At 73.9% G+C, this 57,671-nt stretch carries 43 protein-coding genes (1 of these 43 cut by a window edge); 25 read left to right on the plus strand and 18 right to left on the minus strand.

Features of this window, described 5'->3' with window-relative positions; translation table 11 throughout:
- Positions 1-150: 150 nt before the first annotated feature.
- From ACFY0K_RS35575 to ACFY0K_RS35585, 3 genes are all read right to left on the minus strand, one after another.
- Positions 151-567: an ester cyclase gene (locus ACFY0K_RS35575; protein ID WP_390643291.1), complete on the minus strand. Its 417-nt coding sequence runs from the start codon at positions 565-567 to the stop codon at positions 151-153.
- 140 nt (positions 568-707) lie between these two features.
- Positions 708-1,616 (minus strand): dihydrodipicolinate synthase family protein, encoded by a 909-nt coding sequence (locus tag ACFY0K_RS35580; RefSeq protein WP_390643292.1) that lies wholly within the window; start codon positions 1,614-1,616, stop codon positions 708-710.
- Between the two features lie 209 nt (positions 1,617-1,825).
- Positions 1,826-2,584 (minus strand): PaaX family transcriptional regulator C-terminal domain-containing protein, encoded by a 759-nt coding sequence (locus ACFY0K_RS35585; RefSeq protein ID WP_390643293.1) that lies wholly within the window; start codon positions 2,582-2,584, stop codon positions 1,826-1,828.
- A gap of 62 nt (positions 2,585-2,646) precedes the next feature.
- On the opposite strand from ACFY0K_RS35585, the gene ACFY0K_RS35590 reads away from it, so the two are divergent.
- Complete coding sequence (locus ACFY0K_RS35590; RefSeq protein ID WP_390643294.1) at positions 2,647-4,317, plus strand: DNA alkylation response protein; 1,671 nt, start codon at positions 2,647-2,649, stop codon at positions 4,315-4,317.
- Positions 4,318-4,446: 129 nt separating this feature from the next.
- Positions 4,447-6,432, plus strand: a complete 1,986-nt coding sequence (locus ACFY0K_RS35595; protein ID WP_390643295.1) for a HEAT repeat domain-containing protein — start codon at positions 4,447-4,449, stop codon at positions 6,430-6,432.
- Positions 6,433-6,483: 51 nt separating this feature from the next.
- Here ACFY0K_RS35595 and ACFY0K_RS35600 read toward each other — a convergent pair whose 3' ends face one another.
- Positions 6,484-7,104, minus strand: a complete 621-nt coding sequence (locus ACFY0K_RS35600; RefSeq protein ID WP_390643296.1) for a hypothetical protein — start codon at positions 7,102-7,104, stop codon at positions 6,484-6,486.
- A 332-nt stretch (positions 7,105-7,436) separates the two neighbouring features.
- On the opposite strand from ACFY0K_RS35600, the gene ACFY0K_RS35605 reads away from it, so the two are divergent.
- The 4 genes from ACFY0K_RS35605 (at position 7,437) to ACFY0K_RS35620 (ending at position 11,399) form a co-directional block, all read left to right on the plus strand.
- Positions 7,437-8,522: a WD40/YVTN/BNR-like repeat-containing protein gene (locus tag ACFY0K_RS35605; RefSeq protein WP_390643297.1), complete on the plus strand. Its 1,086-nt coding sequence runs from the start codon at positions 7,437-7,439 to the stop codon at positions 8,520-8,522.
- A gap of 126 nt (positions 8,523-8,648) precedes the next feature.
- On the plus strand, positions 8,649-9,326 hold the full coding sequence (locus tag ACFY0K_RS35610; RefSeq protein ID WP_352358799.1) for a uracil-DNA glycosylase: 678 nt from the start codon (positions 8,649-8,651) through the stop codon (positions 9,324-9,326).
- Positions 9,323-10,333, plus strand: coding sequence for an N-acetylglucosamine kinase (locus ACFY0K_RS35615; protein WP_390643298.1), 1,011 nt, complete (start codon positions 9,323-9,325; stop codon positions 10,331-10,333). The genes ACFY0K_RS35610 and ACFY0K_RS35615 overlap by 4 nt, the downstream gene beginning before the upstream one ends.
- 142 nt (positions 10,334-10,475) lie before the next feature.
- Positions 10,476-11,399, plus strand: coding sequence for a sirohydrochlorin chelatase (locus tag ACFY0K_RS35620; RefSeq protein WP_390643299.1), 924 nt, complete (start codon positions 10,476-10,478; stop codon positions 11,397-11,399).
- Positions 11,400-11,582: 183 nt separating this feature from the next.
- Here the strand turns inward: ACFY0K_RS35620 and ACFY0K_RS35625 are convergent, their stop codons facing one another.
- Positions 11,583-12,614 carry a lactonase family protein gene (locus tag ACFY0K_RS35625; protein WP_390643300.1) on the minus strand — a complete coding sequence of 344 codons (1,032 nt, stop codon included), beginning with the start codon at positions 12,612-12,614 and terminating at the stop codon, positions 11,583-11,585.
- Between the two features lie 122 nt (positions 12,615-12,736).
- The gene (locus tag ACFY0K_RS35630) at positions 12,737-14,224 is read right to left on the minus strand and encodes an FUSC family protein (protein WP_390643301.1); all 1,488 of its coding nucleotides are present in this window, start codon (positions 14,222-14,224) and stop codon (positions 12,737-12,739) included.
- A 214-nt stretch (positions 14,225-14,438) separates the two neighbouring features.
- Between ACFY0K_RS35630 and ACFY0K_RS35635 the strand changes: the two genes are divergently transcribed.
- From ACFY0K_RS35635 to ACFY0K_RS35645, 3 genes are all read left to right on the plus strand, one after another.
- A complete protein-coding gene (locus ACFY0K_RS35635) occupies positions 14,439-14,915 on the plus strand; it encodes an Lrp/AsnC family transcriptional regulator (protein ID WP_093497604.1) in 477 nt (158 codons plus the stop codon).
- A 15-nt stretch (positions 14,916-14,930) separates the two neighbouring features.
- Positions 14,931-15,608, plus strand: coding sequence for an HAD family hydrolase (locus tag ACFY0K_RS35640; protein ID WP_390643302.1), 678 nt, complete (start codon positions 14,931-14,933; stop codon positions 15,606-15,608).
- Between the two features lie 199 nt (positions 15,609-15,807).
- Positions 15,808-17,289: an MFS transporter gene (locus ACFY0K_RS35645; RefSeq protein WP_390643303.1), complete on the plus strand. Its 1,482-nt coding sequence runs from the start codon at positions 15,808-15,810 to the stop codon at positions 17,287-17,289.
- A 31-nt stretch (positions 17,290-17,320) separates the two neighbouring features.
- Here the strand turns inward: ACFY0K_RS35645 and ACFY0K_RS35650 are convergent, their stop codons facing one another.
- Complete coding sequence (locus tag ACFY0K_RS35650) at positions 17,321-18,112, minus strand: LysR family substrate-binding domain-containing protein (protein WP_390643304.1); 792 nt, start codon at positions 18,110-18,112, stop codon at positions 17,321-17,323.
- 107 nt (positions 18,113-18,219) lie between these two features.
- Between ACFY0K_RS35650 and ACFY0K_RS35655 the strand changes: the two genes are divergently transcribed.
- From ACFY0K_RS35655 to ACFY0K_RS35690, 8 genes are all read left to right on the plus strand, one after another.
- A complete protein-coding gene (locus ACFY0K_RS35655; protein ID WP_351956110.1) occupies positions 18,220-18,612 on the plus strand; it encodes a DUF5997 family protein in 393 nt (130 codons plus the stop codon).
- A gap of 384 nt (positions 18,613-18,996) precedes the next feature.
- Positions 18,997-19,851, plus strand: a complete 855-nt coding sequence (locus ACFY0K_RS35660) for a DUF4132 domain-containing protein (protein ID WP_390643305.1) — start codon at positions 18,997-18,999, stop codon at positions 19,849-19,851.
- Entirely contained in the window at positions 19,848-24,788 is a 4,941-nt protein-coding gene (locus ACFY0K_RS35665; protein ID WP_390643306.1) for a hypothetical protein, read from the plus strand. Before ACFY0K_RS35660 ends, ACFY0K_RS35665 begins: the two co-directional genes overlap by 4 nt.
- A 64-nt stretch (positions 24,789-24,852) precedes the next feature.
- Positions 24,853-26,016, plus strand: a complete 1,164-nt coding sequence (locus tag ACFY0K_RS35670; protein WP_390643307.1) for an AAA family ATPase — start codon at positions 24,853-24,855, stop codon at positions 26,014-26,016.
- A 4-nt stretch (positions 26,017-26,020) separates the two neighbouring features.
- Positions 26,021-29,476, plus strand: a complete 3,456-nt coding sequence (locus ACFY0K_RS35675; RefSeq protein ID WP_390643308.1) for a DUF5682 family protein — start codon at positions 26,021-26,023, stop codon at positions 29,474-29,476.
- Positions 29,473-31,278: a hypothetical protein gene (locus ACFY0K_RS35680; protein WP_390643309.1), complete on the plus strand. Its 1,806-nt coding sequence runs from the start codon at positions 29,473-29,475 to the stop codon at positions 31,276-31,278. The genes ACFY0K_RS35675 and ACFY0K_RS35680 overlap by 4 nt, the downstream gene beginning before the upstream one ends.
- Positions 31,279-31,442: 164 nt before the next feature.
- On the plus strand, positions 31,443-32,321 hold the full coding sequence (locus tag ACFY0K_RS35685; protein ID WP_390643310.1) for a LuxR C-terminal-related transcriptional regulator: 879 nt from the start codon (positions 31,443-31,445) through the stop codon (positions 32,319-32,321).
- Positions 32,308-33,048: a class I SAM-dependent DNA methyltransferase gene (locus ACFY0K_RS35690; protein WP_390643311.1), complete on the plus strand. Its 741-nt coding sequence runs from the start codon at positions 32,308-32,310 to the stop codon at positions 33,046-33,048. The genes ACFY0K_RS35685 and ACFY0K_RS35690 overlap by 14 nt, the downstream gene beginning before the upstream one ends.
- Positions 33,049-33,072: 24 nt before the next feature.
- On the opposite strand, the gene ACFY0K_RS35695 is transcribed toward ACFY0K_RS35690, so the two are convergent.
- From ACFY0K_RS35695 to ACFY0K_RS35715, 5 genes are read right to left on the minus strand one after another with little or no spacing between them, the layout of a single operon-like run.
- Positions 33,073-34,254 (minus strand): MFS transporter, encoded by a 1,182-nt coding sequence (locus ACFY0K_RS35695; protein WP_390643312.1) that lies wholly within the window; start codon positions 34,252-34,254, stop codon positions 33,073-33,075.
- Positions 34,254-34,760, minus strand: a complete 507-nt coding sequence (locus ACFY0K_RS35700; protein WP_390643370.1) for a GNAT family N-acetyltransferase — start codon at positions 34,758-34,760, stop codon at positions 34,254-34,256. Before ACFY0K_RS35700 ends, ACFY0K_RS35695 begins: the two co-directional genes overlap by 1 nt.
- A gap of 59 nt (positions 34,761-34,819) precedes the next feature.
- On the minus strand, positions 34,820-36,001 hold the full coding sequence (locus ACFY0K_RS35705) for a type III PLP-dependent enzyme (RefSeq protein WP_390643313.1): 1,182 nt from the start codon (positions 35,999-36,001) through the stop codon (positions 34,820-34,822).
- 8 nt (positions 36,002-36,009) lie between these two features.
- Positions 36,010-37,329: a DUF6271 family protein gene (locus tag ACFY0K_RS35710; protein ID WP_390643314.1), complete on the minus strand. Its 1,320-nt coding sequence runs from the start codon at positions 37,327-37,329 to the stop codon at positions 36,010-36,012.
- Entirely contained in the window at positions 37,311-38,429 is a 1,119-nt protein-coding gene (locus ACFY0K_RS35715) for a phytanoyl-CoA dioxygenase family protein (RefSeq protein ID WP_390643315.1), read from the minus strand. The genes ACFY0K_RS35710 and ACFY0K_RS35715 overlap by 19 nt, the downstream gene beginning before the upstream one ends.
- A gap of 280 nt (positions 38,430-38,709) precedes the next feature.
- Here ACFY0K_RS35715 and ACFY0K_RS35720 point away from each other — a divergent pair, with 280 nt between their 5' ends.
- Positions 38,710-40,221 carry a glycoside hydrolase family 3 protein gene (locus ACFY0K_RS35720; protein ID WP_390643316.1) on the plus strand — a complete coding sequence of 504 codons (1,512 nt, stop codon included), beginning with the start codon at positions 38,710-38,712 and terminating at the stop codon, positions 40,219-40,221.
- Positions 40,222-40,351: 130 nt separating this feature from the next.
- A complete protein-coding gene (locus ACFY0K_RS35725) occupies positions 40,352-41,836 on the plus strand; it encodes a glycoside hydrolase family 76 protein (protein WP_390643317.1) in 1,485 nt (494 codons plus the stop codon).
- A gap of 18 nt (positions 41,837-41,854) precedes the next feature.
- On the opposite strand, the gene ACFY0K_RS35730 is transcribed toward ACFY0K_RS35725, so the two are convergent.
- The gene (locus tag ACFY0K_RS35730) at positions 41,855-42,283 is read right to left on the minus strand and encodes a secondary thiamine-phosphate synthase enzyme YjbQ (RefSeq protein WP_390643318.1); all 429 of its coding nucleotides are present in this window, start codon (positions 42,281-42,283) and stop codon (positions 41,855-41,857) included.
- Between the two features lie 85 nt (positions 42,284-42,368).
- Here ACFY0K_RS35730 and ACFY0K_RS35735 point away from each other — a divergent pair, with 85 nt between their 5' ends.
- Positions 42,369-43,454, plus strand: coding sequence for an NAD(P)-binding domain-containing protein (locus ACFY0K_RS35735; protein ID WP_390643319.1), 1,086 nt, complete (start codon positions 42,369-42,371; stop codon positions 43,452-43,454).
- 12 nt (positions 43,455-43,466) lie between these two features.
- Here ACFY0K_RS35735 and mltG read toward each other — a convergent pair whose 3' ends face one another.
- Together mltG and ACFY0K_RS35745 are read right to left on the minus strand one after the other, a co-directional pair.
- Complete coding sequence (mltG, locus tag ACFY0K_RS35740; protein ID WP_390643321.1) at positions 43,467-44,375, minus strand: endolytic transglycosylase MltG; 909 nt, start codon at positions 44,373-44,375, stop codon at positions 43,467-43,469.
- Positions 44,376-44,531: 156 nt separating this feature from the next.
- Positions 44,532-46,448, minus strand: a complete 1,917-nt coding sequence (locus ACFY0K_RS35745; protein ID WP_390643322.1) for an ABC transporter ATP-binding protein — start codon at positions 46,446-46,448, stop codon at positions 44,532-44,534.
- Positions 46,449-46,543: 95 nt separating this feature from the next.
- On the opposite strand from ACFY0K_RS35745, the gene ACFY0K_RS35750 reads away from it, so the two are divergent.
- On the plus strand, positions 46,544-46,996 hold the full coding sequence (locus ACFY0K_RS35750; protein WP_351956092.1) for a MarR family transcriptional regulator: 453 nt from the start codon (positions 46,544-46,546) through the stop codon (positions 46,994-46,996).
- A 51-nt stretch (positions 46,997-47,047) separates the two neighbouring features.
- On the opposite strand, the gene ACFY0K_RS35755 is transcribed toward ACFY0K_RS35750, so the two are convergent.
- Both ACFY0K_RS35755 and ACFY0K_RS35760 read right to left on the minus strand, forming a co-directional pair.
- Positions 47,048-48,388, minus strand: a complete 1,341-nt coding sequence (locus ACFY0K_RS35755; protein WP_390643323.1) for a cation:dicarboxylate symporter family transporter — start codon at positions 48,386-48,388, stop codon at positions 47,048-47,050.
- 182 nt (positions 48,389-48,570) lie between these two features.
- Positions 48,571-50,172: a peptide-N4-asparagine amidase gene (locus tag ACFY0K_RS35760; protein ID WP_390643324.1), complete on the minus strand. Its 1,602-nt coding sequence runs from the start codon at positions 50,170-50,172 to the stop codon at positions 48,571-48,573.
- Positions 50,173-50,315: 143 nt separating this feature from the next.
- Between ACFY0K_RS35760 and ACFY0K_RS35765 the strand changes: the two genes are divergently transcribed.
- Together ACFY0K_RS35765 and ACFY0K_RS35770 are read left to right on the plus strand one after the other, a co-directional pair.
- Positions 50,316-51,830 carry a M1 family metallopeptidase gene (locus tag ACFY0K_RS35765; protein ID WP_390643325.1) on the plus strand — a complete coding sequence of 505 codons (1,515 nt, stop codon included), beginning with the start codon at positions 50,316-50,318 and terminating at the stop codon, positions 51,828-51,830.
- 213 nt (positions 51,831-52,043) lie between these two features.
- Positions 52,044-54,044 (plus strand): N-acetylmuramoyl-L-alanine amidase, encoded by a 2,001-nt coding sequence (locus ACFY0K_RS35770; RefSeq protein ID WP_390643326.1) that lies wholly within the window; start codon positions 52,044-52,046, stop codon positions 54,042-54,044.
- A 111-nt stretch (positions 54,045-54,155) separates the two neighbouring features.
- On the opposite strand, the gene ACFY0K_RS35775 is transcribed toward ACFY0K_RS35770, so the two are convergent.
- Positions 54,156-54,959, minus strand: coding sequence for a L,D-transpeptidase family protein (locus ACFY0K_RS35775; RefSeq protein WP_390643327.1), 804 nt, complete (start codon positions 54,957-54,959; stop codon positions 54,156-54,158).
- A gap of 195 nt (positions 54,960-55,154) precedes the next feature.
- Between ACFY0K_RS35775 and ACFY0K_RS35780 the strand changes: the two genes are divergently transcribed.
- Together ACFY0K_RS35780 and ACFY0K_RS35785 are read left to right on the plus strand one after the other, a co-directional pair.
- The gene (locus ACFY0K_RS35780; RefSeq protein WP_390643371.1) at positions 55,155-57,107 is read left to right on the plus strand and encodes an ABC transporter ATP-binding protein; all 1,953 of its coding nucleotides are present in this window, start codon (positions 55,155-55,157) and stop codon (positions 57,105-57,107) included.
- Positions 57,104-57,671, plus strand: partial view of an ABC transporter ATP-binding protein gene (locus ACFY0K_RS35785; RefSeq protein WP_390643328.1) — the beginning only. Its footprint extends 1,214 nt past the window's final position; the window shows 568 of its 1,782 coding nt (coding positions 1-568); the start codon lies at positions 57,104-57,106; its stop codon lies beyond the right edge, outside the window. The genes ACFY0K_RS35780 and ACFY0K_RS35785 overlap by 4 nt, the downstream gene beginning before the upstream one ends.

Genomic DNA, 57,671 nt, shown 5'->3' on the forward strand with positions numbered 1-57,671 from the left:
ACCCCCGCGGCGGCCCCCCCCCCCGCGGGGGGGGGGGGGGGCGCCGCCCCCCCCCCCCCCCGCCCCCCCCCGGCCGGGCCCGGGGGGCGGGGGGGGGGGGCCCCCCCCCCCCCCGGGGGGGGGGGGGCCCCCACCGGCCCCGCGCCCGTCTCACACCTCGACGAGGCCCAGCTGGCGCAGCATGCCGAGTTCGTCGCTGCTGCCCCACCGTTCGACGAGTCTGCCGTCGCGGTCGAAGCGGCTGATCTGCATGCCCCGGTAGCTGACCTTCCTGCCGGTCGCCGGATGCCCCATCAGCGGCCCCAGATGCGTCCCGGAGATGACGTAGGCGAAGGCCAGCTCGTCGTCGGTGGCGACCAGATGCTCCACCTGGAGGCTCAAGTCGGGGAAGGCCGTTCGCAGTTCGCCGAACATGGTCTTGTACCCGGCGGGCCCGGGCCCCTGTCCCGGAGCGGGATCGTGGTCGGTCGAGTCGGCCGCGACGATCCCGTCGAGGGCATCCAGGTCGCCGGCGACGACGGCCTCTCCGAAAGCGGTCTGCGCGGCGATGTTCGTCTGCTGAGCCATGGGCACTCCCGGAGCATCTGGGCCACTGGCCTGGGGTCGGCTGCGAAGCGCATGCACACGGTAGATCGACCGTACACCGCTCCCCCAGCACGGGCACGTCCGCGCGACGGGCCCGCCGGGCAACCGCTCTCCGCCCGGTCTCACGCGTCGAGCCGGAGCCGCCGCAGTACGTCGGCGACCTGCTCGTGGTCGTCGCCCGACAGGCCGCGCAGCGGGCGGGGCAGGCTGTCGGGCGGCGTGAGGCCGAGTTCGGCGGCCACTGCCGCGATGACCCGCAGCGATCCGTGCCGGGCGAAGAGCTCCCACAGCGGCCGGAGCCGCTCCGACTCCTCCTGCGCCCGGTCGGCCCGCCCCGCCTGGGCCGCCCTGGTGACGGCGAGGACCGGTCCGGGGAGGGTACCGGCGGTCACCGAGTACCAGGCGTCGCAGCCGGCGATCAGCCCGGCCGCTCCCGACGCGTCCCCGCTCACCCCCACGGTCACGTGCGGCGGCAGGATCTCCCGCAGCCGCGCCACCCGGGCCAGGGCCGCGGCCGGGTCGGCGGGGACCCCGGGAATCTTGACCGACGCCACGCGGGGCAGCCGGCCCACCCGCGCGTAGAGGTCGTCGGTGAAGGTGAACCGGGTGGTGCGCGGGTTGTCGTAGACCACCAGCGGCACGGAGAGGTGCGCGGTGACGTCCTCGTACAGGCCGAACACCTCGTCGCCGGTCAGCGGCTGGTACGACACCGGAGCGAGCAGCACACCCGCGGCCCCGGCGTGCTGCGCGTCCTCGGCCGCCGCCAGCACGTCCCGGGTGCGCAGCGCGCCGATGCCCACGACGACCGGGACGCCGTCGGCGTGTTCCACCGCGACACGGGCGGCGCGGGCCCGTTCCGGGAGGCCGAGGTAGGGGTACGACCCCGTGGAGCCCAGCGCGCCGATCGAGTCGACGCCGGCCGCGGCGAGGCGCCGGACCAGACGGGCGAACGCTTCCTCGTCGATGTCTCCGTCGGCGGCGATCGGGGTCAGCGGAAAGGCGCTCAGGCCGGTGAACACGGGCTTCTCCAAGGGTCGTTCGTGCTGTCGGGGGTTGGCGCGCAGCCAGGTCAGCACCTGGCCGGCGTGCTGGTCCGGCGGGAAGACCGGTTAGAAGACGTGCTCGATCACGCCGTCCCGGACGATCAGCGTGAGCCGCTTGTAGAGCGTGAGTCCGGCGGTTTCGAAGGTCGGCAGTCCGAGGGTAAGGTCAAGCGCCCCGCCGGAGCCTGCCGCCGGGATCAGTCGGCCGGGTTCCAGGTCGGCCCGCTCAGCTCCGCCCGGTATTCCGCGTACGCGGCGCGCAGTTCGTCGCCCGGCCAGTGGGCGGGCAGGAGTTCCGGGGGCAGGACGGGGTCGGTCAGCAGGTGGCGTACCGCTGCCGCGAAGACCGTGAAGCGGTCGGCCGGGAGGCGGGACGCGGACGCCCGGGCCAGGAGGGCGCGGGCGGTGGCCGACCAGGTGGTCAACGGCCAGAGGTCGGCGGCCAGCTCGGGGGCGGGGCGGTCGGGGCGGGCCGTGTAGGACTGGGTGGTCGCCGCGAGGTCGGCGGGAAACGGCCTCGCCAGGTTCGCCGGGCGGAGCCAGACGCCCTCGCGGAGTTCGGCCAGGCGCAGGGAGGTCAGGCGGGAGCGCAGGTCGGCGCGTGCGGCGGGGTCGCGGCCCGTGACCGTGACGACCAGCATCTCCCACTCGCCTCGCCACGCGCGCGTGCGGGGCCGTACCGCCTCGTCCTGGCGGCGCTGGCGGGCCAGCAGCCGGTCGCTGAGGCCGTAGACGGCGTCGCCGGTGCGGCGCAGGTCGCCGGCGGCCGTCATACGGCTGAGCGCGGCGCGGAGCGTGGAGCCGCCGATCCCGAAGGGCTCGACGAACCGGATCAGGTCCTTCACCGGCAGCTCCGGCGGATGCGCGCCCAGCAGCAGGCTCAGCACGACCGACCGGGCGGACAGGGGCGGCAGGCCGACGTCGGCGGGCTCGGCGGACACGTCCTTCATGCGCATGGTCACGTACTGTACGTGCGGCCGTTGTTGCACTATTGCTGCGGTCGCAGGATTACTGCAACATGGCAGCCATGGACTCGACCGCCGCACTTCCGCAGCCGCAGTACGCCACCCACGACGTCACCAACCAGCCGCCCCCACTCGCCCCGTACGACGCCGCCGACGACCCGGCCCTGATCGAGGGGCTGCGCCGGGAAGGGGCGGAGTGGGCCGAGGCGGGGATCCGGCGGCTCGGGGCGCGGGCCGGGAGCGCGGAGGCGCAGGAGTGGGGCGAGCTGGCCAACCGGCACGAGCCGGAGCTGCGCACCCACGACCGGTACGGCAACCGGATCGACGAGGTCGACTTCCACCCCAGCTGGCACCACCTGATGCGGGCGGCGGTGGAGGAGGGCCTGGCCGGGGCGGCCTGGGCGGACGACCGGGCGGGGGCCCATGTCGCGCGGACGGCGGGCGGACTGGTGTGGGGGCACACCGAGTCCGGCCACGGGTGCCCGACGTCCATGACGTACGCCGCCGTTCCGGCGCTGCGCGCCCAGCCCGAGCTGGCGAAGGTGTACGAACCGCTGCTGACCAGCCGGGAGTACGAGCCGGGGCTGCGCGTGCCGACGGAGAAGCCGGGGCTGCTCGCCGGGATGGGCATGACCGAGAAGCAGGGCGGCTCCGACGTACGGACGAACACGACGGCCGCCACGCCCACCGCCGAGCCGGGCGTCTACACCCTGCGCGGGCACAAGTGGTTCACCTCGGCGCCGATGTGCGACGTCTTCCTGGTGCTGGCCCAGGCACCGGGCGGCCTGTCCTGCTTCCTCGTGCCGCGCGTGCTCCCGGACGGCAGCCGCAACGCGTTCCGCATCCAGCGCCTGAAGGACAAGCTCGGCAACCGCTCCAACGCGTCCTGCGAGCCGGAGTTCGACGGGACCGTGGCCTGGCTGGTCGGGCCCGAGGGGCGGGGGGTGAAGACGATCATCGAGATGGTCAACTGCACCCGGCTCGACTGCGTGATGAGCTCGGCGACCCTGATGCGCAGGACGCTCGTCGAGGCCGGCCATCATGTGCGCCATCGCAGCGCGTTCGGGGCGCGGCTCGTCGACCAGCCGCTGATGCGCAATGTGCTGGCCGACCTGGCGGTGGAGTCGGAGGCCGCGACCACGCTGACCCTGCGGCTCGCCGGGGCGGCGGACCGCGCGGTGCGCGGGGACGAGCAGGAACGGGCCTTCCGGCGGATCGCGACCGCCGTCGGCAAGTACTGGGTCACCAAACGCGGCCCGGCCTTCACCGCGGAGGCCCTGGAGTGCCTGGGCGGCAACGGCTACGTCGAGGACTCCGGTATGCCCCGGCACTACCGCGAGGCGCCGCTGCTGTCGATCTGGGAGGGCTCGGGGAACGTCAACGCGCTCGACGTGCTGCGGGCGCTGTCCCGCGAACCGGGCGCCGCCGACGCCCTGTTCGGCGAACTCGCGCTCGCGCGCGGCGCGGACACCCGGCTGGACGCGACCGTGACCCGGCTGCAGAACGAATTGGCCGAGACCGATCAGGTGGGTGCACGCCGGCTGGTCGAGCGGATGGCGCTCGCGCTCCAGGCCTCGCTGCTGGTCCGGTACGCCCCGGCCGCCGTCGCGGACGCCTTCTGCGCCTCCCGGCTCGGCGGCGACTGGGGGCACGCCTTCGGCACCCTGCCCGCCGGCACCGGGTTCGACGCGATCCTGGAGCGGGCCCTTCCTGGCCGGAACTGATCCCCGTGCGATCCGCCGGCGGCCGCCGACCGTCGGCGGATCGCACACAGTTGCCGTCCGATTCCGCATCGTTGTCAGTGCGGTGGTGCAGACTCCGGAACAGGTGGTACTCGCCCGGGGAGGACAACGGTGTTCACGGGGATCGACGAGGTCGACTGGGCCTCGCTGCGACACGCGTACGGCAGCGCGACGGACGTGCCCGGCCTGCTGCGCGCACTGGCCTCGGCGGACGCGGCCGAACGGGAGGCCGCGCTCGACGGGATGTACGGCTCGGTGCACCACCAGGGGAACGTGTACGACTCGACGCTCGCCTGCGTCCCGTTCCTCTTCGTGCTCGCCTCCCGTCCGGAGGTGCGGGACCGGGGCGCGATAGTCGAACTGCTGGCCAGCATCGGCGCGGAGAGCGCCGGTCCCCGGGCCGGTGCCGCCGTCCGCGCCGGCGCCGAGGCGCTCGTCCCGCTGGCCGACGACCCGTGCCCCGGGGTGCGCCGCGCGGTGCCCGGGGCGCTGGTCCGCTTCCTCGACGAACCGGAGCGGGTGCTGGCGCTGTTACGGCGGCGGAGCACGGTCGAGCGCGACGAGCAGGTGCTGCTCGCCCTGACCGAGGCCCTCGGGCTGTTCGTCCGGTGCCGTCCCGAACGGGCGGCCGGGGCAGTCGAGTTGCTGGCCGCGCAGAGCGGGCCGCCGTACGCGCCGGCAACCCGGCTGGCCGCCCTCGGGCAGTTGGGCCTCGGCGCGCCGGAGCGGCTGCCCTCCGACCTGGTGCCGACCGCGGTCCGGCTGCTCAGGGAGCGGTCGGAGCGGCGGGCGGCCGGTCCGGACCGGGTGGACGCGGACACCCTGGTCGGCCGGATACGGCGGCTGCGGCCGTCGGACGAGGAGGGCGCGTATCTGCTGCGCACCCTGCACCGGGCGCTGGACGACCGGGTGGCGGACCGGATCGCGCTGCTCGTCGGCCAGTTGAGCAGTCCGGACCCGATGGACCGGTGCAACGCAGTGTGGATGTCGGCCGGTCTGTTCCGTGCCTGGCGGGCGGACTTCTCGGCGCCGGTCTCGCTGATAGGCGGGCAACTGGGCCGCGAGCAGGACCAGTTGCGGGACGCGGCGGTCTCGGTGCTGGTGGACCTGTTCGGGCTGGCCGCGCCGGCGGCCGACGAGCTGCACGCGCTGGTGACCGTGCGGCCCGACCTGTGGGTGCACACCTGGGAGCGCGGCAGGCCCTCGCTGGGCGGTCCGCTGAAGGCGCTGGCCAGAAGTGGCGATCCGCGCGCGGTGCCGGCCCTGTCCCAGCTGCTGGCGAGACCGGTGGTGCCCGGTGGGCTGGGCTTCGAGATCGTGCATCTGGGCCCGGCGGCCGCCCCGCTCGCACCCGCGCTGCGGCGCCGGCTCGGCCAGGTCGACCCGGACTCGCCCGAGGCAGCCGAAGTGGCCGCGCCGCTGCTGGCGGCGGTCACCGCCCTCAAGGACCCGGCGGCGGTGCCCGAGGTGCTGCGGCTGCTGCGCGGCGCACCGGACGGACTGGGGGCCACGGAGGCCCTCGTCGGACAGGCGGTGCGGGCGCTCGACGTCCTGGGTACGGCGGCCCGGGCGGCGGCGCCGGTCCTGCGCGGGCTCCTGGACACCCGGCACGCGGCCCTGGCGGCGGGGGCGCTGTGGTCGGCGGAGGGGGACGCGGCGGCAGTACTCCCCGTGCTGCTGCGGGAGTTGGCGCACGGCCGCAGCCGCAGCGCGCGTACGGCCGCCGAGCAGCTGGGCCGGCTGGGGGCGGCCGCCCGCGGCGCGCTGCCGGCGCTGCGCCGGCTCGCCGGGTCCGGCAGGATCTGGGAACGGGCGGCGGCGGCCGAGGCGTTGTGGCGGATCGACGGGGATCCGGAACCGGTACTCCCGGTGTTCCGGGCCGCCTGGTCGGAGAACCCCTACACCCGGGGCGCGATCGCCCGGTGTCTGGCCGAGATGGGCCCCGCGGGTGCCCCGCTGCGCGACCTGGTGGCGGCCGAACTCGCCTGCGCCCGGCGGCACACGGCGCGGCCGGGCGGGTACGGCAGCCACGACATCGCCCAGGACGAGCGGCTGCTCGCCGACTGCCGCCGGGCACTGGCCCGGCACTCCCCGTGAACCGGCGGCCGGGCCGCTCGGCCCGGCCGCGGGTACCGCCGGGCTCCGGCGTCAGCCGGTCATCCGGCCCCACTGCGGTCCGAGCCGGGCCCACTCCGCGTCCCAGCGGTCCATCCGCCGCCGCTCCAGCCGGCCGCGCGTCACCAGACCGGCGACGAACGGGACGGCGGCCGCGCTCAGCCCGACCAGGCCGCCGATCAGCGCGGAGCGCAAGTGGGCCTCGGAGGTGGTGGCGGGCCGGGTGACGAGGTGCCCCTGGAGGTCCGTCCAGACGGTGACCGGCGCGCCGACCCTGCTGCCGGCCGGGACCCGCGCCTGACCGGAGTGCGCGGAACCGTCGGCCACGGTCCAGCCCACACGCGCCCAGACCCGTTCGCCGTTCGACGAGTCGGAGGACTCGGAGGATCCCGAGGAGCCGGACTTCGCGCCCGCCGAGCCGGGGGCCTTGTCCAGGACATGGGCCACGACCGGGTGCCACTCGACACGCTCGCGGGCCAGGCCGTCCTCGACCGACCGGGCCGCCGCGAGGCCGGCGAACACCCCGGCCAGCAGGGTCAGAAGCCAGGCGCCGAGCAGCACCCAGGCCTCCATCGTGTCGGCACGGCGCTTCAGCGGGTTGCGCCGCCAGCGCCACAGCCAGACCTTCGGACCACGGAACGCCTTCAAAGGCATCCTCCTCACGCGCGCACGGACAGCCCGGACCGCCCTCCCATACGGGAGCGGCCGCCCTGTTGCTCACGGGCGAACTCCGAGTCGACGGTCGCACGACTGACCCCGCTCGCGCAGGCGTCTTTCGGAACGCGTTCCGCCGTCTTGTCCGGCCGGCCGACACGGCGGCTCCGACCTGCGCCGACGCCGGCTCTCGGGTGACTGTCAGTGGTGGGGTGCAGACTGGCCGATGTCCGAGTGCCGGCTGTGGCGGGAACTGTGCGCCCGAGTGCGCACAGGACTGCGGCCGGGACGGTGACAAGGACTGTGACAAGGACGTCATGGAGGTGATCGGCATGACCGAGGTACTGCTCGCCGTGGGGACCCGCAAGGGGCTCTTCCTCGGCAGGCGGCGAGGTGACGCCTGGGAGTTCGACGAGCGTCCCTGCTTCAACGCGCAGGCGATCTACTCGGTCGCCATCGACACCCGGGGCGCGCGGCCCCGGCTCCTGGCGGGCGGGGACAGCGCGCACTGGGGACCCTCCGTCTTCCACTCCGACGACCTGGGCCGCTCCTGGACCGAACCGGCCCGGCCCGCCGTGAAGTTCCCCAAGGACACCGGTGCCTCCCTGGAGCGGGTCTGGCAGCTCCACCCGGCCGCCGCCGAGCCGGACGTGGTCTACGCGGGCACCGAACCGGCCGCGCTGTACCGGTCCGAGGACCGTGGGGAGAGCTTCGAGCTGGTCCGGCCGCTGTGGGAGCACCCGACCCGCGACAAGTGGGTACCGGGCGGCGGCGGTGAGGGCCTGCACACCGTGGTCACCGACCGGCGCGACCCGAAGGCGGTGACGGTCGCCGTCTCGACGGCCGGCGTGTTCCGCACCGGCGACGGCGGCGCGAGCTGGACGCCGTCCAACTCCGGTGTCTCCGCGGTCTTCCTGCCGGACCCCGACCCGGAGTTCGGCCAGTGCGTGCACAAGGTCGCGCAGGACGCCGGGGATCCGGACCGGCTGTACCTGCAGAACCACTGGGGCGTGTACCGGAGCGACGACGCGGGGGCGCACTGGACCGACATCGGCGCGGGGCTGCCGTCCACGTTCGGTTTCGCGGCGGCCGCCCATCCGCACCGCGGGGACACGGCGTACGTCTTCCCGATCAACGCGGACGCCGACCGGGTGCCCGCCCGGCACCGCTGCCGGGTCTTCCGTACGGCCGACGCGGGCCGGACCTGGGAGCCGCTGTCGGCGGGGCTGCCGCAGGAGGACCACTACGGCACGGTGCTGCGCGACGCGCTCTGCACGGACGACGCGGATCCGGCCGGCGTGTACTTCGGCAACCGCAACGGCGAGGTGTTCGCCTCGGCCGACGACGGCGACAGCTGGCGCCAGTTGGCCTCCCACCTGCCGGACGTGCTGTGCGTGCGGGCGGCGGTCGTCGCCTGAGGCCGGGGCCCCGGAAAGACGGCGGTCTCTGTCATCCGGGGCGCCGGTCCGGTCGCCCCCGGTCGTCCCGCGACCACGACGGCCTCGGCTTGATCGCCGACCCGTGTACGGCAGTAGGGTGACGCCGTGGCACCACGACCCTTGCATGAAATCGTCGAACCGGGCTGGGCGAAGGCCCTGGAACCAGTGGCCGGGAGGATCGCCGCAATGGGCGACTTCCTGCGCGCGGAGATCGCCGCGGGACGCACCTACCTCCCGGCCGGCCCGAACGTCCTGCGGGCCTTCCAGCAGCCCTTCGACGACGTCCGCGTCCTGATCGTCGGCCAGGACCCGTACCCGACCCCGGGGCACGCGGTGGGGCTGTCGTTCTCGGTGGCACCCGAGGTACGCCCGCTGCCGGGCAGCCTGATCAACATCTACCGGGAGCTCACCACCGACCTGGGTCTGCCCCAGCCGTCCAACGGCGACCTCACCCCGTGGACCCAGCAGGGCGTGCTGCTGCTCAACAGGGCGCTCACCACGGCTCCGCGCACCCCGGCCGCGCACCGGGGCAAGGGCTGGGAGGAGGTCACGGAGCAGGCGATCCGGGCGCTGGCCGGCCGCGGCAAGCCGCTGGTGTCCGTCCTGTGGGGCCGCGACGCCCGCAATCTCCGCCCGCTGCTCGGGCAGTTGCCGGCGGTGGAGTCCGCGCATCCCTCGCCCATGTCGGCAGACCGCGGCTTCTTCGGCTCCCGTCCGTTCAGCCGCGCCAACGATCTGCTGATCCAGCAGGGGGGACAGCCGGTGGACTGGCGTCTGCCGTGAGCGACGGCGGCGGGCCCCGGGAGGCGGGCTTCATCGCCGTCGACTCCGGCGGCTCCGGGTTACGGGCCGTCGTGGGCGTGCCGGGGCGCGAGCCGTCGGCGGCGCTGGAGTCCCGGGAGCCGGTGCGGACCGGGGCGCGGGGCATCGACCCCGGACACCTGCTGGAACAGCTCCTGCCCATGGCGCGGGCGCTGGCCGGCTCGTACGGGCTGGGGCAGGTGACGACAGCCGTCGTCGGCGCCGCCGGGCTGGCCAGTCTCGGCGACGCGCTGCGGGCCGAGCTGCCGGGCGCGCTGGCCCGCGAGCTCGGGGTGCGGACGGTCGCGCTGGCCGCCGACGCCGTGACCGCGTACGTCGGCGCCCTCGGTGCGCGCCCCGGCGCGGTGGTCGCCGCCGGGACCGGTCTGATCGCGACCGGTACCGATCTCACCCGGTGGCGGCGGGCGGACGGCTGGGGGCACCTGCTCGGCGACTGCGGCGGCGGCGCCTGGATCGGCCGGGCCGGGCTGGAGGCGGCACTGCGCGCCTTCGACGGGCGGGACGGCGGCTCGGCCGCGTTGCGGGCCGCCGCCGAGGACCGGTTCGGGCCACTGCCCGGGCTACCGGGACAGCTCTACCCGCGCACCGACCGGCCCGCCGTACTGGCCTCCTTCGCCCCGTGCGTCGCGGACTGCGCCGGTGCGGGCGACCCGGTCGCGGCCGCGATCCTGCGCGCCGCCGCCCGGCACATGGCCGAGTCGGCCGCCGCCGTCTGCCCCGTGGAGGGAGAACCCCTGGTCGCCCGCACCGGCGGCCTGTTCAAGCTGGGCGACCCGCTTCTCGTACCGCTGGCCGAGCAGTTGGCGCGGCTGCTCCCCCGGGCGCGGCAGGTGCCGGCGGAGGGCGACCCGCTGCACGGAGCGGTACGCGTCGCGGGTGACCTGGTCAGCGGGCGGCTCACTCTGCCGGGTGATGAGAAACTGCTGTCCGTTGTACACACAAAACTTGTACACACAAAAGGGTATTGATCCCACTGGGACACGAAGTGTCCGACAGGTGGCGGGATCACCTCCGAATCATGCGTAACTCATCAGACAAAAGCGGACGGATACCGCTCACCTGCACCCTCCCCGAACAAGGGAGCCCAGATAGCCAGTAACATGCGGCGCCATGAGCTCCCCCACTGGGCCCGCCGGCCTGCCTGTACGAATGCCGCGCCCCCGCCAGCCCGGACGGCACCGCCGCCCCGAGCCGCTGGTGGCTCCCGAGGACGCGCCCGCGCTCGTCCTCGCGGTGCCGGGTACGCCCAGCGCGGCCACGCGCGGCCTCGCCGAGGAGGTCGTCAGCATCGCCCGCTCCGAGCTGCCCGGCCTGGACGCCCGCATCGGGTACCTGGACGGGGACGACGCGGAGTTCCCCACCCTCCAGTCCGTGCTCGCCCGTGCCGCCGAGGAGCGCACCGCCCGCTACGAGCAGTCCGTCGCCGCCGGCGTCGAGGGGATCAAGGCTCCGGACGGCCCGGTCGCCGTCGTCGTGCCGCTGCTGGCCGGTCCGGACAGCGCGCTGCTGCGCCAGGTCCGCCACGCCGTCATGGAGAGCCGGATCGCGGCCGACCTGACCGACGTCCTCGGCCCGCACCCGCTGCTCGCCGAAGCGCTGCACGTGCGGCTCTCGGAGGCGGGTCTGGCCCGTGCCGACCGTGCCCGGCTGTTCACCGTGGCGACGGCGGCCGACGGCATCATCCTGGCGTCCGTGGGCGGCGACGAGGCCGTGCAGGCCGCCGGGATCACCGGCATGCTACTCGCCGCACGCCTGGCCGTGCCGGTGATGGCCGCCGCGCTGGACCAGGAGGGTTCGATCGCCTCCGTCGCGGAGCAGCTGCGGGGTTCGGGATCGCAGCAGCTCGCGCTGGCGCCGTACCTGATAGGGCCGGAGATCGACGCGGCGCTGCTGGCCGCGGCCGCCGAGGAGGCCGGTTGCGCCACCGCCGAGCCGCTGGGGGCGTACCCGGCGATCGGGAAGCTGGCGCTGGCCAAGTACACGACGGCGCTGGGGATCGCTCCGCAGCAGCCGCAGGGTGCGCCGGTGCGGTGATGCGCCTCGCGCGTCGCCCGACGTGAGTCGAGGGCCCGTTCCTTGAGGGGAGCGGGTCCCTTTTTCTTGGGGTCGTGCGGTCGGTGTTCGGCTGCGGGCCCGGTGGGGGCTTGGCGCGCAGTTCCTCCCCCAGCCTTCGGCCGGGGGTACCCCAGCGCCCCTTGCGGGGCGTTGCAGGTGACGTCAGTCGAAGACGATGCAGGAAGGGGCAGGAAGCTCGACCGAGCCGTCGTAGCGGGGCTGGCCCGTGCGGTGGTCGATGGTGAACCAGGTGATGTTGCCCGAGCGTTCGTTGGCTGCGTAGAGGAAGCCGCCCGACTCGGTGATCGCGCGGGGCCAGTGGCCTCCGCAGGGGACCGTCGCCGTGCGGTGGAGCTGGTCGCCGTCGACCGTGAACGTGGTCAGGACGTCCTCGCCCCTGGTCGCCGTCCAGACGAAGCGGCCGTCGGGCGAGACGGCGATGCCGGACGGGTAGGCGTCGCCGGCCGGGGCGCCGGGCAGGACCGGGGTCTCGGTCAGCGGCCTGAGGGTGCCGGTGGCGGCGTCCCAGCGGCAGACGGTCACGGTCGGGGTGAGTTCGTTGACGACGTAGGCGTACCGGCCGTCCGGGTGGAAGGCCAGGTGACGGGGGCCGGAGCCGGGGCGCAGGGCGAACTCGCGGTGCAGGGCCGGGGCACCCTGGTCCAGGGTGCAGACGCGGACCGAGTCGGTGCCCAGGTCGACGCTGACCGCCCAGCGGCCACTGGGGTCGGGCTGCACCTGGTGGGCGTGCGGCCCGCGCTGGCGCCGTTCGTGCGGGCCCGAGCCGGTGTGCTGGAGCAGTCCGGACGGGGCGGGGGCGAGGGTGCCGTCGAGGCGGACGGGGACGGCGGTGACGCTGCCCGAGCCGTAGTTGGCGGTCAGGACATGGCCGTCGAAGACGCTGAGGTGGGTGGGGCCGCTGGCGTCGACCGGGACCGGCGGCCCGGCGAGGCGCGGCTTGTCGTCGTGGACGTGGTACGCGGCCACGGCGCCGTCGGCGGTCTCGCTGACCGCGTACAGGGTGCGCCCGCCGGGCGCGAGCGCGAGATACGACGGGTCGGGGACGCCGTCGACGCTCTCCAGGAGCGCCAGGGCGCCGCTGTCCGGCCGGACCGCCGCCGTCACGACCCCCGGGCCGCCCGCGGCCGTGAACGACCCGATGAAGGCCCTGCGCCGCCTGCCGCCGTCTGCCACCGCTGTCCCCTATCGCCGCGAGCCACCACGAGCCGGTACGTGTCGGAACGGGCCGGTTCGAGCCCGCCCGGGGCCGACGGTAGCAGCTGGCGGTCTAGACCAGGATGTGCGGGGCGCGCGTCTCAGGCGCCGACCAGGGGTGAGCCCGAGGGGGCGCGCAGCGGCTCGGCGAGCTCGGCCAGGGCACGCTCCAGGCCGTGCAGATGGGCGAGGGCGGGCTCGGCGGGCGGCTCGGCGGGGGCGGTGATGTGCTCCGAGCCCCTGGTGAGCGCCTCGACGGCGGCCTCGACACGCCAGCAGGCGGCGGCCAGCCGGGCGTCGTGCGAGGCCTCCGGGTCGGCGGCGACCGCGACCAGGCCGCGGATCTCGCGGGCGCAGTCGTCCAGCAGGGCGAGGACGCGGCGGGCGCGGCGCTTGCGGCCGTGCATCGGGTTGAGCGGGTGCACGAGCGGGGCGACCGAGAGCCGTACCCGGCCGAGGAGCTGTTCGAGTTCGGCCACCCGGGGTGCCGGGTCGGCACCGGCGGAGCCGGCGAGCCGGGCGGCGGCCTCGGCCGTGCAGGCGTGCACGCAGCGCAGGGCGCGCTGGATCCAGGCGTCGGTGGTGAGGTGGGTGGTGACCGGCAGGACGAACAGCACGGCGAGGACGGCGCCGAGGGCGCCCACCGCGGTCTCGGCCAGCCGCAGCGCCAGCAGGTCGGGGGTGAGGACGCCGAGCAGGCCGTAGAGCAGCTCGGCGAGGAAGGTCACCCAGAGCATCATCCAGGTGTAGGAGACGGCGGCCGTGTAGAAGATGCCGAAGACGGCGACCGCGACCAGGACGGCGGTGGGGACCGGCGCGCCGTGCACGGGGGCGGCGACCAGCAGGCCGAGCGCGACGCCGATGACGGTGCCGAGGACGCGGCGGAAACCGCGCACCAGGGTCTCGCCGCGCGAGGCGGTGTTGACGAAGATCCACCAGGTGGCACCGACCGCCCAGTACCAGCGCTGGCCGGAGACCAGCTGCCCGGCGACCAGCGCGAAACCCGCGCCGGCGGTCGCCTGGACCGCCTGCCGGGTGGTCACCCGGGCCAGGCCGGTGCCGGCGGACGGGGCGGGCACCGGTGGCGGGGGCAGGCGGCGCTCGTAGCACCAGAGGCCGAAGCGGACGGCGGCGGCGCTGCCCACGGAGAGCAGGACGGCGGCGTACAGCTCGGGCAGCTGTCCGGGGGTGGCGTGCAGGAACTGGGCGACGAAGAAGGTCATGAAGGCGAACACGCCCAGGCTGTGGCCGCGCGGACCCCAGCGGCGCGCGTAGACGCCCGCGCCGACCACGGCGAGGAAGACCAGGTCGCGGGCGACCGGGACGTCGTGCAGTTCGGCCGCGGCGGCAAGCACCGGCAGGCCCACGACGGGCAACAGCGCGGTGGTGACGGCCTGTCCGCGCACGGTGGCGTCCGCGACGGTGAACAGCGCGAGCAGTGCGGCGAGACCGCCGGTGACGGCGCCCGTGACGGAGTGCCCGGCCAGTGCGCAGACCACGACGGCGAGGCCGATGCCCAGCACGGCGCGCGCGGCGAAGCGCAGCCGCACCCGCCCCGGGTCCGGAGCCACGAACACCCTCTTCAGCACTGCTTCCCCTCCCGCGGACGGCACAGAAAAGGCGCCGCGGTGATCCGCAGCGCCATCGACACATCCATGAGAGCACCGGAGGGGCAGCTGGCTCAAGTGACGTCGATTCTGCTGTGCCATTGGTCCAGAACCGACGAGCTGCGGTTGCTGGCCGAAATACCAATGGACCAGGTCAGCCAGGATCGCCGGTGAGCCATTGGTACAGTCGTATGTGATGACCGTGGACGAGCTCGACACCCGCATCCTGCGGCTGCTGCTGGAGCAGCCGCGCACCAGCGTGCGCGAGTACGCCCGGATCCTCGGGGTCGCCCGGGGCACACTCCAGGCCCGGCTGGACCGGCTGGAGCGGGACGGTGTGATCACGGGCACCGGCCCCTTCCTGTCCCCCGCCGCACTCGGCCACCCGGTGCTGGCCTTCGTGCACATCGAGGTCACCCAGGGGCATCTGGACGACGTCGGGGACGCGCTGGCCGCGGTGCCGGAGATCGTGGAGGCGTTCTCGATCACGGGCGGCGGGGATCTGCTGACCCGGGTGGTGGCGCGGGACAACGCGCATCTGGAGGACGTGATCCAGAAGCTGATCAGCCTGCCGGGCGTGGTGCGCACCCGTACCGAGGTGGCGCTGCGCGAACGGGTCCCGCACCGGCTGCTGCCGCTGGTGGAGTCCGTGGGCCGGGCCGCGCGCGGGTAACGGCATCCTGGTCGCATGAGCGATCTCGGCGGCCTCGCGGTCATCTTCGATCTCGACGGCACACTCGTGGACAGCGAGCCCAACTACTACGAGGCGACACGGCAGCTGCTGGCCCGGCACGGCGTCACGGACTACACCTGGGCGGCGCACGAGCGTCTCGTCGGCATCAGCACGCTGGAGACGGTCGCCCTGCTGCGCGGCCGCCACGGACTGCGGCCCCCGGTGGCCGAGTTGCTCGCGGAGACGAACCGGCGGTATCTGGAGCTGGCCCGGACCGGCACGCGTGTGTACCCAGAGATGCGGAAGTTCGTGGAGCTGCTCGCGGCCGAGGGCGTCCCGACGGCGGTGGCCTCCGGCTCCTCTCCCGAGGCGATCGAGGTGATCCTGGCCGGCACCGGCCTCGGCGCCCATCTGCGCACGACGGTCTCGGCGGACGAGGTGCCGCGCGGCAAGCCGGCGCCGGACGTCTTCTTGGAGGCGGCCCACCGCCTCGGTGCCGCACCGGCCGACTGCGTGGTGCTGGAGGACGCCGCTCCGGGCGTGGCAGCGGCGCACGCCGCCGGGATGCGCTGCATCGCGGTCCCCAGTGCGACCGCTCGGGCGGACCTGTTCGGCACGGCCGGCCTTCTGCTGCGCGGCGGCCAGGCGGAGTTCACGGCACGCGCGGCCTACGACTGGCTCATGTCGTCCTGAACGGCGGCCTACGACTGGCTCATGTCGTCCTGAAGGGCGGCCTCCGGCGGCCTCCGGCAATCTCCCGGTGACCTCCCAGCGGCCTTCCGGCACCCTCCGCGGCGCCAGACCGCCGGGCCGTCACACGGACGGAGCAGTTCGGCCATCCGTTCGCTCCGCCGGTCGTGCGATGCCCGGAATGCCTGCATAGCGTGGCCGCATGACCACGACCTGCTCAAAGCCGCAGCAGCCGGCCACCGACAACCGACGGTGGAAGGCGCTCGGGGTCTGTCTCGCGGCCGGCTTCATCTCGCTGCTCGACACCTCGATCGTCAACGTGGCGCTGCCCTCGATGGAGCGCGGTCTGGGCGCCACGGAGGCCGCCCAGGCCTGGGTGGTCTCCGGGTACGCGCTGACCTTCGGGCTGGCGCTCGTCCCCGCCGGCCGGCTCGGCGACATGCGCGGAATGCGCCAGGCCTTCCTGATCGGGCTCGCCGTGTTCACGGTGGCCTCGGCGGCCTGCGGGCTCGCGGCGAGCCCCGACTGGCTGGTGGTGTTCCGGCTGATCCAGGGCGCGGCCGCGGGCATGGTCGCGCCGCAGACCTCGGGTCTGATCCAGCAGATGTTCCAGGGCTCCGAACGCGCCAAGGCCTTCGGTCTGCTCGGCAGCGTCATCGGGATCTCGACGGCGGTCGGCCCGCTGGCCGGCGGTGTGATCATCGACGCCGCGGGCACCGGTGACGGCTGGCGCTGGGTGTTCTTCGTCAACCTGCCCATCGGCATCGCCGCGTTCGCCGCGGGCCTGCGGCTGCTGCCCCGCTGTCCCGCGTCGGCGGACCGGCGGGAGCGGTTCGACCCGCTCGGGGTGCTGCTCCTCGGCTGCGGCGTGCTCGCGCTGATGCTGCCGCTGGTGCAGGAGCAGCAGTGGACCGGACGGGAGAAGTGGGCGCTGCTGCCGGTGGGCGCGGTGCTGCTCGGCCTGTTCTGGGTGTGGGAGCGGCGGCAGGGCCGGCTCGGACGGGCGCCGCTGCTCGATCTGAACCTGTTCTCGATGCGGTCCTTCACCCTCGGGGCGCTGATCAGCCTGTCCTACTTCGCCGGCTTCACCACGGTCTTCTTCGTCCTCGCCCTCTTCCTGCAGAACGCGGCGGGGTACAGCGCCCTGGCGGCCGGAGTCGCGGTGCTGCCGTTCGCGGTCGGCTCGGCGGTCGGTGCCGCCCTGGGCGGCCGGCTGGTGGTGAGCCACGGACGCAAGGTGGTCGTCATGGGCCTCACCGGAGTGACGCTCGGGCTGCTCGGCAGCATCGCGGTGGTGCGGCTGATGCCGCTGGAGAGCTTCGGGTGGGCCGCGGCGCTGCCGATGCTCATCGGCGGCATCGGCTCCGGCATCACGGTCTCCCCCAACACCACGCTCACCCTGACCCGGGTTCCGGTGAAGCGGGCAGGCGCGGCCGGCGGGGTGCTGCAGACCGGCCAGCGCGTCGGCTCGGCGGCCGGTATCGCGGTGGTGGGCTCGGTCTACTTCGCCCGCCTCGCGCACCACGGCCCGGCCCCCGAGGCGCTGCAGCTGGGCCTGCTCACCTCCATGGGGTTCATCCTGGTGGCACTGGGCTTGGCGGTGGCCGATCTGGGAGAACGGGCGAAGGCACCGGAGGCGCCGGAAGCGCCGGGGATGCCGGAGGCCGAGAGCCTGACACCCTGACCGGGAGGGGCCGGGACGGCGAGCGCCGCGGTTACGAACGACGGCGGGGCTTGCCGCGCTTGGCGGGCTTGGCGGCCTTCGCGCCGGCGGCACGCGCGCGTGCGGTGCGGGCGCCCGGCGTCGTCCTGCCCGCGGCGGCCGGCTTCTGCGCCCGGCCGGCCTTCTCCGAGGCGGACTGCGCCGCCTTCGCCGGCTTCGGGGCCGGTGCGGCCTGGCGGCCGCGGGTGCTGTTGACCGTGCGGCCACGGACGATGCCGATGAAGTCGTCGACCAGGTCCGTGGTGGCCTCCTCGGGCCAGGACAGGGCGACGGCGGACTCCGGGCCGTCGGTGAGCGGCCGGTAGGTGAGGTCCCGGCGGTGGTACAGGCGGGCCAGGGACTGCGGGACGACCAGGAGACCGACACCGGCGGCGACCAGTTCCACCGCGTCCTCGGTGGTCGCGGGGCGCTCGAAGGCGGGCTCGCCGGGCGGGGCGTCCCAGTCGAAGACGTCGTCGAGGGGGTGGAAGAGGACCTCGTCGGCGAGGTCGGCGACGGTGACCTCCTCGGCAGCCGTGATCACGTGGTCCCGGGGCACGACTACCACCGTGGTCTCGGTGTAGAGGGGGATCGCGCTGAAGAACGTACGGTCGACCGGGAGCCGTACGAGACCGGCGTCCGCGTCGCCGGCGCGTAGCACGTCGGACGCCTCGGCGGCGGGGACCTGGAGGAGGGTGAGGGGGACGCCGGGCCGGCGCTCGTTCCAGATCCGGACCCACTTGGCGGGCGTCACGCCGGGGACGTACGCGAGCCGGAACGACGGTGTTTCCTCCGAGCCTGTCACCAGCCCAGGTTACCGGGCCGCGGACGGCCCTCGGGCACCGGCCACGGACGGCCGCCCGGCACCGGCCGTGGTCGGGGCTTGCACGCCCGGCCGATACCCTTGACCTCATGAGTTCGCACCAGACCGCCCAGACGATGAAGCCCGCGACCGCGGCGAAGAAGCTGGGCGTGTACCTGCCCGCCACGCCCGCCGCCTTCCAGGAGGGCGTCGTCTCGCGCGCCGAGCTGACCGAGCTCCAGGCGAATCCGCCCGAGTGGCTGCGCGAGCTGCAGGCCAACGGGCCGCACCCGCGTCCGGTGGTCGCGGCCAAGCTGGGCGTGTCCATCGCGGGGCTGGCGCGCGGCGGGGTGACGGAACCGCTCACCACCGAGCAGATCGAGGAACTCAAGCGCGAGCTGCCCGAGTGGCTGGCCAAGGAGCGCGCCACGCAGGCCGAGGTCCGCAAGGAGACCGTGCGGCTGAAGAACCTGAAGCGGGAGAAGGAGTCGGGGCAGGGCTGAGGCCACTCCCGCCGCACTCTCCACGGCCCCGGTCCAGGCGCCTCCGCCTGCACCCCGGGGCCGTTGCCGTACCTACCGTGCCCCTTCACCGGTCCGGCGGTTCCCGATACTGCCGGACCGCCATACCACCGTGCCGCCATACCACCGTGCCGCCGTCCCCGCCAAACCGCCGTCCCGCCAAACCGCCGTGCGTCGTAGCCCTCCGGCTCCCTCCAGCCCAACCCCCTCAACCAGCCCGCGCCGCCGCCTTGTCCCGGCCCTGCGCCGGGCCTGCCACCCCGACTGAGCTGGGTTTCCCCATGCGGGCACAGGCCGCGGCAGGCGTTGTCAGTGGTCTCCCCTACAGTCGCCATCACTTGATCACTGCGGTGCGGGGAGGCACGCATGGGGTGGGTGACGGCCGGGGACTACGAGGTGGCCCTGGACGACGGGAAGGTGGTCTGCCGCAACGCGGCGGGGCGGCGGCTGAAGTCCGTGCCCGCGAAGCTGGCGGACGATCCGGCCGTGCTGGGGCTGCGGCAGCTCGCCGAGTGGCTGGAGCGCCACGAACGGCAGTGCCTGGCCGACGTGGAGCGGTGGATGACCCGCTCGCTTCCCGTGCCGCTCGCCGTCCTCGCGCGGGTCTGGCCGGACCCCGCCTGGCAGACGGCGCTGCGCGACCTGGTGGTCACCGGTGCCGACGGCGAGGTCGCCGGATTCCTGCGGGACGCCGACGCCGAACGCGGACTCGGCCTGGTCGACCTCGACGGCGACACCGTGCGCATCGCCCCCGAGCTGGTCCGCCTGCCGCACCCGGTGCTCCTCGAAGACCTCGAAGAGCTGCGGGAGTTCGCCGTCGAACTCGGCGTCGAGCAGAAGGCCCAGCAGCTGTTCCGCGAGGTCTGGCACCGCCCGGCCGCACCGGACTCCGAGGGCACGCAGGTCGAGGAGTACGCGGGCGGGGTCTTCAAGGAGCTGCGGTTCCTGCACGGCAGGGCCACGCAGTTGGGATACCGCGTGCGCGGCGGATACGCGGTGTGCTCGGTGCTGGAGGAGGGCCGCGGGGTCGAGGCCCGGGTCTGGATCGGCGACTACGACAGCTACTTCGAGACCGAGACCGGCCCGCTGGCGTGGACCGATCCGGCGGGCCGCACGCTGAGGCTGGGGCAGGTCGGCCCGGTCGCGTGGTCGGAGGGGATGCGGATGGCGGCGGCGCTGTACGCGGGGCGGGACATCGAGGACGAGGAGCGGGCCGCATGACCACGTACGACGACACCACCACGGCCGCGCTGCTGGACGCCGGCGCGATCCTGCCCCCGGGCACGACCGCGCGGGAGGACGCCGACGTCCTGACCGCACGCACGTACACGCACGCCGCCCTGGACGGGCGGACGGTGGTACGGCTGGTGCCGGGCACCCTCGGTGAGGCCGAGGACCTGGCCCTCGAGTTCCTCGGTCTGGCCCGGGAACCGGAGGCGCCCGAGGTCGGCCAGGTGCGCCGGGAGACCCTGGGCTTCCCGGCCTGGGCGCTGGTGCACGATCCCGCCAACGGGCATCACGCCCTCGCCCTGGTCAAGGACGTCGAGCGGCTGGCCCGGCAGGCCAAGTCCAAGCCGGGCAACGCGAAGGACGGCTTCGAGGCACTCGGCGAGCGGCTGGGCCGCGCGGTCCCGCACTTCCTGCCGACCTTCTACGAGCAGGCCGCCCGGATCTTCCTCCAGCACGAGAACACGACCTACGCGGCCGCCTTCTTCGGCAAGGCGCGCGAGGCCGAGCGGGTGCACGCGCTGGCCGTGGACGAGGAGCGGCAGCGGGCGGTGTTCCTGGAGTTCGCCTTCGCCGGAGCGCTCACCGTCAAGGCGCTCAAGGAGTACGTGAAGGACCTCGCGCGCCGGCTCGAACCGGCCACCGCCTGGGCGCAGTTCCGGCAGCTGACGGTGGAGCGGTGCGCGGCCGGCATGCCGCCGTACGCCTCGCTGCCGCAGGACGCGCGCGGGCTGATCAAGGCGGCCGGCCTCGACCGGGTCACCGAGGAGTGCGCGCTGGTCGCCGACCTGCTCGCGTCCCCGGCCGCCGTACGGGCGCCCGCCTCCTTCTGGAACGCCTACCGGAGTGTGCTGCCGGTCCTCGCCGAGCGGCAGCCCGGGATCCGGGTACGGCTGCTGGAGATCATGCCGGCCGGTCTCGGCCGTGAGGTGGAGGACGACGAGTTCTGGCTGGCGCTGCTGGCCGAGTGCGGGGCGGATCTGCTGCTCACCGAGGACGGCGGCGAGGTCGACGCGGCGGACTGGCTCAGCCGTTGGGCCCAGCACCGCAAGCACGGGGCGGCGTTCTCGCAGCGCTCCCCCGCGACACTGGCGCTGGTCGAGCGGATGGCGTCCCGGCTGCGGGCGGGCGGCCGGCCCGTCGATCTCTTCACCGGGCGCTGGCAGGCGGGGGCCGACCTCGATCTGCTGGACCTGTGTGTCGCGGAGGGCATCGCGCTGGCCGTACCCGACGCGGACACGCATGTGCATCTGCCGCTGGCCGTCTGGCTGCGCGACGAGCGGCCGGGACAGCGGGACCTGAAGGCCGTCGCCGCCGAATCCCGGTACCGCCCGCTGCTGTTCGAGGCCGTCGAGGGCCTCGGCCGGGGGCAGGGGCCCGCGGAGCTGCCCAAGGTGGCCGCGCATCCGGTGCTCGGCCACGTGCTGCGCGAGTGGCTGCAGGAGGCGGCCGCGGAGTTCGCCGTCGGCGCCGGGCTGCCCGGCGCCGATGCGCAGCTGGAGCGGTTGCGCCCCTTCCGGGCGGTGGTGCAGGAGAGCCCGCAGGCGGTGCACCGCCTCACCCGGTACGACGTCGTCCCGGTCCTCGGCCGTACGCTGCGCGCCGGGATCCTGGACGAACTGGGCTGGCCCGCGCTGGAGGAGGCGCTGGAGCTGCTCGACGCCGAGGTGCGCGGGGACCGGGACCACGAGCTGTCGGTGACCGAGGCGTGGCCCGCACTGATCGTGGCACGCGGTCACAAGGCCGTCGTCGTCGGCCCCGAGGGGATCCTGCTCACGCACGAGCTGCGGCTGCCCGTCGCCCTGGATCGCTGGCAGCGGCCCCGGTTCCGGTACGCCGACGGCGAGCTGCTGGTGATGTGGCGGGACGGTGCCAAGCAGCAGGGCTACTGGTCGAACCACCCGTCCGAGGTGGCCGCGGTCGGCGGTGAGCAGATCACCGGCTGGTGGTCCGGCATGGACGCGGCCAACGCCTCGATCCCGCTCCCCGGTGGCGGCCGGGCCACGGGCGGCCGCACCCTGCACGCCGGGGACACCGTCCTGCCGCCGGGCCGCCCGGTGCTGGGCGACGGCACCACGTACTGGCGCCAGGGCAGGCAGGGGCGGCAGTCGCTGTGGCTGGAGTACGACCCGGCGACCGGCGAGCACGGGCGGGCCTCGCTGCCCGCGCTGCTGGCGTCGGCCGTCCGCGAGGACGCCTCGCTGCTGCACGGCTCCTGCGAGGTGCTGCCGCTGCAGCCCGGCCTGGAGCACAGCCCGTTCGGCACCGACGGCACGGTCCTCGGGCGGTGGGTGCGCTCGGAGGGCGAGGGCGCCGAGGCACGGACCACCGCGGGTACGCCGGACGGGCGGACGGCGACCCTGCGGGCGGCCCGCAACGGCCGGGTGCCGCTGGGCGCCCTGCGGCTGCCGGGCGGGGCCGAGCCGATCGCCGCGCAGACGCACCGGAGCATCGCCCTGTACGCGGCCGACGGCACCGAACTCGGGCGGGTCTCCTTCGGCGAGTCCGGCGGGACGTACGCGGCCGGCACCCGGCTGGTGCCGCCGGTCGCGTTCTGGCACGCGCTGCGCCCCCGCGACGAGCGTGGCTCGGCCGTGCTGCGCGCCCTGACCGACGCGTCGGCCGGTGAGCTGATGCAGGCGACGGCGGCGGCCCTGGACGAACGGCAGGAGGCGCTGGCCCGGCCCGGCCAGGACGAAAGGGCCAGGGCAGCGGTACCGACCGCCGACGCGGTCGCCGTGGCCGCGGTGGCGCGGGCGCTGCCCGAACTGACCGACCGGCGGCTGCTGTCCGGTGTCGCCGCCCTCGTCCACGCGGCGCTGCGGATCGCCGAGAGGGCCGGGTCCCTGGCCAGGCCCGCGCAGGAGCGTCCGCGGCAGCCCCGGCAGCGGACCGAGGGCATGTTCGCCGACTACTCCCCGGACCACGGCACGGATCGGACGCTGCACGACGCCGTGGCCGGCGTCGTGACCCTGCAGAGCGCCTGGCACGGCGGCTGGGCCGCGCTGCGCCAGATCCGCGCGGTCAACCACGTGCTGTCCGGCAGACCCGCCGACGGCAAGCCGCTGCCGGAATCCGAGCGGCTCGCCCCCGTCGGCGACGGCTGGCGGAGCGACGAGCACACCATCCCCCGCATCGGTGCGGAATGGACGCCCGTCCTGGGCGCGCTGCGGCCGCTCGCCTACCGCGTCTGCTCACCGGCCCTCACCGACGTCCAGCGCGAACCGCTGCTGCTGTTGTTCGAGGCGCTGACCGAGGGCCCGCTCCCCGCGCTCGGGGCCACGCTGCGCGTGGTCGTGCTCAGTGAGCCGCACGACAAACAGCAGCGGGCGGGTCAGGTGCTGCGCCGGGACGGCCGCACGGTGGTGGTGCTCGGCTGCCAGAGCGTCGACGACCCGCTGGGAACGGTCAAGTGGCTGGCGCTGGACCACGACCCGTCCGGGGCGTTCGGTGCCGTCGGGCAGTTCACGCTGGTCCGGGAGACCCGGTACCCCACCGGGATTCCGGCGGACCGGCTGGCCGAACTGACCAGGCTGGTCCGGGAGAAGGGCGCCGCGCCCTGGTGGCCCGCGGCACCCGAGGCACTGGTCACCGCGACGGACGGCGCCCTCGGCCCGCTCCAGGCGACCGTGCTCCTTGCCGGCCACCCGCACGCCCCCGTCGCCGAGGCACTCGCGACCGTCGGACTCAAGCCCCGGCAGCGGAGCCTCGGCGCCCAGCTGCTGAACTCGCTGGACCAGGACGAGCAGGTGGCGCTCCTCGGCGCGCTGCTGCCGGACGACCCCGCCGAGTTGTGGACGACCGGCCCCGACACGGCCGCCGCGGGCCGGCTGTGGGCCGAGCGCCTCGGCACGATGGTGCGCCTGCCCGAGGACCTCAGCACCGATCTCGCCGGCGTGGCCGTCGGCCACGCCGAAGCCGTGCTCAACCCCGCGCGCACCCCCTGGCTCGCCCGTACCACGGTGTTCCGGCCCGACAAGGACGGCGACTTCACGCCCGCCGACCCGGCGGCGGTGCCCGGGTCGTACACGCTGGCCGGAGCGATGAAGAGCCTGGCCGCGCTGGCGTACGTGCTGCCGTACGGGCATGCGCTGCGGGCCGGGCTGCCGGACGGGCTCGGCGCACTGCGTCGGCGGCTGGCCGATCCCGAGCTGCTGCTCGACCTGGACCTGGAGTGGACGGAGAAGGGCGCCCCGACCTCCGTGCAGCTGCGCAAGGTCTTCGGCCTGCCCGAGACCGGCGGCGGCGACGCGCACGGGCTGACCAGGGCCGGTGACACGCTGGTGCTGCGCCCCTGGTACTCGGACACGGAGCATGTGCTGCTCCGGCCGGGAGCGCTCAGCGGAGCCGACGACCCCGTCTTCGGGCTCCTGGAGGGCCTGCTCGGCGAGGGGCGGGCGTCCCGGCTGCGGGCCGTCCGGACGATCCTCGGCGAGGACCTCTCCCGTGCCCTCGCCGCCGAGGGGCCCGAAGGGTACGCCCAGGATCCCACGGCCTCCGTGCCCGCGCTGGTCGCGGAGGCCGCCGCGGCGCACGGTCTCGGCGCGGATGCGGCCGCGCTCTACCTCCAGTTGCTGGCCCTGCCCGACCCCACCGACCGCAACTGCGCGCGCTGGACCGGCTGGAAGCCCGCCCGGATCAAGAAGGCGCGCGCCGAACTGGCGGCGACCGACCTCGTCGTCGAGGCGAAGCGCCCACGGGCCGGCCGCACCCTCTTCCTGCCCGGCGGCTGGCACGACCTCAAGGCTCCGGCCCTGCCGTCGGAGACCTGGAAGGAAGCCCTCTACCCCGTCTCCGACGGCCACCGGACCCTCCCGCTGATCCCGGTGCCGGAACTGTTCGCCCGCGCCTGGGAGCGCGTGCGCACCGGGGACGCCCCCGCGTACGAGCAGCTGACCACGCGGGCCACCCGTGGGGGCCGCCGCCGATGACCACGATCCGCACCACCGCCCGCACCGCCCGCACCGCCCGCACCGCCGCGAAGGACCATCGCCGATGACCGTCAGCACCGCGCCCCTGCGCCAGATCGTCCCGCCCGAGGACCGGTACGCCACCGAGCTGGCCTTCCTCGCCGCGTACGACGCCGGTCCGCGCCCGCCCGCCTGGCGGCTGACGCCCCGGGCCGTCGTCACCTTCGTCATGGGCAGCGGCGGCCTGGCGCTGCGGCTGCCCGACGACGCCGAGGCACCGGACGGCGTGCCGCGCCGACTGGCCGTGGAGGGCAAGTTCGTCGGCGACCGGGCCCTCGTCGAGCGCTGTGTGGTGACCCTCGCCGGTGAGCGGGGGCTGCTGCTGGTCGGCGAGCCCGGCACCGCCAAGTCGATGCTGTCGGAGCTGCTGTCGGCCGCGGTGTGCGGCACCAGCGGCCTGGTCGTGCAGGGCACCGCGGGCACGACGGAGGACCAGCTCAAGTACGGCTGGAACTACGCCCTGCTGCTCGCCCAGGGCCCGAGCCGGCAGGCGCTCGTGCCCTCGCCGGTCCTCACCGCGATGACCCGGGGTGCCGTCGCCCGCGTGGAGGAGGTCACCCGCTGCCTCCCCGAGGTGCAGGACTCCCTGGTCTCGCTGCTGTCCGAGCGGCGCATCGCGGTGCCCGAACTGGCGGGCACGGACGACGCGCTGGCGCACGCCGCCCCCGGGTTCACCCTCATCGCCACGGCCAACCTGCGGGACAAGGGCGTCTCCGAGATGTCCGCGGCGCTCAAGCGGCGCTTCAACTTCGAGACCGTGGGCCCGATCGCGGACCTCGACGCCGAGACCGCGCTGGTACGCGGCCAGGCCCGGGCTTCGGTGGAGCGGGCCGGGGCGCCCTTCCAGGTCGACGACGCGGTCCTGGAGGCCCTGGTCACCGCGTTCCGTGACCTGCGCGAGGGACGGTCGGCCGAGGGCTGGGAGGTGGAGCGCCCGTCCACGGTGATGAGCACCGCGGAGGCGGTGTCGGTGGCGGGCGCACTGGCCCTGGCGGCGGCCTACTTCCCCGGCGACCGCGACGTCCTCGGCCTGCTCCCGGGCCATCTGCTCGGCGTCGTGCGCAAGGACGACCCCGCCGACGCGGCCCGGCTGCGCGGCTACTGGGACGGCCCGGTGCGGCGGCGCGCGGAGCAGGGCTCGGCGACCTGGCGCACGCTGTGGGACCTGCGCACGGTCCTGGAGGCATGACGTCGTGCCCGACTCCCCCGAGGCGGCCCTGGCCGCGCTCACCGACCCGGCGGGGCCCTACCTGATCGGCGTACGCCACCACGCGCCCTCGCTGGCCGCCGCCGTACCCGCCCTGCTGGACGCGGCGCGACCGGACGTGCTCCTCGTCGAGCTGCCCGCGGAGCTGCAGGAGTGGCTGCCGTGGCTGGCCCACGAGGAGACCCGGGCCCCGGTCGCCCTCGCCGCGGCACCGGCGGACGGCAGCGGCGGCCCGGCGTTCTATCCGTTCGCCGACTTCTCCCCGGAACTGGCGGCGGTGCGGTGGGCCGGGCGGAGCGGGGTGCCGGTGGTCGCCTGTGATCTGCCGCTGGCGGACCGGGGCCGGCGGGAAGGAGAGCGTGTTTCGCAGGGGCCGGGTCGGCTGTCCGGCGCCCTGCGTTCCCGGCTCACCGGCCGCCCGGGCGACGACCTCTGGGACCGCCTGGTCGAAGCGGTCGCGCCCGGTTCGCCGCCGGAGGCACTACGGCGGGCCGCACTGCTGACGGGCTGGGCGCTGCGCGAGGAGTCGGCCGTGTCGGAGGTGGATCTGCGGCGCGAGGAGTGGATGCGCTCCCGGCTGGCCGAGGCCACGAAGAACGGTGCGCGGGCAGCCATGGTGGTGGGTGCCTTTCACACACCGGCCCTGACAGCCGACCCAAGGGGCGCGGGGAACTGCGCGACCAGCCCCCACCGGCCCGCACTCGAATGGACCACCTCCCTCATCCCCTACACCTACGCCCTCCTGGACGAGCGCTCCGGCTACCCGGCCGGAATCCGGGACCCCGAGTGGCAGCACATGGTCCTGGCGGCGGCGGGTGACCCGACCGCCCTGACCGAGGCGCTGACCAGCGCTGCCGTCCGCATCTGCGCCGAACTCCGCGGCCTCGGCCACCCCTCCGGTCCCGCCGACGCCCGCGAGATCATCCGTCTCGCCGGAGACCTCGCCCGCCTCCGCGGCCTCCCCGCCGCGGGCCGCGGCGAGTTGGTCGAGGCGACGCAGACCGTGCTGGCACAGGGCGAACCGTACGGCCGTGGCCGGGCGGTGGCGAGGGCGATGGAGAACGTCCTGGTCGGCACCCGCGTCGGCCGGCCCGCGCCGGAGGCGCCCCGCAGCGGTCTCGCCCCCGCCGTCGAGACCGAGCTCACGACGCTCGGCCTGCCCGGTCCGGCGGACACCGGGACCGCCGCCCGGGACCTCCGGCTCGATCCCCTCCGCTCGGACCTCGACCGGCGCCGCGAACTGCTGCTGCGCCGCCTGACGTTGTGCTCCGTGCCGTACGCCGAGCCCAGGCCGGTGACCGGGACCGGTGGGACCGACGCGCTCACCTCGCGCTGGGAGGTGCGCTGGACCCCGGCGACCGCCGCGATGCTGACGGCGGCCGGGGTCCGCGGGGTCACCCTCGCCCAGGCGGCCGAGGGCCTGCTGCGCGAGCGGAGCCGCAAGGAGCGGGACGCGGGTGGGCCGACCGCCGCGCAGGTGCTCGACGGCCTGGAGCAGGCGGCGCTCTGCGGCCTGCCCGGCCTCGTCGAGGAGCGGCTCGGCGACACCGCCGAGATCCTCCCGGACGCCGGTACGCTGCCCGAACTCCTGGCGGGGCTTGCCCTGTTGGACCGGCTGCGGCGCGGGCACATCGCCGGTCCGGACCCGGACGAGGACCGTACGGCCGGGTCCGTCGCCGTGGCGGAGCTGCTGACGGCGGCCGCGGTGCGCCAGGTCGACGGCCTGACCGGTTCCGAGGACCCGGCCGACGCCCGCGCCCTGCTCGAACTCGCGCACCGCGCCGACCTGTCGGGGGGCATCCGGCTCGCCGGCGCCCTGGCCCGGCTGGCCGCCGACGGCTCCCCCTTGATGCGGGGCGCCGCGGGAGCCGTCCGCGTGCTGCTGGGCCAGGAGGAGCCGGCGGCGTTCGGCGACCGGGTCGCCTCCTGGGTGGACGGGGCGGTCGACGCCGAGTCTCGGTCCGCGCTCACCGCTCGGCTGACGGGGTTGCTGACGGCGGCCGGACGGTTGCTGGCCGCGGCCGTACCGGCGCTGGAACCCCTGGTCGAGCGGGTGTCTGAGCTGTCCGACCAGGACTTCCTGGACCGGCTGCCGGCCCTGCGCGGCGGTTTCGACACGCTGAGCCCGGCCGATCGCGAGCGTCTGCTGTCCGCGGTCGAGGAGCGCCTCGCCGTCGACCGGGTGGCCGACACCGGAACCGTCGACCCGGACGCGCTGGCCGCCTGGACCCGCGCGGACCTCGCCGCTCGTGAATCCCTGCGCGTGCTCGGCCTGCTGCCGCCACCGCACACGGTTCGGGAGACCGAACCGGCCCGGCCCGCGGCGGTCCTGGCGGAGCACCGGCTGGCCCCCGCCGACCGCTGGCGTCTGCTGCTCGGCCGTCGCGCCGACCGGCTCCCGACGTCGGCACGCGCCCTGGCCACCGCGCTCGACGAGCTGTACGGCCGCGGACACGGCGAGGGCAGCCGACGCGACTTCGACGGCAGGGGCGGCGGGCGCGAGGCGTCGTACCCCGGGGTGCGGGAGTGGTCGCAGGAGCTGGCGGCGCTGTTCGGTCCGGGCATCCGGGAGGAGGTGCTCGCGGCGGCCGCCGCGACGGGACGGCAGGACGTGCTGGCCGAGCTGGACCCGGCCGGCGTACGGCCCTCCGTGGACCTGCTGCGGTCGGTGCTGCGGCACGCGGGCGGGCTGCCCGAGGCAAGGCTCGCCGCGCTGCGCCCGCTGCTCCGGCGTCTGGTGGACGCGCTGACCCGGGAGCTGGCGACCCGGCTGCGCCCCGCGCTGCACGGAAGCGTCCTGCCCCGGCCGAGCCGGCGCCCTGGCGGCGGCCTGGACCTGCCGCGCACGCTGCGGGCCAACCTGGCCACCGCCCGCCGGGCGGCCGACGGCACGGTCCGCGTGATCCCGGAGCGCCCGGTCTTCCGGGCCCGGGCCCGGCGCGCCGCCGACTGGCGGCTGATCCTGGTCACTGACGTGTCAGGGTCCATGGAGGCGTCGACGATCTGGGCCGCGCTGACCGCCTCGGTGCTGGCCGGGGTGCCGACCCTGTCCACGCACTTCCTCGCGTTCTCCACCGAGGTCGTCGACCTCACCGGGCACGTCGACGACCCGTTGTCGCTGCTCCTCGAGGTGAGCGTCGGCGGCGGCACCCATGTCGCGGCCGGGCTGCGGCACGCGCGCGAGCTGGTCACCGTGCCGTCCCGCACCCTCGTGGTCGTGGTGAGCGACTTCGAGGAGGGCCATCCGGTCGGCGGACTGCTCGCCGAGGTCAGGGCGCTGGTCGGGGCGGGCTGCCAGGTCCTCGGCTGCGCGAGCCTCGACGACTCGGGGCGACCCCGCTACTCCACCGGTATCGCGGGGCAGCTGGTCGGCGCCGGGATGCCGGTCGCCGCCCTGAGCCCGCTCGAACTCGCCCGCTGGGTAGGGGAGAAGATCGCATGAGCACGAGTACGGAACGGGAGCTGCCCGCCGTCGCCCCGGCCGTGACGGCCGAGCTGGTCGCGGCCCTCTCGCCGCGGTTGCGCAAGCGGCTGGACGCGGGCATCACGAAGCTGGCGGGCCGACCGGTCGTGCGTGACGGCGACACCGTGCGGATCACCGTCGACGACGAGGGCTCCGAGCTCGAACTGCACGCCCCCGGGGGCGTCGTGGCCGACGCGGCGGCCATCCGCTGCGGCTGTCTGCTGGCCCCGGACTGCCTGCACCGCGCGGCGGCGGCCTCGGCGGCGCCGGTGGCGGACGCCTCCGCGGACACGGCGAGCGCCGAAGACGCGGACGGGACCGCGGGCGTGGGGGCCGTCGAGGCCACCGCGCAGCCGGCGCCCCTCCCGGGTGTCCGGGAGATCCCCGTCCCCGACGAGTCGGCGACGGCCCCGCAGCTCGCCGCGGCCCACGCCGTCTTCGAGGCCGTGGCCGCCGTGCTCGACGCCGGTACGGACGGCTCCGGTGCCGTGCTCCAGGCCGAGTTGCTGCGGACGGCGCACACCGCGCGCCTGGCGGGTCTGCCCCGGGCGGCCGCGGCCGCGGTCTCCGTGGTCACCGGAGTGCGCGCGGCCCGCGCGGCCGACCCGGCGTTCCGGCTCGCCGAACTCGTCGGCGCCGTGTCGGAGGCCCTGTTCGTGGCCCACCGAGTGCCGCATGCCACCGGTGCCGAGCTCACCGCGCTGCGCGGCACGGTACGGCAGCCGTACACGCCGGACGGTTCGCTGCGGCTCTACGGCCTGTTCTCGGAGCCGGTGCTCACCGCGAGCGGCTATGCGGGTGCCGTCACCTGGACCGCCGACGCCGAGGGGCGGCTGTACACGGTCTCGGACGTGGCGCCGGGCGGCACGGGCCGGGCGGTGGGCGCCGCCGACCGGGCCGTACGCATCGGGGACACGGCGCTCACCCATCGCGAGCTGGCGCGGGCGGGGCTCGCGGTGTCGGGGGCGACGGTGTCGCCGACCGGCCGGCTCGGCGCCGGCGCGGGGGTCAGGGCAGTGCGCGCGTCCGGGGTCGGGTGGCGGGCCGAGCCGCTGGACCGGTTGTGGGCGGTGCCGGTGGCCGAGCAGGTCGGGCGCGCTTTGGACGGCGGCCACGAGCTGCTCTTCCTGGAGGTGACGGCGGTCGGCGCGGTGCGCGAGGCGGCGGGCGACTGTCTGCTGGCCGACTGCGGCGGGGTGCCGCTGCGGCTGACGGCGGCGCACGACCATCCGGCGCTCCCGCACCGCGACAACCTGCGGCTGCTGGCCGCCGTGCGGGGCAGCCGGCTGCGGGTGGTCGCACGCCTCGTCGCGGCACCGCACGCCCGTGCCCAACTCCTCGCGACGGAGCACCCCGTGCGTGCCGGGAGCCGTGTCGACGTGGGGCTGGACCGGCTCCAGCACGCGGACCTGCCGGCTCCGGCGCCGCCGCCCGCCGCACCACTCGCGCCGGCCGCGCCGGTTCACGTGGTGCGCACGCCCGACGAGGCGCCCCTGCACCTGCTGCGCCGCCGGATCGAGCAGGCGGCTTCGGGCGGGCGGCGCGTACTGGCCTTCCCGGGTGACTCCGCGGCCGACGTCAACCGGTTGCACCGGCACGGTCTGGGCACGGCCGGCGATATCCTCGACGGGTTGCTCGCCGCGGCCGCGGAACGCTCGCGCGACGCCTTCGGCCGTCTCCTTCCGGCGGACACCGGCCGCTTCGCGCGGGCCTGGCTGACCGCGGCGCGTTACACGGACGAGGTCGACCGGGTGCTCTGTGCGGCCGCCTGGGGCGGCTGACCGGGCTCGGCGACGACCGGAAGCGGGCCGCCGCTCCCCCGTGCCGGCGGCCCGCGTGACCGGAGTCGTCCCATCCGGCGCCGGTGCCCGGTTGAAGCATGCGACACCCGGCCGCTGCCTGGGTATGCGTAGAACTGCGTAGGGGCACGAGCGGAGAGGACGACGTGGTACACGGGCTGGACAGGGCCTATGAACGCCTCACCGGACTGGCCGTCGCCGCGCTCAACGAACGCGAGCCCGAGCGGCTCTGGCCGCTGCTGGCCGACGCCGTGACCGGCCTGTGCGGCGGGGAGACCCTGATCTACAAGCTGGACGACTGGAGCGAGGGTGAGGGCACGCTCGGCCTGCCGCCCGCCGCCGCCGGCGCGCTGGACCGGCTCGGCGACGAGGCACTGGGGGTGCTGCGCTCCGGCTACCCCTTCGCCCGCCACTACGCGGCCGGCCCCGGCCGTGTGCCGGTGACGGCCCGTCGGCTGGCGGGGCGGGCCTGGCCGGTGAGCGAGACCGCGCGGGTGCTGGGCGACGGCCTGGACCTGAACCAGGTCCTGGCGCTCCCGCTGCCCGGTACCGTCGCACCGATCACCGGCTGCCTGGTCTACCGCTCCGGTGCGGACTTCACCGACGACCACCTGCGGATCGCCGAGCGCGCACAGCCGGTGCTGGCCGCCGTCGAGCAGCAGCGCCGGCTCCTGGAGCAGTGGCGCCGGTCGTCGGCGCCGGCCGGTGCGGCGGAGGAGAGCGCGGCGGAGTGCGCGCTGACGCCCCGGGAGCTCACCGTCCTCCTCCTGCTCACCGACGCCCTGACCGCCGACGCGATCGGCCGCCGGCTCGGCATCTCGGCGCGCACGGTGCACAAGCACGTCGAGAACATCTACCGCAAGCTCGGCACCCGCGACCGCCTCGGCACCGTCCTGCACGCCCAGCGGCTGGGGCTGGTTCCGGCGCCCGGTCCGGCCCGCTCCGGAAGGCGGCCGGCGGCCGGGAAATCCGGTGGACAGCGCCGTCGTCCGCCCGGCACAGTGGCCGCCCGTGACGACCAGTGAGCTGTGGGGCAGGGCCGAGGCCGACCGCTACGACGGCGAGGAGACCGAGATGTCCTCGGTCGCGGTGCTCGGGCCGACCGTCGACTTCCTCGCCGAACTCGCGGGTGACGGCCGGGCGCTGGAGTTCGCCGTCGGCACCGGGCGGGTCGCCGTCCCGCTGCGGGAGCGCGGGGTGCCGGTGGCGGGCATCGAGTTGTCCGAGCACATGGTGGCGGTCCTGCGGCGGAAGGCCGACGAGGAGACCCTGCCGGTCGTGGTCGGGGACATGGCCACGACCACCGTCCCCGGTGAGTTCGCCCTGGTCTATCTCGTCTACAACACGATCTCGAACCTGCTCACCCAGGACGAGCAGGTCGAGTGCTTCCGCAACGCGGCCCGGCACCTGCGGCCCGGGGGCCGGTTCGTGATCGAACTGGGGGTGCCGCCGCTGCGGATGCTGCCGCCCGGCCAGGTCGCGGTGCCGTTCGACGTCTCCGCGGGACACCTGGGCTTCGACACCTTCGACCTGGTCGAGCAGATCCTCGTCTCGCACCACCTCACCCGTGACGGCGAGGACGGCCGCTACCGCCGGGACGCCTCCCGGCACCGGTACGCGTGGCCCGCGGAGCTGGACCTGATGGCCCGGATCGCGGGCCTCGCGCTGGAGCGCCGGGTGGCCGGCTGGGACGGCTCGCCGTTCACCCAGGACGCCGCGAAGCACATCTCGGTGTGGCGCAAACCGGAGTGACCGGCCCGGCCCCCCTCCGCGCGCTCAGCCGCTCACCGGTGTCCACTGGATGCGCGTACTGCACAGGGAGACCACGACAGCCGCCGCGGCGACGACTCCCAGGCCCCACACCAGGCTGCTCGAACCCGCGACGAAGCCGATGAGCGGCGGCCCGGCCAGCAGGCCCGTCGTACCCATGGCCGCGACCAGGGCCAGCGCCTCCGAGCCCTGTCTGGCCGCGGCGACGTAGACGCACGGGGTCACTGCGGCGCAGCCCAGTCCGACGCAGGCGAACCCGATGAGCGCCGCCGCCACTCCCCCGGTCAGCAGGGCGAAGGCCAGCCCGGCGGCGGCCAGGGCGCTGCCGGACAGCACGACCCTGCCGTCGCCCCAGCGACTGCGCCAGCCGTCCGCGAAGAGGCGGGCCAGGACCATCATGCCGGAGAACACGGCGATGCCCATCGGCGCCAACTCGGCGGTCGCCTTGGCGACTTCTCGCAGGTAGAGGGCGGACCAGTCGTTCATGGCGCCCTCGGTCACCGTGCCGAACGCCATGGCGCAGCACATCCAGAGCGTGACCCGGGACGGCAGGCTCCATCCGGTACGGCTCCTGCGCTCCTTGTCACCCTCCGTGTCCTTCTCCGCCGCCGGAGCCTCGTCCTGGAGCAGACCGGGACGCGCCAGAGCCGCCAGGAGGACGAGGACCACCGCGGCCACGCCGAAGTGCGCGGCGACGGATGAGGTGGCCGCGTTCATGCCGGAGGCGAGCAGCGCGGCGAGCAGCGAGCCGGCGCTGAACGTCGCGTGGAGTCGGGCCATGGTGTTGCGGGTGTACCGGGTCTCCAGGGCCGTTCCCTGTGCGTTCATGGCCACGTTCAGGCATCCGACGAACACGCCGTCGGCGACCATGACCAGCAGGGCGACCGGATAGTCCGGGGCGAGGGCGAGGGCCAGGAGCAGCAGGGTCAGGCAGAGGGCGGACAGCAGTGCCAGCCGTGCCGAGCCCAGCCGTTTCATGAGCACCGGAACCAGCGGGAACGACGCGACGGCGCCGATACCGGCCGCCATCAGCAGCACCCCCACCTCGGCCGCGGTCAGCCCGAGGTCCGCCTTGATGGCGGGGATCCTGGAGGCCCAGGTGGCGTACTGGAAGCCGAGGGCGCAGAACAGCGCGGCGATCGCCACCTGGCTGCGCCGGAAGGGATCACGGACAGGGAACACACGCATCAACTCGCTTCGTCGGCTCGGCCGTCGCCCGGGACATGGACGTCCCGGACGTGCGCGCCCGGGGCGTTCGGGCGGGACATGTAGACGGCGTTCGTGCCGTATCCGCCGGGGGCGATCCCCGGGTACGCGGTGAACCCGCGGGTCGACCAGAAGGGCTCGCTGCGGCCGACGGCGACGAGCGAGATCCGTTCGAACCCGCGGGCACCGGCGGTCCGGGTGAGGTGGGTCAGGAGGCGCGGGCCCAGTCCCCTGCCGCGCTGCCGCTCCGCCACGACCATGTCGTGCAGATGCAGGTTGCGTGGCCGGGGCGCGGGGCCGGCAGCGGGCTCCTCCGCGTGTTCGAGGTCCGGGTACCGGAACACGGGATAGGGCAGTGCCAGCACGTATCCGGCCGGCTCGGAGCCGACGTCGAGGACGAAACAGGTCTCCGGCGAGGCGTCCGCCCTGGACCGCAGGGCGGCCCGCCCCTCAGAGAGGCCGAGTTCCGCGTAGGCCCGGGCCTCCATCGCGGTGATGGCGTCCCAGTCGGCATCGGCGATGTGGCGTATCCGTACGCCATCGCCGCTCACGGTCGTCCTCCGCCGACGCAGGTGTACGGGAGCGGGGCGAAGCCGTTGAAGCCCTGGGTGGTGTAGCTGATCGCGTAGGCGCCGCTGGAGAGCACCCAGACGGGGTCGCCGGAGGCCAGGTCCCGGGGGACGTGGACGAGGGCGTGGCCCTGGGGGTAGGCGTCGTCGCTGTCGCAGGTGGGCCCCGCCAGGACGGCGGGGACGTACCCGGACCCGGCGTCGGGGTGGGTCGGGAAGACGAGCGGGTACTGGAGCGCGTCCATCTCGTAGAGGCCGTTGAACTTGCCGCAGCTCAGGTAGAGCCAGTGCTGCCGCTCGCCGTCCGGCCGTTGCCGCTCGGACAGGCGGGCGACGTGGGCGCGGACGGCTCCGTGGTCGGCGACGAGGTGACGCCCCGGCTCCATGACGAACGCGAGGTGCTCGCCGTGGACCTTCCTGAGGTGGCGCATTCCCTCCCGGATGACGGCGAAGATCTTGTCGAGCGGCGGTTCCAGGGGGAGGCCGTGCCGGTCGAGGTAGCCCAGGGCCGGCAGGCCGCCGCCGAGGTTGACGTGGTCGAGGACGATCCCCCGCCGGCCCAGCGCGGTCAGGACGTCCGCCAGACAGTCGACGGCGTTGTGCCAGGCGTCGGCCGTCATCTGCTGGGAGCCGACGTGCACGGACAGTCCGGAGGGTGTCAGGCCCATCCCCCGGGCCGCTGCCAGGATGCGTACCGCGTCGGCGGGCGAGCAGCCGAACTTGTTGCTCAGTCCCCACAGTGCGCCGTCGCCGCTCGTCGCCAGCCGGCAGAACACGCGGGCTCCCGGGGCGTGGGCCGCGATGGCCGCCAGGTCCTCGATGCTGTCGGTCGCGAAGTCCCGGACGCCGAGCCGGTGGGCCTCGGCGATGTCCCGGTCGGACTTGACGGTGTTGCCGTAGTGCGTCCGGCCGGCCGGCACGCCCGCCCGCAGCGCCTGCTCCAGTTCGTGCGGGCTCGCCCCGTCGACCCCGGCGCCCTCGCCCGCGAGGCAGCCGAGCACCTCGTCCACCGGGCAGGACTTCAGGGCGAACCGGATGTCGACGCCGGGCAGTTCGCGCCGCAGGGTGTGGTAGCCGCGCCGGATTCCGGCCAGGTCGAAGAAGATCCCGTCGTCGGTGGCGTCCGTCAGCGCGGCGCGCAGCGGGGAGACGTGGGCCATGGTCGCCGTCACCGCTGCGGCCCGGGCGTCCCGGGCACGGAAGTGTGGCGGGCCGCCTCGACCAGCGGCTCCCACGCCTCCGTGAGCAGGGCGAAGTCCTCGATGTCGCCGCGCGCTTCGTCCAGCAGGCGTTCGCGGCGTCCGCTCAGCAGGTCGGCGAACTCGGCGTAGCGGCCGCCGAGTCTGCGGTACGCGGTGTCGAGGACGTCCAGCCGCTGCACGTTCTCGCCCCGGTCGAGTCCCGCGCTCTCCCCGGCCAGCCGGGCCACGACGGACGAGCGCACCTGCTCCTGCCCGTCGAGCAGCGACTCGCCGGCCCGCCCCATCCGGTCGTAGACGAAGTTGAAGTAGAGCATCGACAGCAGGAACTTGACGAAGCGCAGCTGGTACGCGACGAAGCCGGAGTCGGTCCGGCGTTCGCCGGTGTAGAAGTTGACGATGTTCCGGTTGTGCAGGACGCCGGGCAGGGCGGCGTCGTGCACCAGGTGGATCAGGAAGTAGTCGCTGCCGATCGTGTCGGTGGCCGGCGGCAGCGGCACGTGTTCGTGCACGCCGTGGAAGGCGATGTTGCACATGTCCACGCGCATGGGATCGACCACGGTCAGGGTGGAGTGGTCCGCGGTGAAGGCGTCCGTGCCGGCGCCCCGGAAGGACTCCTCCGCGAGTTCCCGCTTCTGCTCGGGCGACCAGTGCGCGGGCGCCCACAGGCCGACCATGTCGTGGTACACGTCCGGGTCGATCCGGAGTATCTCGCTTATGTCCACGGACAGTTCGCCCACGAAGGAGCTGCCGACCATGGCCACCCGCCGGTCCATGCGGTCGGCGGCGAGTGCGGTCCCGGTGACGTGGCGGGCGGCGTCGGCCGCGCGCCTGCCGAGCGACAGCAGTTCGTGGTGGACGGGGAAGACGGGCTCGCCGTCCACCTCCTGGTAGCGGCTGTCGGAGTCCCTGCGGTGCACGGACTCGCAGCCGAGTGCGGCGGCGATCAGGAAGGCGCGGTTGGTGCAGGCGCCGTAGGAGACTCCCGCGGGAAGCATCAGGTCCAGCAGGAGGTCGGGCTTCGTGGCCGCGGACCGGTCGATCGCGCGCCGCAGGAAGTCCCGCTGCCGCGCCTCGTCGAGATGGTGGACGACGGTCCGCGGATCGTAGGGCGCCCTGCGCACGGCCTCGGCGTGTTCGGCGAAGGCCGGTGCCGCGCAGGAGTCCAGGATCAGGAGGTGCACCTCGACGTCGAAGTGCCGGACGGCGTAGGCCGCTTCCTCGGCCAGGGCCGTGATGGTCGCCGCGCAGGGCCTGTTGGTCGGCAGGGTCAGGCAGATTCGGCGCATGTCTCTTCTCCGGCCGGCCGCTCCGCCCCGTCGAGGCCCGCCCCGTCGAGGCCCGCCCCGTCGAGGCCCGCCCCGTCGAAGTCCACCCCGGTCCAGGACCTGAGGCCCAGCAGCTTGGCGCCGAGGTCGTCGAGCGTGGCCCTGCCGTACCGCAGGGACTCGTGGCGTGTGGCGTCGCCCAGCAGGGTCGCGTTCCAGTCGGGCGTGGCGAGGGTGCGCCAGGACTCGACCCGGGAACGCCTGAGCGTGTCGTGGGACTCCAGCGCCGGCATCATCGACAGGTACTGGACGGCGCGTACCGTCCGTTCGGAGGTGTTCGGTGCCACGCCGTGCGCCAGCAGGCCGTTGAAGATGAGCAGGTCGCCGGCTTCGAGCTGCGGGCGCACCACGGGGAACTCGGCGCGGTCGATCCTGGGCCGGATCGGGTCGCGGTCCGCGGGCTGGAACGCCTTCCACTGGTCGAAGCGTTTGAACAGCTCGGGGCAGCACTGGAAGCCACCCAGTTCGGGCCTGGTGTCGGTGAGGGCGACGATCCCCTGGACCCGCTGCGGCAGCACGCCGAGCGTGGTGTCGACGTCCCAGTGCAGTTCGATGTCGAAGCCCTCGGCGGTGCCCGGGATCAGGGCCCGGTCGCGGTTCTTGATGTTGGGCGGGTTCAGGTTGAGCCGGTCGAGGGTCACCCAGAGCTCTTCGCAGTCCCAGACGTCGACGAAGGCGTCGTAGACCCGGCGGTTCTGCCTGCTGTCCCAGATGAGCTGGTGGTGGTAGGCCTCGACGAAGCCATAGATGTGCAGGTCCCGGTCCAGGTCGGAGCGGTACTCGCGCTCCTCGTACCAGGTCTCCGGGCGCTCGGGGTCCAGCCCCTGGAACTCCCAGGCGAAGTCGAGCAGTTCACGGGCCGCGGCGGTGGGAATGGCCTGCTTCACCACCACGTAGCCGTACGTCTGCCAGTGGGCGAGGTCCTCCTCGGAGAGGACTCGCAGCGGGCGGGTCTTGGTCAGGTCCCGCAGGGGTGTCTGGGCGAGATAGGTCTCGCCGTCCGAGCTGAAGTAGGGGATGTCCGAGGGGGCTCGATGGAGATAACGGTCAGTCGTGGGCATGCGGTGCTCCACACCTCGATATCAGGTACCGGCGGCCCGTCCGGGTCGCCAACTGCGCGGAGTGAGGGGCGGGGACCGTGCCTGCAGGGTCACTGCACCACGGGCCACACCGGCCCCTCTTCGAACTCGCGTGCCTCCAACTTGGACTAGACCAACTCATCCTGTCAAACACCCCAGTTGAGGGCGCGTTGCGCCAACAGGGCACGCCCCGGGCCCTCTTGACACGTGCCGTTAGCCTGACGGAGACGCATTGGTCTGTACCAACAGGAGGGTGCACGCTATGGTCTCCAGCAAGCACAGCCAGGAGTTGCGACGGCTGGCGCGCTCCGTCCTGCAGCCGGGGTTCGTGGGCACCGAGGCCCCCGACTGGGTGCTGCGCGAGATCGGGGACGGGCTGGCCTCGGTCGTGCTCTTCTCCCGCAACATCGTCACGCCCGAGCAGGTCGCCCGGCTGACCGGGCAACTACGCGCAGAGAACCCCGAGTTGATCATCGCGATCGACGAGGAGGCCGGTGACGTCACCCGGATCGAGTCGGCGACCGGCTCCACCCGGCCGGGCAACTTCGCACTCGGAACCGTCGACGACACCGAACTCACCGAGGCCGTCGCCGCCGACCTGGGCCGCCAGCTGCGCACCGCCGGGGTGAGCCTCGACTACGCGCCGAGCGCGGACGTGAACTCCAACCCCGACAACCCGATCATCGGGGTCAGATCCTTCGGCGTCGACGCCAAGGTCGTGGCGCGGCACACCGGTGCCTGGATCCGCGGACTCCAGTCGGCCGGAGTCGCCGCCTGCGCCAAGCACTTCCCCGGCCACGGCGACGTGGCGGTCGACTCCCACCACGGGCTGCCCGTCTACGAAGCCGACCGCGACCGGATCACCGAGCAGGCCCTGCCGCCGTTCCGGGCCGCCCTCGACGCCGGCGTCCGCGCGGTGATGAGCGGCCACCTGCTGGTCCCCGCCTACGACCCCGTCCTGCCCGCCACACTGAGCCGCCGCATCCTGGAGGAACTGCTGCGCCAGGAGCTCGGGTTCGACGGCGTCATCGTCACCGACGCCATCGAGATGGGCGCCGTGACCGGCCGGTACGGGATCGGCGGGGCCACGGTCCGGGCCGTCGCCGCCGGTGCCGACGCCGTCTGCGTCGGCGGTGAGAACGCCGACGAGGCCACCGCCGCCCTGCTCGTGAACGCCCTCGCGGACGCCGTCCTGGCGGGCGGCCTGCCGGAGGAGCGGCTCGCCGAGGCGAGTCTTCGCGTCCGCGAGTTCGCGGCCTGGTCGGCGGGGCTGAACCCGGCGGGCGCCGCCGTCTGGGACGCCGACGGCATCGGCTTCACGGCGGCCCGCCGCGCCATCCGGCTGACCGGAGCCGTCCGGCACGCCCTGCCCCTGGTCAACGCGCCGCACGTGGTCGAACTGGTGCCCACCACCAATCTGGCCATCGGCAAGGAGACCCCCTGGGGCGTGGCCGCCCCGCTGGGCGAGCGGCTGCCGGGGACCACCTCGGTCCGGGTGGGCCGCGAGGAGGTGCTGTCCCGCGCCGGCACGCTGGAGACGCGGGCGCTCGCCCCCGCCTCGGGACGGCCCCTGGTCGTGGTGGTGCGGGACGCCGCCCGGCACGCGTGGATGGCGCAGGCCCTCACGGAACTGGTCGCCGCCCGGCCCGACGCGATCGTCGTGGAGATGGGCCTGCCGGGCACCGTCGTCCCCTCCGCCGCCCAGATCTTCACGCACGGCGCCACGGCCGCCTCCGGAGTGGCCGCCGCCGAGGTGCTGGCGGGTGCCCTTTAGTGCAGACCTGAGTGCAGATCGGTACGGACCTGAGTGCAACATCCTTACACGCGCGCGAAGTTGACGCCTCCTCTTCCCTTTCCTACGTTCCGAGAGCGCTCTCACATCCCCCCGAAGCAGGGAGGTCCCCATGCCCTCCGTGCGCAGACCGAGCGGCCGCCGCCTTCGCCTACCGGCGGCGGCACTCGCTCCGGCACTGTTCACCGCACTCCTCACCCTCACGCCCCCGGCAACCGCGGCCGACACGGGCGCGACGGCGGCCGTCTGCAACAAGTACTGCGACGCCCGGGACCCCGCGCTCTCCCCGGGCGACCGCACCCCGGTCACGGCCGGCATCTACGCACGGTCGATCGTCCTGCACTTCGACGACACCGACGCGATGGGCTGGGCCTCCATCGACAACGGCAGTCCGGGGGACGAGGTGTGGCTCGACCGCTCCTTCGACGGCGGCCGCACCTGGAGTTCGGGCAGCAAGCTCGGCGACACCAGCGTGCCCGCAGGACAGCGCGGTCGGCGCACGCTCATGTACAACGTCGACGACTGGAACGCCCTCGGTGTCGGAGCCCTGCGCGCCTGCGGAAAGGCCGGGGACCGCGCCGAGATCGCGTGCACCCCCTGGGCCCGCACCACCTGGAACGCGGGCGAGCCGCGCACCGCGGCGGCCACCGGCCTGATGGCCTTCTACGACTACGGAACCGGCCTGTTCGACACCACCGGCTGGTGGAACTCCGCGAACGCCCTCACCGCCGTCATCGACAACATCCGCGTGACGGGCATGGGCAGTTACCGGTACGCCGTCGCCCGCACCTACGACCTCAACGTCAACGCGCAGGGCGGGCAGTTCCGCAACGACTACATCGACGACACCGGCTGGTGGGGCCTCACCTGGGTCGCCGCCTACGACCTGACCGGCGACAGCCGCTACCTGGCCACGGCCCGCGCGGACGCCGACCACATGGCCGCCTACTGGGACTCCACCTGCGGCGGCGGAGTGTGGTGGAGCACGGCGCGGACGTACAAGAACGCGATCGCCAACTCCCTCTACATCCAGCTCAACGCGGCTCTCCACAACCGGCTGCAGGGCGACACGACGTACCTGGGCCGGGCCCGGGCCGGCTGGACCTGGTTCCAGGGCACCGGCATGGTCAATGGCTCGCACCTGGTCAACGACGGCATCGACCTGTCCACCTGCGGCAACAACGGGCAGGCCGTCTGGTCGTACAACCAGGGCGTGCTCCTCGGCGCGCTCGCCGAGCTGTACCGGGCCACGGGCGACGGCCAACTCCTCACCAGCGCACGACAGATCGCCGACGCCGCCACCACGACCCCCCTGCTCCACACCTCCGACGGCATCCTGCGCGACCCGTGCGAGAGCGGCGACTGCGGAGCCGACGGCCCGTCCTTCAAGGGCGCCGACGTACGCGGCCTCGGCAGACTCGACTCGGTCCTGCCGGACCACCCGTACACCGCCTACCTCGAACGCCAGGCCGACCGCGCCCGCGCGAGCGACCGCAACGCCCTCGACCAGTACGGCCTGCGCTGGCACGGACCGCTCGACCAGGTGGACGCCGCCCGTCAGCAGAGCGCCGTCGATCTGCTGGACGCGGCGTACTGACCGACAGCGACCCGGGGGTCAGGAGCCACCGAGGAACGTGAGTCGTACCTTTCGTTGCGGATTGTCCCGGTTCGTGTCGACCAGGCATACCGACTGCCAGGTGCCCAGCGCCAGGCGGCCCTCGATCACCGGGAGAGTCGCGTGCGGGGGGACGATCGCCGGGAGGACGTGGTCGCGGCCGTGTCCGGGGCTGCCGTGCCGGTGCTGCCAGCGGTCGTCGGCGGGGAGCAGGGTGTGCAGGGCGGCCAGCAGGTCGTCGTCGCTGCCGGCGCCGGTCTCCAGGACCGCGATGCCGGCCGTCGCGTGCGGGACGAAGATGTTCAGCAGTCCGTCGCGGCCGGCCGCGGCCTTGCGGAGGAAGTCCTCGCAGTCGCCGGTCAGGTCGACGACCCGCTCCCGGCTGCCGGTGGCGACGTCGAGCTCTCGTGTGGTGAAGGCATCCGACATGCCTCCATCCTGTCCCATGCGCGACGCGGCCGGCACAGCGGCCGGGCCGGGAAGATCCGCGGCCGTCTCCGCTGTTGGTAGAAGCGTGAACAACGCGCGTGCGGCCGATGAGGTCGAGGTAGTCGTCATCGGCGCTGGTCAGGCAGGTCTGTCCAGCGCCTATCACCTGCGGCGCACCCGTTTCGAGCCGGACCGCGACTTCGTCGTGCTCGACCATTCCCCCGCGCCCGGCGGCGCCTGGCAGTTCCGGTGGCCGTCCCTGACCTACGGCAAGGTGCACGGGATGCACGCGCTCCCGGGCATGGAGCTGACCGGGGCGGACCCGGCGCGGCCGTCCGCCGAGGTCATCGGGGAGTACTTCGCGGAGTACGAGCGCACCTTCGGCCTGCGGGTGCACCGGCCGGTCGACGTCCGCGCGGTGCGCGAAGGCGAGGGCGGGCGGCTGCTCGTCGAGACCGACCACGGCGACTGGTCGGCACGGGCGCTGATCAACGCCACCGGCACCTGGGACCGGCCGTTCTGGCCGCGCTACCCGGGCCAGGAGACCTTCCGCGGACGGCAGTTGCACACCGCGCAGTACGCCGGGCCCGAGGAGTTCGCCGGGAAACGGGTCGTGATCGTCGGCGGCGGCGCCTCCGGCACCCAGCACCTGCTGGAACTCGCCCCGTACGCGGCCGCCACGACCTGGGTCACCCGGCGCCCGCCGGTCTTCCGCGAGGGCCCCTTCGACGAGGGCGCCGGCCGGGCGGCGGTGGCGCTGGTGGAGGAGCGGGTACGGCAGGGGCTGCCGCCGCGGAGTGTGGTCTCGGTCACCGGGCTTCCGCTCAACGACGCGATCCGGAAGGGCCTGAAGGACGGGGTCCTGGACCGGCAGCCGATGTTCGACCGCGTCACGCCCGACGGTGTGGCGTGGCACGACGGGCGGCACGTCGACGCGGACGTCATCCTCTGGGCCACCGGTTTCCGGGCGGCCCTGGATCATCTGACCCCGCTGCGGCTGCGCGAGCCGGGCGGCGGGATCAGGGTCGAGGGGACCCGCGCGGTCGCCGACCCGCGCGTCCACCTCGTCGGCTACGGCCCGTCCGCCAGCACCATCGGCGCCAACCGCGCGGGGCGCGAGGCCGTACGGGACATCAGGCGGCTGCTGGCCGGAGAACCGGTCGCCGCGTGACGGACCGGCCGCTCACCGCGGTGGCAGCGAGACCTGCGGCGACCGCTGGGTCCTGGCCTTCTGCTCGGCGTTGAAGTCGGCGACGTTGCGCTGGTGTTCGGCGAAGTCGGCGGTGAACCGCGTGTCCCCCGGTTTGACCGTGACGAAGTACAGCCAGTTGCCCGGCGGCGGGTTGAGCGCGGCACGCATCGCGTCCGTGCCCGGGTTGTCGATCGGGGTGGGCGGCAGGCCCATGCGCTGGTAGGAGTTGTACGGGTTCTCGACACGGGTGTCGTTCACCGTGGTGTTGAGGGTGCTTCGGTTGAGGGCGTAGTTGAGGGTGGAGTCCATCTGGAGGGGCATGCCCCGCTGCAGCCGGTTGAGGACGACGCGCGCCACCTTTCCCATGTCGATCTTGTCGGCGGCCTCGGCCTGGACGATGCTGGCGATGGTCACCACCTGGTAGACGTTCATCGCGTCGCGCTGCGCGCCGGCCGCGACGGGGGCCCAGCCGAACCGCTGGTTGGCGGTGTCGACCATGGACCGCAGCACCGACTGCGGGGTCGCGTCCTTGTCCAGGGAATAGGTGGCCGGGAAGAGATAGCCCTCCGGGTTGCCTCCGGCCTCGCCGGGGAGTTTCAGGCCCGCGGATCCGACGGAGTTCCTGGTGCTCCCGGCCGGGAGGGCGAGGGCCTTGTCGACGGCGTCGTAGACCTGGGACGCCCGCCAGCCCTCCGGGATGACCAGGGTGGCGGGTCCGGCCGTGGCACCGGCCAGGGACAGCAGGGGCACCGCCACGGCGGCACCGGCGACGACGGCGCCGGCCACGACGAGGACGAGCCTGCCCCGGCGGGTCAGCCGGACCGACTTGCCGCGCGTCGAGGCGCCACGGCCGGCGGGCGTCCGCCGGCCCGGGATGCGTGACCGAGTGTTCATCTGCATGCGGGCACGTTAGCCCGCATAACGTCACAAACCCGGCATATCTTCAGCTTGTCGGCCGCGATTTGTCAGCTCTGACGGCCCACGGAGGTGGGGGGCCGACGTGAGGCAGCCGACGGGACGGGGACGGCCACGGCCGGTCGGTGCCATCCGCCGGCTTCAGCCCGTCGGCGGTGTCGCGTGCCTGCGTCCCCGGTCGCCCCGGCTGCGGACCGGCCGCAGGGCCGTCTCGCGCTGGGCCGGCCCGCCGGTTCCGGGCTGCTCCGGTGCCGGCTGCACCCCCGCCGTCTCCAGCCGGGCATCCCGGCGTACCAGCGCCGCGTAGCGGCCGTCGAGTGCCAGCAGTTCCTCGTGCGTGCCGCGTTCGGCCACCCGTCCGGAGTCGAGGACGACGATCTGGTCGGCACCCTGGATCGTGGAGAGCCGGTGGGCGATGGTGATGGTCGTCCGGTTGGCCGACAGGGCGTCGATCGCGTCCTGGACCGCGTGTTCGGTGCGGGTGTCCAGGGCGCTGGTCGCCTCGTCCAGGATCAGGACCGGCGGGTCGCGCAGGATGGTGCGGGCGATGGCCAGCCGCTGCTTCTCGCCGCCCGAGAAGCGGTGCCCGCGTTCGCCGACGACGGTGTCGTAGCCGTCGGGCAGCGCGGCGATGTGGTCGTGTATCTGGGCGGCGCGGGCGGCCGCGTGCAGTTCCTCGTCGGTGGCGTCCGGCTTGGCGAAGCGCAGGTTGTCGGCGACCGAGGCGTGGAAGAGGTACGTCTCCTGGGAGACGACGCCGACCGCGCGGGCGAGGGTGTCGAAGTCGAGGTCGCGGACGTCGACGCCGTCCAGGGTGACGCGCCCGCCGGTGACGTCGTAGAGCCGGGGCACCAGGTAGCCCAGCGTGGACTTGCCGGCGCCGGTGGGGCCGACGACGGCGAGGCTGTTGCCGGCCGGGACGGCGATGTCGATGCCGTCGAGGACCGGACCGCCCTTGTCGTCGTACCGGAACTCGACCCGCTCGAAGCGCACCTCGCCCTTCACCTGGTCCAGGTGGACCGGCTCGTCGCGCTCGGTGATGTCGATGGGCAGGTCGAGGTACTCGAAGATGCGCTGGAACAGGGCGAGGGAGGTCTGGATCTGGACCCCGGTCGCCAGCAGGCTCACGGCGGGGCGGAACAGGCCCTGCTGGAGGGAGACGAACGCGACGATGGTGCCGAGCGAGATCTGCGGGCCGCCCATCTGGAGGGCCATGCCGGCGGTCCAGTAGATGACGGCGGGCATCGCGGCCATCACGATGGTGATCACGGCCATCCGCCAGCGCCCCGCCATGTTCGACCGCACTTCCAGGTCGACGAGTTGCTCGGACTCGTCGGCGAAGGAGGCGGTCAGCGAGTCGGCGCGGCCCATGGTGCGGCCGAGCAGGATGCCGCTGACGGAGAGCGACTCGGTGACCGTGGCCGCCATCGCCGCCATCTGCTTCTGGCGCTGCGTGGTGATCTTCTTGCGCTCGTTGCCGACCCTGCGGCTGATCCACACGAAGAGCGGGAGCAGGACCATCGAGACGATGGTGAGCCGCCAGTCGAGGGCGATCATCGCGACGATGGTGGCGACGACGCTGGTCAGGTTGGAGACCAGGGAGGTGGCCGTCGAGGTGACGGTGGCCTGCATGCCGCCGATGTCGTTGGCGATGCGGGACTGCACCTCGCCGGTACGGGTGCGGGTGAAGAAGGCGAGCGACATGCGCTGCAGCCGGCCGTAGACGGCGGTGCGCAGGTCGTGCATGACGCGCTGGCCGACGGTGGTGGATATCAGCGTCTGCAGGACGCCGAAGACGCTGGTGAGGACGGCGCTGAGGATCATGCCCAGCGCGAGCAGGCTGAGCAGTCCGGTGCGGCCCTGCGGGATCGCGGTGTCGAGGGTCGCCTTCAGAAGAAAGGGGGTGGCGACCGAGACCAGCGAGGCGGCGCCGACCAGCAGGCCGACGACCGTGAGCCGGCCGCGGTAGGGGCGGAAGAGCTTGAGGATGCGGCGCACCTGGCGGGGTTGACCGGCCGAGGTGCCGTCGGGGGTCCAGTTGATCTCGTCTCGGGGCATGGCTCCTACGGATGGGTGTGGTGTGTACGGATTCACGGAGCATAGCTCACTGTTACCTACGCTCACAATGAACAAAGTCCTGTTATTATTCCCGCATGAGCACCCCCGACCCCGACGGCCCGCTCGCCGAGCAGTTGCTGCGCCTCACCCGCCGGGTGTGGCGGATCCAGAAGCGCCATCTGGCGGCGCGCGATCTGGGCGTCACCCCCGCCCAGTCTCGGCTGCTGCGCACCCTCGCGCACTACGAGGCGCCCCCGCGCATGGCCGACCTCGCCGAGCGCCTGGAGGTGGTGCCGCGTGCGGTGACGACACTGGTCGACGGCCTGGAGGCGAGCGGCAAGGTGTGCCGGGTGCCGGACCCGACGAACCGCCGGGTGACCCGGATCGAGATCACGGACGAGGGGCACGAGACCCTGCGCGAGCTGCGGGCGGCGCGGCGCTCGGCGGCCGCGGAGATCCTGGCTCCGCTCTCGCCGGAGCAGCGGGAGATGCTGGCCGGGCTCCTGGACACGCTGGTCGACGGTCCGGTGGCGGCGAAGCACTGCTGAGGCACGGCGAAGCGGCTCCCCGCCGACGAGGGGAGCCGCTGCGGCGCGCGGTCAGGCTTCGGACACCAGTTCCTCGGCCGGCTCCTCCGTCGCAACCTCGGCCGCACCCCCGCCCAGCACCTGCTTCGCCCGCTCGACGTCCAGCGCGCCCTCCCAGCGGGAGACCGCGAAGACGGCCACGCAGTTGCCGAGCAGGTTGGTGACGACGCGCATCGAGTCCATGATGCGGTCCACGCCGAGCAGCAGGGCGACGGCACCGGCCGGGATGGCCTCGAGCGACGAGGCGGTCGCGGACAGGGCCAGGAAGGCCGAACCGGGGATGCCCGCCATGCCCTTGCTGGTGAGCATCAGCACCAGGACCACGGTTATCTGCTGACCGAGGCTCAGGTCGACACCCACGGCCTGGGCGATGAACAGGGTGCCGATGGAGAGGTAGAGCGAGGCGCCGTCGAGGTTGAAGGAGTAGCCGGTGGGCAGCACCAGGCCGACCGCGTCGTCCCGGGCACCGGCCCTGCGCAGCTTCTGCATCACGCGCGGCAGCACGGACTCCGTGGAGGCGGTGCCGAGTGCGAGCAGCAACTCCTCGCGCATGTAGCGGAGGAACCTCCAGAGGCTGAGCCCGGTGAGGGCCTTCAGGGCGACGGCGAGCAGGGCGACGAAGAGCGCGGCGGCCGCGTAGCACAGGACGATCAGCTTGGCGTAGGTCTCGATGACACCGAGGCCGTACTGGCCGATCAGGACGGCCATGGCGCCGAAGACGGCGATCGGGGCGAGGCGCATCACGAAGCCGACGATCGCGAAGATGATCTCCTGGGCCTGCTCGACGGCGGGCAGCACCTGGGGCACCCTGGTGTGCCCCAGGTGGAGCAGCGCCGCGCCCACCAGGCAGGCCAGGACAAGCACTTGGAGCAGGGAGTTCTCGGCGAAGGCTCCTATGAAACTGGTGGGCAGCGCGTCGAGGACGAACTCGGTCGTGGTGGGCAGCGAGCCGCCGCCCGTCTTCGCGTCGACCGCCTTGGTGCTCAGGGTGGCCGGATCGACGTGCATCCCGGCACCGGGCTGGACGACGTTGGCGGCGACGAGCCCGACGACCAGGGCCAGCGTGCCGGCCACCTCGAACCAGATCAGCGCCTTGAGGCCGATCCGCCCGAAGGCCTTCAGGTCACCGGCCTTGGCGATGCCGACGACGACCACGCAGAACACCAGCGGCGAGATGATCGTCTTGATGAGCCGGGTGAAGCCGTCGCCGAGCGGCTGGAGGTCCGAGGCGGACCCGGGCCACAGCCGCCCGACGACGATGCCGAGCACGAGCGCGCAGGCGACCTGCGCGAAGAGAGAGCTGCGCAGTACGCGTGCGACGCGACGCGGCAGTGACGGTGGGGACGGCGGCACGGGCACTCCTGGTGGGGGGATCGACTCGCCGAAGCCGAGCGGGACTTCTGCGATACGGAAAGCGGTTTCCGCGCCGATCACTCTGGAGGTGTTCTCGACCCCGTCGGAAACCGCCGTGTCACAGCCGTGTAAATCCCGTACCGGGTGACGTGGCGCACACGACTCGGCTCAGCGGCAGGCGCTCAGCAACGGCTGCGGTCCGCCGTCAGCACCCCCTGTTCGGTGGCCAGCGAGCGGTCGTAGCAGCCGTCCGGACCGTACAGCCGGTAGCGCTCGCTCGACGTGCCGACCGCGTGCCGCTGGTCGCGCGTCACGTTCAGGGTGTACGTCGCGTCCCCGGTGTAGGTGTCGTCGAGCCGTGACCAGCCGCCGCCGGACCGCCGGACCGCCGCCCGGTCGCCGAGGGTGAGTTCGGTGCGCAGCCGGTCGTCAGTTCCGATGGTGGTGGCGCCGTTCATGGTGTACGTCCGTTCGGTGCGGGTCGTTCGGGGCGCACCGCCGCCCGCCTGCACCGTGACGCGCTGGTCGTCCTTCCAGGTGGCGTCGAGGGCGTCCGTCGTCTCACCGTCGTTCCAGCGGTGCACGGAGGCGTTGGCCAGCGTGCGGCTGACGGTGGTGGTGACCCGGCCGTGCGAGGTGTCGACGTATCCGGAGACGGTGAGCCGGTGCCCGGCGTCGGTGTCGACCCGGTACTCGCCCGGCCCCGGGGTGTACACGGAGGAGTTGACGGGCTCGGAGGCCGTGACCCGGGTGAGCCCGCCGGTGACCAGGGCCCGGTGCGCGTCCTGCCAGACCAGCACGTTCACGGGGGCGCTCCAGCCCTCCTGCCCCTCGGGGACTCCTGCGACGGAGACCTCGACCTGGTGCGGGCGGCCGTCGTCGAGGATCCCCGCGAAGGGCGTCAGATCGTACTCGATCGGCTTGACGTCGAAGGCGCGCGGGCCCGGCACGACGTACCAGAGGAACGGGTTGGACCAGCCACCCGTCCACACGTTCGGGAACGGCGCGGCGATGCCCGCCGGCCGGCCGTCCACCTTGATCTGCACCTCCCGGTAGGGGCCCCTGTCCGCCTTGCAGGAGTACGGCGCCGGGTCGGCCACGGTCAGGTACCAGAACTCCTCGCAGCCGCCGCCGGACCCAGTGGCGTACACCTCGGCGACGATGCGTTCGCTGTTGCGCGGGGTGGTGAGGGTGGTGCCGTCGCCGGCCAGGGTGAGCACCTTGTCGGGTACCGAGGCTTCGGGACGTCCCGCGTAGAAGGTGAGGGTGGCCCTGACGTCGATGACGCCGGTGTAGGTGTCGTCGACGACGTTGCCGATGAGCATCTCGACGTCCTGTGCGGAGCGGAAGGTGTCGCTGTAGCGGGTGACGTCCTTCTCCACGCGCCACTCGATGCCGTCCGGCGAGGGCTCGGGGGTGGAGGTGCGCAGCACCTCGACGCCGCCGACGTGCAGGTAGCCCAGGCGGTCGTACTGACGGCCCTTCACCTTGCCGTCCAGCCGCAGCACGACCTTGCTCCAGTGGCCGCCGCAGTCCCGCGGGGGCGTGTACGTTCCCCGGTACGGCGTGAAGTCGCGGAACTGGGCCTCGGCCAGGGTGACTTGGCAGGACTTGGCGCCCTTGGGCACGGAGACCGGCGGGGCCGCGGTCACCGGGTCGTGCCAGTCGGTGCCGAACTCGGCCGGGACGTCGGCGGCACGGGCGGCGGGCGCTCCCGTGCCGAGGAGCGCGCTCGCCAGGAGGGTCGCTCCCGCGAGCATGGACATGACGATCCGTCTTCTCATGGCCGGTGTTCTACGGGGAGTTGGCCACCGGCCGCAACGGCGGGACCGGTGGGCAACGGGCCGTTCGGCCACCCCGGCCCGGACGGGCGCACACCATGGCCACAAATGGTGCTATAAGCGGATTACGCTGCCACAGTGCTGCCATGACGATCACGACCGCTCGCGCCCTGCGCACCGTCCTCGCCCTCACCGGCGCCGTAGCGCTCACCGGCACCGGCTGTTCGGGCGGTGTCCCGCACCGGGGCCACGGCTCCGCCGCCCCCGGCGCCTCGGCTGCGTCGTCCGGCGCCGCCCCCGCCCCCGGCGCACCCGGCATCGGCGACCCGCTCATGCCGTTGGACGGCAACGGCGGCTACACGGTCCGCCGTTACACGCTCGACCTCGACTGGCGGGCCCCCGGGAAGCCGTTCCCGGCCGGTACCACCGTCAGCGCCACCGCCACCCAGGCCCTGTCCCGCTTCGACCTGGACTTCGCGGGCAACACGCTGCACCGGGTCACCGTGGACGGCGCGCCGGCCGGTGCCGTGCGCGACGGCGACGAACTCGTCGTCACGCCCGCGCGGCCGATCCCGCGCGGCAGGACGTTCACCGTCCGCGTCGACTACACGGCCGACCCGAACCAGCGACGGCAGCGCAGCGACGCGATCCGCACGTACGGCTGGGTGCCCACCCCCGACGGCACGCTGATCTGCGCTCAGCCGGACGGCGCCAAGATGATCTTCCCGGCCGACGACCATCCCAGCCTGCGGGCCCCCATGACGTTCCGGATCACCACCCCGCCGGATCTCAGCGCGGTGGCCAACGGCCGGCTCGTCGAACGCGTCCGGCAGCCCGGCGGGCGGGTCCAGTGGACGTACGACTCCGAGGAGCCCATCGCGGCGCAGCTGATCCAGGTGGCGATCGGGAAGTTCACGTTCGTCGCCGGCCGGGGGCAGGGCGGGCCGGCCGTGCGGGACGTGGTGCCGGACGACCTGGTCACGGACACCGAGGCCGAACGCTCGCTCACGCCGCAGCACCTCGCCTGGCTGGAACAGCACCTCGGCCCGTACCCGTTCAGCCGCTACGGCGTCCTCGTCGGCGACACCGACCTGCCGGTGGCGCTGGAGACGCAGTCGCTGTCCCTCGTACCGAAGGACGACCTGCTGGGCGACCGGGTCGATGCCGAACGCAATCTCGTGCACGAGCTGACACACCATTGGACGGGCGACAGCGTCGCCCTCAGGCGCTGGTCCGACCTGTGGCTGAGCGAGGGTCATGCCCGTTTCTACGAACGGCTGTACTCCGCCGAGCACGGCGGCGTCAGCATGGAGGACGCCATGCGGGCGGCGTACGAGCAGCACGATCAGTGGCGCCACGACGACGGCGCCCCGGCGGAGCCCACGGAGCCGACGCTGTTCAAGGTGATGCGCTACGACGGCTCGGCGCTGGTGCTGTATGCCCTGCGGGAGAAGGTCGGTGACGCGACGTTCGACCGGATCGAACGCACCTGGGTGACCCGGTTCCGGGGGCGCGCGGCCGGCACGAAGGACTTCGTCGCGCTCGCTTCCCAGGTCGCGGGCGAGGATCTGACGCCGTTTCTGACGCCTTGGCTGTACGGGCCCCACACGCCGCCGATGCCGGGGCATCCCGACTGGCAGGTGGACCCCGTCGAGGACTGAGCCGCGCGGCGCGCGGCCGGCCGCGGCCGCCGGGCCGTTGCCCGCCGACCGGGTGGCCTCTGCCGGAGCGCTGGGCCACCCGGTCGACGCTCGGCGCGCCGTGTCGCGCCGGGCACGGAAACGTACGAGGGGTGACGTGAAGGGCAACCCCCTTGCCCTGGTTGCGACGAGCGTGCTTGGAGACCCTCAGCAAGCGGTTGGAGACCCTCTGGTATGAGAAGAACTGTCGCTGAACATGTGCCCAGTGCCCTCCGGACGTGCACCCTGACGGCCTGCCTGATCGCGACGGCCGCGCTGCTGCCACCGCTGCTGATCCTCCCGGCGTCCGGCACCGACGACTCGGAGGACCACAGTCTGCAGAACGCCTTCACGAACGCCTCGCGCGAGTTCCACGTACCGCGCAGCGTGCTCATGGGCGTGTCCTACATGCAGTCACGCTGGGACACCCACCCGGGCGCCCCGAGCATCGCGGGGGGCTACGGCCCGATGCACCTGGTGGACAACACCCTGGCCCGCACCCCGGACCGGTCACCCGCGCCGGGCCCGCCGGAGCCGGACGGCGGCAAGGCCGACCCGCTCACCGGAACGGCGTTCGCCGCGGGCGGCCACGCCGTGCGGCCCGCCGACCTGGAACGCGCCGCCCGCCTGATCAAGGTCCCCGCCAAAGAACTGCGGACGGACGCTGTCGCCAACGTACGCGGCGGCGCGGCGCTGCTGGCCGCCACCCAACGGCACCTGGGCAAGCCGCTCAGCACCGACCCGGAGGACTGGTGGCAGGCGGTGGAACGTTTCCCCGGTACCCGTGACATCACGTCGGCGAGGACGTACGCCAACGACGTCTTCGGGCTGATCCGCCGGGGCGCGCACCGGACCACCGCCGAAGGCCAGAAGGTCGACCTCCCCGCCACGCCCGGCGTCAGTCCGCACCCCGGCCCGCAGGCCCCCAAGCGGCCGAAGGAGGTCGAGTGCCCGGCCGACCTGGCCTGCGACTGGCTCGCCGCGCCCTACGAGGAGATCGACGAGGACGGCGACTACGGCAACCACGACCTCGCCGACCGGCCCCGGGACCAGCGGATCGAGTACATCGTCATCCACGACACCGAGTCGACGCTGCCGAACATGTTCAAGACCGTGCAGGACCCGACCGAGGCGTCCTGGCACTACTCCGTCCGCTCCAGCGACGGCCACATCACCCAGCACGTCAGGACCAAGGACGAGGCCTGGCACTCCGGCAACCAGTTCGTGAACGCCCGCTCGATCGGCGTCGAGCACGAGGGGTTCCTCGCCCACCCCGGGACCTGGTACACGGAGCAGATGTACCGGTCCTCGGCCCGCCTGGTGCGCTACCTGGCCAAGAAGTACGACGTCCCGATGGACCGGCAGCACATCTTCGGACACGACAACGTGCCGTCCCCGACCGGCGACAGCATCCCCGACATGCACGAGGACCCCGGGCCGTTCTGGGACTGGCGGCACTACTTCGACCTCCTCGGCGCACCGCTGAAGGCCACGGCCGGACCGGACAGCCCCATGGTGATGATCCTGCCGGACTACGCCACCCACAAACCGCGGTACACGGGGTGCGAGGGCGCGGGCAAGCGATGCCTGCCGCACGGCTCCAGCGCCGTGCGCCTGTACACCCGGCCGGACGAGAAGGCTCCGCTGATCCAGGACCCGGGCCGCAGGCCGGACGGCGACCCGTCCACGGAGGACGTGAGCGACCTGGGGTCGCGGGTCTCCACCGGCCAGACCTTCGCCGTGGCCGACCGCAGGGGCGAGTGGACGGCGATCTGGTACCAGGGCAACAAGGCGTGGTTCAAGAACCCCGCGGTGCATCCGACGGCCGTCGGTGCGAGCGGCCGCATGGTGACGCCGAAGGAGGGCCTGGACGAGATCCCGGTGTTCGGGCGGGCCCTGCCGGAGGAGGAGGCCTACCCGGACGGGATGGAGGAGGAGGACGAGACTCCGCTGCCGTACACCCTTCGGGCGGGCCAGCGGTACGTGACACAGTCCGAGCTGGGCGGCTCCTACGTCGAACGGTCAACCATCTCCGCCACGCCCCAGCCCGTGGTGGTGGGTCAGGAGCGGTACTACGAGATCCAGTTCGGTCATCGGCTCGCCTACGTCCGGGCGGACGACGTGGACGTGCTGGACACACACGCCGACGGCACGACGGACGCGGCCGGGAGCGAGGCCGTCCCGGACGGCCAGTGACCACTGGCCGTGCCGGGCGGCCGTGACCACTGGCCGTCCCGGGCGGCCGTGACCACTGGCTATTTCGGACAATCGTGACCACTGCCGGACCGCGGATGTCACCGGACCGGCTCAGGACAGCAGGGCCGGCCTGTCCCCCATCACCACGACGGGATCGCGGGCCGGGTCGAGGGTGCGCAGCAGGTATGCCATGGCCTCCCTGGGCAGGCCGATGCAGGCCGAGGTGCCGCTGCCGTGGTCGAGGTGCAGCCAGATGGCGCCGCCGCGGGCGGCGCCCAGGGGGCGCGTGGTGTCGTGCGGCGGTGTGCCCCGCAGGCGGTTGTAGTCGATGGCGATGACGTAGTCGAAGTCGTGCCGGTAGGCCGGGCTCCAGTAGTGCGGTGGTGTGTAGAGGTCCCGGCCCTGCGCGTAGGAGAGCCGGGTGCCCGGGTTCGGGAGCACACCGCCGGCGTCGGTGACGGTGAAGACGCCGACCGGGCTGCGTCCGTCACCCGCGTGGTGGTCGGTGGTCCAGCCGGACCGCCCGTTGTGGGCGGGCCAGCTGCCCGCCGGTTGCCAGCCGCGGTCCTCCCGGGTGTACAGCACGACCGTGGAGTCGGCCGAGTCCGCGCCCTCGCCGTACACGGCGACGACCTGGCGGGTGTCCGCGGGGATCTCCGCCTGCAGCAGCCCGCCGACCCCCGGCAGCCGGCCCGGATCCCCGACCGGCACGGACCGGTCCGGCTGCTGCCAGTCCGGGCCCGCCGCGACGGCCCGCGGGACCGGCGGAACTCTCGGGGCCCTGAGGTGCGGCCCCGGCAGGCCGTTCTTCGCGCCGCCGCCCGGTGACGCCTCGCAGGCGCTCAGGGTCACCAGGACGGCCCCGATCACCGCCGCCGCCGTGACGGTCGTCCGCCGGACACTCTTGATCTGCACCCGGCCATCCTGGCATCACATATCGGTCAATTAATTGAATTTCATGTCATTCAGCGCGTTCGGGATGGCAGCCCTGGCCTGAAGGCAGCGGATTTCGACGGTCGGCGCGGAAAACCGTTTGATTTCGACGACGCTCCGACGCGAACCTTTCACGGCTTGTCGCCACCTCCCCCCGACCCGAACCGCTGGGACGCCATGCAGATTCAAGATCTTCCGTATTCCGATCCCGGCGTGCCGGACGCGCGTTCGGGCCCCCGGTTCCTGTGGTGGCTGGGACGGAATCAGCTGGGCGGTCAGCTCAAGGCACTGGCCTGGGGGCTGCTGCACTTCGTGTCCGTCTCCGCGCTCCCGTTCTGCGTCGGCCTCGCCGTCCAGGCCGTGGTCGACCGCTCCGGCACCCGGCTGGCCCTGACGGGCGGTCTGCTGGTGCTGTGCGGCGCGGCGATCGCCGTCGGCGACACCTTCCTGCACCGGTCCGCCGTCACCAACTGGATCACCGCGGCCGCCCGGGTCCAGCAACTGCTCGCCCGCAAGGCCGCCCTGCTGGGCTCCGCGCTGACCCGCCGGGTGGCGGCCGGTGAGGTGGTGGCCGTCTCCACCGGCGACGTGGAGAAGATCGGCTGGTTCGTGGAGGCGGTCTCACGCTTCACCGCCGCCGCGCTGACGGTCGTCGTGGTCGGCGTCGCCCTGGTCTTCTACCAGCCGGCCCTCGGCTGGGTCGTGGCCGCCGGTCTGCCCCTGGTCGCGCTCTCCGTGCTGCCGCTGCTGCCCCGGGCCACCCGGCGCGCCGACCTCCAGCGCACCAAGGCCGGCCGGGCCACCGAGCTGGCCTCCGACACCGTCGCGGGACTGCGCGTGCTGCGCGGCATCGGCGGCGAGGACCTCTTCCTCGACCGCTACCGCCGCGCCTCCCAGGAGGTACGGCACGCCGCCGTGCGGAGCGCCCGGATGTGGTCGTTGATCTCCGCGATCCAGGTGCTGCTGCCCGGGCTGCTGCTGATCGCGGTCGTCTGGCACGGCGTCCACCTGGCCCGGCAGGGCCGCGTCACCGTGGGCGAACTGGTCACCGTCTACAGCGCGGTGATGATCCTCAACTATCCGTTGCAGCATTTCACCGAGATCGCCATGGCCTACTCGTTCTCCCGCCCTTCGGCGAAGCGGGCGGCTCGGGTGCTCTCCCTCGAACGGGCCACGGACACCGGCGGCTCACGGGCGGACACCGTGCCGGAGGGCGACCTGTACGACCCGGCCACCGGCCTGCTCGCCCCCGCGGGCCGGCTGACCGCCGTGGTCTGCGGCGACCCCGACGCGGCCGGACTCCTCGCCGAGCGGCTCGGCGGTCACCCCGCCGACGCCGGGACCTCGGTGCTGCTCGGCGGCGTACCGCTGGACGAACTGTCCCTGGAGGCCGCCCGCACCGCGGTGCTCGTCCAGGACAAAGACCCGGTGCTGCTCTCCGGTTCGCTGCGGGAGCTGCTCGACGTGCCGGCCTCCGGAGCCGTGCGGGCCGAGGACGCGCTGGCCGCCGCCCAGTGCGGTGACGTCCTGGAGGCCCTGGTCCAGGGCTCGCTGGACGTCGCCGACCCGATGGACGCCCGGATCACCGAGCGGGGCCGGTCCCTGTCCGGCGGGCAGCGCCAGCGGCTCGCGCTGGCGCGATCGCTGATCACCGACCCAGGGGTGCTCGTCCTCGACGAACCGACCTCCGCCGTCGACTCGCACACCGAGGCCCGGATCGCCGAGGGCATCCGCGCGCTGCGGTCCGGCCGTACGACCGTGGTGTTCACGTCCTCGCCGCTGCTCCTCGACCGGGCCGACCGGGTGGTCCTCGTCCACGAGGGCGAGGTCGCGGCGGTCGGCGTACACCGGGAACTGGTGCGCACCGAACGGCGGTACCGGGCGGTGGTGACACGTGAGACGGACGAGGAGGCCGCGCTGCGGGACGCCGCGCCCGAAGAGAACGCATCCGCGCTGCGCGCAAGGACCGGCGAGACCGACACCGCGCTGCGAGGCAGGACGGACGAGACCGACACCGCGCTGCGAGGCAGGGCGGACGAGACGGAAGCCGCGCTGCGAGGCAGGGCGGACGAGACGGAAGCCGCGCTGCGAGGTCGCAGGGCGCTGGAAGAGATCGAGGAGAGCGCATGATCGGCGTCGCACCGCCGGCGTACGACCCGGCCGCCCCGACGACGGCCACCACCCTGCCCGTCGGCGCCACCGCGACCGTCCGTGCCTACGTGGCCGAACTGTTCCGCCGGCACCGCCGGGCCTTCCTCCTCCTCGTCGCGGTCAACACGGTGGCCGTGGTCGCGTCCATGGCCGGTCCCTACCTGCTGGGCGGGCTCGTCGAGCGGGTCTCCGACGGCGCGCGCGAACTCCATCTGGGCCTGACCATCGGCCTGTTCGTGTTCGCGCTCGCCGTCCAGTCCGTCTTCGTGCGGGAGGTGCGGCTGCGGGGAGCCGTGCTCGGCGAGCGGATGCTGGCCGATCTGCGCGAGGACTTCCTGGTCCGGGCGGTCGGGCTGCCGCCGGGCGTGCTGGAGCGGGCGGGCACGGGCGACCTGCTGTCCCGTATCACCACGGACATCGACCGCCTCGCCAACGCGATGCGAGAGGCGGTGCCGCAGCTGTCGATCGGCGCGGTCTGGGTCGTACTGCTGATCGGCGGGCTCGTGGTGACGGCTCCGCCGCTGGCCGCCACCGTGCTGCTCG

The organism is Streptomyces sp. NPDC001507, assembly GCF_042894765.1.
In the GTDB taxonomy this organism is placed as follows: domain Bacteria; phylum Actinomycetota; class Actinomycetes; order Streptomycetales; family Streptomycetaceae; genus Streptomyces.

Excerpts from the sequence above, each read along its gene's own strand:
- ACFY0K_RS35680 (WP_390643309.1), top strand. The coding sequence starts at position 29,473 with ATGAGCACGAGTACGGAACGGGAGCTGCCCGCCGTCGCCCCGGCCGTG.
- ACFY0K_RS35640 (WP_390643302.1), top strand. The coding sequence starts at position 14,931 with ATGAGCGATCTCGGCGGCCTCGCGGTCATCTTCGATCTCGACGGCACA.
- ACFY0K_RS35670 (WP_390643307.1), top strand. The coding sequence starts at position 24,853 with ATGACCGTCAGCACCGCGCCCCTGCGCCAGATCGTCCCGCCCGAGGAC.
- ACFY0K_RS35700 (WP_390643370.1), bottom strand. The coding sequence starts at position 34,760 with ATGGAGGCCCGGGCCTACGCGGAACTCGGCCTCTCTGAGGGGCGGGCC.
- ACFY0K_RS35600 (WP_390643296.1), bottom strand. The coding sequence starts at position 7,104 with ATGCCTTTGAAGGCGTTCCGTGGTCCGAAGGTCTGGCTGTGGCGCTGG.
- ACFY0K_RS35695 (WP_390643312.1), bottom strand. The coding sequence starts at position 34,254 with ATGCGTGTGTTCCCTGTCCGTGATCCCTTCCGGCGCAGCCAGGTGGCG.
- ACFY0K_RS35590 (WP_390643294.1), top strand. The coding sequence starts at position 2,647 with ATGGCAGCCATGGACTCGACCGCCGCACTTCCGCAGCCGCAGTACGCC.
- ACFY0K_RS35665 (WP_390643306.1), top strand. The coding sequence starts at position 19,848 with ATGACCACGTACGACGACACCACCACGGCCGCGCTGCTGGACGCCGGC.
- ACFY0K_RS35635 (WP_093497604.1), top strand. The coding sequence starts at position 14,439 with ATGACCGTGGACGAGCTCGACACCCGCATCCTGCGGCTGCTGCTGGAG.
- ACFY0K_RS35605 (WP_390643297.1), top strand. The coding sequence starts at position 7,437 with ATGACCGAGGTACTGCTCGCCGTGGGGACCCGCAAGGGGCTCTTCCTC.
- ACFY0K_RS35705 (WP_390643313.1), bottom strand. The coding sequence starts at position 36,001 with ATGGCCCACGTCTCCCCGCTGCGCGCCGCGCTGACGGACGCCACCGAC.
- ACFY0K_RS35765 (WP_390643325.1), top strand. The coding sequence starts at position 50,316 with ATGACGATCACGACCGCTCGCGCCCTGCGCACCGTCCTCGCCCTCACC.
- ACFY0K_RS35745 (WP_390643322.1), bottom strand. The coding sequence starts at position 46,448 with ATGCCCCGAGACGAGATCAACTGGACCCCCGACGGCACCTCGGCCGGT.
- mltG (WP_390643321.1), bottom strand. The coding sequence starts at position 44,375 with ATGCAGATGAACACTCGGTCACGCATCCCGGGCCGGCGGACGCCCGCC.
- ACFY0K_RS35760 (WP_390643324.1), bottom strand. The coding sequence starts at position 50,172 with ATGAGAAGACGGATCGTCATGTCCATGCTCGCGGGAGCGACCCTCCTG.
- ACFY0K_RS35620 (WP_390643299.1), top strand. The coding sequence starts at position 10,476 with ATGAGCTCCCCCACTGGGCCCGCCGGCCTGCCTGTACGAATGCCGCGC.
- ACFY0K_RS35645 (WP_390643303.1), top strand. The coding sequence starts at position 15,808 with ATGACCACGACCTGCTCAAAGCCGCAGCAGCCGGCCACCGACAACCGA.
- ACFY0K_RS35655 (WP_351956110.1), top strand. The coding sequence starts at position 18,220 with ATGAGTTCGCACCAGACCGCCCAGACGATGAAGCCCGCGACCGCGGCG.
- ACFY0K_RS35730 (WP_390643318.1), bottom strand. The coding sequence starts at position 42,283 with ATGTCGGATGCCTTCACCACACGAGAGCTCGACGTCGCCACCGGCAGC.
- ACFY0K_RS35575 (WP_390643291.1), bottom strand. The coding sequence starts at position 567 with ATGGCTCAGCAGACGAACATCGCCGCGCAGACCGCTTTCGGAGAGGCC.
- ACFY0K_RS35720 (WP_390643316.1), top strand. The coding sequence starts at position 38,710 with ATGGTCTCCAGCAAGCACAGCCAGGAGTTGCGACGGCTGGCGCGCTCC.
- ACFY0K_RS35770 (WP_390643326.1), top strand. The coding sequence starts at position 52,044 with ATGAGAAGAACTGTCGCTGAACATGTGCCCAGTGCCCTCCGGACGTGC.
- ACFY0K_RS35715 (WP_390643315.1), bottom strand. The coding sequence starts at position 38,429 with ATGCCCACGACTGACCGTTATCTCCATCGAGCCCCCTCGGACATCCCC.
- ACFY0K_RS35660 (WP_390643305.1), top strand. The coding sequence starts at position 18,997 with ATGGGGTGGGTGACGGCCGGGGACTACGAGGTGGCCCTGGACGACGGG.
- ACFY0K_RS35750 (WP_351956092.1), top strand. The coding sequence starts at position 46,544 with ATGAGCACCCCCGACCCCGACGGCCCGCTCGCCGAGCAGTTGCTGCGC.
- ACFY0K_RS35585 (WP_390643293.1), bottom strand. The coding sequence starts at position 2,584 with ATGCGCATGAAGGACGTGTCCGCCGAGCCCGCCGACGTCGGCCTGCCG.
- ACFY0K_RS35725 (WP_390643317.1), top strand. The coding sequence starts at position 40,352 with ATGCCCTCCGTGCGCAGACCGAGCGGCCGCCGCCTTCGCCTACCGGCG.
- ACFY0K_RS35780 (WP_390643371.1), top strand. The coding sequence starts at position 55,155 with ATGCAGATTCAAGATCTTCCGTATTCCGATCCCGGCGTGCCGGACGCG.
- ACFY0K_RS35710 (WP_390643314.1), bottom strand. The coding sequence starts at position 37,329 with ATGCGCCGAATCTGCCTGACCCTGCCGACCAACAGGCCCTGCGCGGCG.